55 protein-coding genes (2 of these 55 only partly in view) are annotated in these 57671 nt (G+C 40.5%); 28 read left to right on the plus strand and 27 right to left on the minus strand.

All coding sequences use genetic code 11. The annotated features are described in order from the left end of the window. Positions 1 to 1115, plus strand: the 3' portion of a protein-coding gene (locus I5515_RS10760; RefSeq protein WP_199966546.1) for a hypothetical protein. Its footprint begins 97 nt before the window's first position; the window shows 1115 of its 1212 coding nt (coding positions 98-1212); its start codon lies beyond the left edge, outside the window; its stop codon occupies positions 1113 to 1115. 224 nt (positions 1116 to 1339) lie between these two features. Then, entirely contained in the window at positions 1340 to 1963 is a 624-nt protein-coding gene (locus I5515_RS10765) for a LysE family translocator (RefSeq protein WP_199966548.1), read from the plus strand. Here I5515_RS10765 and murI read toward each other — a convergent pair. From murI to hutC, 9 genes are all read right to left on the minus strand, one after another. Then, on the minus strand, positions 1950 to 2750 hold the full coding sequence (murI, locus tag I5515_RS10770; protein ID WP_199966550.1) for a glutamate racemase: 801 nt from the start codon (positions 2748 to 2750) through the stop codon (positions 1950 to 1952). The genes I5515_RS10765 and murI overlap by 14 nt on opposite strands. 115 nt (positions 2751 to 2865) lie before the next feature. Beyond that, positions 2866 to 4692 (minus strand): DUF885 domain-containing protein, encoded by a 1827-nt coding sequence (locus I5515_RS10775; protein WP_199966552.1) that lies wholly within the window; start codon positions 4690 to 4692, stop codon positions 2866 to 2868. A 252-nt stretch (positions 4693 to 4944) separates the two neighbouring features. Then, the gene (gene hutG, locus I5515_RS10780; protein WP_199966554.1) at positions 4945 to 5865 is read right to left on the minus strand and encodes a formimidoylglutamase; all 921 of its coding nucleotides are present in this window, start codon (positions 5863 to 5865) and stop codon (positions 4945 to 4947) included. Positions 5866 to 5875: 10 nt separating this feature from the next. Continuing rightward, positions 5876 to 7081 carry an imidazolonepropionase gene (hutI, locus tag I5515_RS10785; protein WP_199966556.1) on the minus strand — a complete coding sequence of 402 codons (1206 nt, stop codon included), beginning with the start codon at positions 7079 to 7081 and terminating at the stop codon, positions 5876 to 5878. A gap of 51 nt (positions 7082 to 7132) precedes the next feature. Then, a complete protein-coding gene (locus tag I5515_RS10790) occupies positions 7133 to 8545 on the minus strand; it encodes an amino acid permease (RefSeq protein ID WP_199966558.1) in 1413 nt (470 codons plus the stop codon). A gap of 64 nt (positions 8546 to 8609) precedes the next feature. Further along, positions 8610 to 10148: a histidine ammonia-lyase gene (gene hutH / locus I5515_RS10795; RefSeq protein WP_199966561.1), complete on the minus strand. Its 1539-nt coding sequence runs from the start codon at positions 10146 to 10148 to the stop codon at positions 8610 to 8612. A gap of 88 nt (positions 10149 to 10236) precedes the next feature. Next, positions 10237 to 11913, minus strand: a complete 1677-nt coding sequence (hutU, locus tag I5515_RS10800) for a urocanate hydratase (protein ID WP_199966563.1) — start codon at positions 11911 to 11913, stop codon at positions 10237 to 10239. 250 nt (positions 11914 to 12163) lie between these two features. Continuing rightward, positions 12164 to 12739, minus strand: a complete 576-nt coding sequence (locus I5515_RS10805) for a HutD family protein (protein ID WP_199966565.1) — start codon at positions 12737 to 12739, stop codon at positions 12164 to 12166. Beyond that, the gene (gene hutC / locus I5515_RS10810) at positions 12736 to 13488 is read right to left on the minus strand and encodes a histidine utilization repressor (RefSeq protein ID WP_016139792.1); all 753 of its coding nucleotides are present in this window, start codon (positions 13486 to 13488) and stop codon (positions 12736 to 12738) included. Before hutC ends, I5515_RS10805 begins: the two co-directional genes overlap by 4 nt. 355 nt (positions 13489 to 13843) lie before the next feature. On the opposite strand from hutC, the gene I5515_RS10815 reads away from it, so the two are divergent. Further along, the gene (locus I5515_RS10815; protein WP_199966567.1) at positions 13844 to 14956 is read left to right on the plus strand and encodes an acyltransferase family protein; all 1113 of its coding nucleotides are present in this window, start codon (positions 13844 to 13846) and stop codon (positions 14954 to 14956) included. Positions 14957 to 14988: 32 nt separating this feature from the next. Here I5515_RS10815 and zigA read toward each other — a convergent pair whose 3' ends face one another. From zigA to I5515_RS10830, 3 genes are all read right to left on the minus strand, one after another. After that, positions 14989 to 16254 (minus strand): zinc metallochaperone GTPase ZigA, encoded by a 1266-nt coding sequence (gene zigA / locus I5515_RS10820; protein ID WP_199966569.1) that lies wholly within the window; start codon positions 16252 to 16254, stop codon positions 14989 to 14991. 148 nt (positions 16255 to 16402) lie between these two features. Further along, positions 16403 to 17080, minus strand: coding sequence for a YcbK family protein (locus I5515_RS10825; RefSeq protein ID WP_199966571.1), 678 nt, complete (start codon positions 17078 to 17080; stop codon positions 16403 to 16405). A 157-nt stretch (positions 17081 to 17237) separates the two neighbouring features. After that, positions 17238 to 18626 (minus strand): amino acid permease, encoded by a 1389-nt coding sequence (locus I5515_RS10830; protein ID WP_199966573.1) that lies wholly within the window; start codon positions 18624 to 18626, stop codon positions 17238 to 17240. A gap of 356 nt (positions 18627 to 18982) precedes the next feature. Here I5515_RS10830 and fahA point away from each other — a divergent pair, with 356 nt between their 5' ends. From fahA to I5515_RS10850, 4 genes are all read left to right on the plus strand, one after another. Then, the gene (gene fahA, locus I5515_RS10835) at positions 18983 to 20290 is read left to right on the plus strand and encodes a fumarylacetoacetase (RefSeq protein ID WP_199966575.1); all 1308 of its coding nucleotides are present in this window, start codon (positions 18983 to 18985) and stop codon (positions 20288 to 20290) included. Next, on the plus strand, positions 20277 to 20909 hold the full coding sequence (gene maiA / locus I5515_RS10840) for a maleylacetoacetate isomerase (RefSeq protein ID WP_199966577.1): 633 nt from the start codon (positions 20277 to 20279) through the stop codon (positions 20907 to 20909). Before fahA ends, maiA begins: the two co-directional genes overlap by 14 nt. A 17-nt stretch (positions 20910 to 20926) precedes the next feature. Continuing rightward, on the plus strand, positions 20927 to 21475 hold the full coding sequence (locus I5515_RS10845) for a VOC family protein (protein WP_199966579.1): 549 nt from the start codon (positions 20927 to 20929) through the stop codon (positions 21473 to 21475). 295 nt (positions 21476 to 21770) lie between these two features. Then, entirely contained in the window at positions 21771 to 22550 is a 780-nt protein-coding gene (locus I5515_RS10850) for an IclR family transcriptional regulator (RefSeq protein ID WP_199966581.1), read from the plus strand. A gap of 69 nt (positions 22551 to 22619) precedes the next feature. Here I5515_RS10850 and hppD read toward each other — a convergent pair whose 3' ends face one another. Further along, entirely contained in the window at positions 22620 to 23675 is a 1056-nt protein-coding gene (gene hppD, locus I5515_RS10855; protein WP_199966583.1) for a 4-hydroxyphenylpyruvate dioxygenase, read from the minus strand. Positions 23676 to 24199: 524 nt separating this feature from the next. Between hppD and I5515_RS10860 the strand changes: the two genes are divergently transcribed. After that, positions 24200 to 24670 carry a DUF523 domain-containing protein gene (locus I5515_RS10860; protein ID WP_199966586.1) on the plus strand — a complete coding sequence of 157 codons (471 nt, stop codon included), beginning with the start codon at positions 24200 to 24202 and terminating at the stop codon, positions 24668 to 24670. A 4-nt stretch (positions 24671 to 24674) separates the two neighbouring features. On the opposite strand, the gene I5515_RS10865 is transcribed toward I5515_RS10860, so the two are convergent. Both I5515_RS10865 and pncA read right to left on the minus strand, forming a co-directional pair. Beyond that, a complete protein-coding gene (locus tag I5515_RS10865; protein WP_199966587.1) occupies positions 24675 to 25637 on the minus strand; it encodes a bile acid:sodium symporter family protein in 963 nt (320 codons plus the stop codon). Positions 25638 to 25691: 54 nt separating this feature from the next. Continuing rightward, positions 25692 to 26336: a bifunctional nicotinamidase/pyrazinamidase gene (gene pncA, locus I5515_RS10870; protein ID WP_199966589.1), complete on the minus strand. Its 645-nt coding sequence runs from the start codon at positions 26334 to 26336 to the stop codon at positions 25692 to 25694. Between the two features lie 328 nt (positions 26337 to 26664). Between pncA and dapA the strand changes: the two genes are divergently transcribed. The 4 genes from dapA (at position 26665) to I5515_RS10890 (ending at position 29327) form a co-directional block, all read left to right on the plus strand. Then, positions 26665 to 27558 (plus strand): 4-hydroxy-tetrahydrodipicolinate synthase, encoded by an 894-nt coding sequence (dapA, locus tag I5515_RS10875; protein WP_199966591.1) that lies wholly within the window; start codon positions 26665 to 26667, stop codon positions 27556 to 27558. 13 nt (positions 27559 to 27571) lie between these two features. Next, the gene (locus tag I5515_RS10880) at positions 27572 to 28177 is read left to right on the plus strand and encodes a lipoprotein-34 precursor (NlpB) (RefSeq protein ID WP_199966682.1); all 606 of its coding nucleotides are present in this window, start codon (positions 27572 to 27574) and stop codon (positions 28175 to 28177) included. Positions 28178 to 28212: 35 nt separating this feature from the next. Continuing rightward, entirely contained in the window at positions 28213 to 28932 is a 720-nt protein-coding gene (gene purC / locus I5515_RS10885; protein ID WP_199966594.1) for a phosphoribosylaminoimidazolesuccinocarboxamide synthase, read from the plus strand. Positions 28933 to 29123: 191 nt separating this feature from the next. Further along, the gene (locus tag I5515_RS10890) at positions 29124 to 29327 is read left to right on the plus strand and encodes a hypothetical protein (RefSeq protein ID WP_199966596.1); all 204 of its coding nucleotides are present in this window, start codon (positions 29124 to 29126) and stop codon (positions 29325 to 29327) included. A gap of 2 nt (positions 29328 to 29329) precedes the next feature. Here the strand turns inward: I5515_RS10890 and I5515_RS10895 are convergent, their stop codons facing one another. Both I5515_RS10895 and I5515_RS10900 read right to left on the minus strand, forming a co-directional pair. Beyond that, positions 29330 to 30595 carry a replication-associated recombination protein A gene (locus tag I5515_RS10895; protein WP_199966598.1) on the minus strand — a complete coding sequence of 422 codons (1266 nt, stop codon included), beginning with the start codon at positions 30593 to 30595 and terminating at the stop codon, positions 29330 to 29332. A gap of 223 nt (positions 30596 to 30818) precedes the next feature. After that, on the minus strand, positions 30819 to 31277 hold the full coding sequence (locus I5515_RS10900) for a YcgN family cysteine cluster protein (protein WP_199966601.1): 459 nt from the start codon (positions 31275 to 31277) through the stop codon (positions 30819 to 30821). A gap of 195 nt (positions 31278 to 31472) precedes the next feature. Here I5515_RS10900 and I5515_RS10905 point away from each other — a divergent pair, with 195 nt between their 5' ends. The 8 genes from I5515_RS10905 to ahr all read left to right on the plus strand — a co-directional run bounded on the left by I5515_RS10905 (position 31473) and on the right by ahr (position 36763). Next, on the plus strand, positions 31473 to 31631 hold the full coding sequence (locus I5515_RS10905) for a DUF1328 domain-containing protein (RefSeq protein ID WP_002053759.1): 159 nt from the start codon (positions 31473 to 31475) through the stop codon (positions 31629 to 31631). 176 nt (positions 31632 to 31807) lie between these two features. Further along, positions 31808 to 32545, plus strand: coding sequence for a dienelactone hydrolase family protein (locus tag I5515_RS10910; protein ID WP_199966603.1), 738 nt, complete (start codon positions 31808 to 31810; stop codon positions 32543 to 32545). A 184-nt stretch (positions 32546 to 32729) separates the two neighbouring features. Then, positions 32730 to 33092 carry an HIT family protein gene (locus I5515_RS10915; RefSeq protein ID WP_199966605.1) on the plus strand — a complete coding sequence of 121 codons (363 nt, stop codon included), beginning with the start codon at positions 32730 to 32732 and terminating at the stop codon, positions 33090 to 33092. 140 nt (positions 33093 to 33232) lie between these two features. Continuing rightward, positions 33233 to 34267: an A/G-specific adenine glycosylase gene (gene mutY / locus I5515_RS10920; RefSeq protein WP_199966608.1), complete on the plus strand. Its 1035-nt coding sequence runs from the start codon at positions 33233 to 33235 to the stop codon at positions 34265 to 34267. 47 nt (positions 34268 to 34314) lie between these two features. Beyond that, positions 34315 to 34851, plus strand: a complete 537-nt coding sequence (locus I5515_RS10925; RefSeq protein ID WP_199966610.1) for a M23 family metallopeptidase — start codon at positions 34315 to 34317, stop codon at positions 34849 to 34851. A 9-nt stretch (positions 34852 to 34860) separates the two neighbouring features. Further along, positions 34861 to 35106, plus strand: a complete 246-nt coding sequence (locus I5515_RS10930) for a hypothetical protein (RefSeq protein ID WP_199966612.1) — start codon at positions 34861 to 34863, stop codon at positions 35104 to 35106. A 30-nt stretch (positions 35107 to 35136) separates the two neighbouring features. Further along, complete coding sequence (locus tag I5515_RS10935; protein ID WP_199966614.1) at positions 35137 to 35697, plus strand: DNA-3-methyladenine glycosylase I; 561 nt, start codon at positions 35137 to 35139, stop codon at positions 35695 to 35697. Positions 35698 to 35734: 37 nt separating this feature from the next. Continuing rightward, positions 35735 to 36763 carry an NADPH-dependent aldehyde reductase Ahr gene (ahr, locus tag I5515_RS10940; protein ID WP_199966616.1) on the plus strand — a complete coding sequence of 343 codons (1029 nt, stop codon included), beginning with the start codon at positions 35735 to 35737 and terminating at the stop codon, positions 36761 to 36763. Position 36764: 1 nt separating this feature from the next. Here the strand turns inward: ahr and I5515_RS10945 are convergent, their stop codons facing one another. Then, positions 36765 to 38189, minus strand: a complete 1425-nt coding sequence (locus I5515_RS10945; RefSeq protein ID WP_199966618.1) for a PLP-dependent aminotransferase family protein — start codon at positions 38187 to 38189, stop codon at positions 36765 to 36767. A gap of 90 nt (positions 38190 to 38279) precedes the next feature. On the opposite strand from I5515_RS10945, the gene I5515_RS10955 reads away from it, so the two are divergent. Next, the gene (locus tag I5515_RS10955) at positions 38280 to 38654 is read left to right on the plus strand and encodes a hypothetical protein (RefSeq protein ID WP_199966622.1); all 375 of its coding nucleotides are present in this window, start codon (positions 38280 to 38282) and stop codon (positions 38652 to 38654) included. Here the strand turns inward: I5515_RS10955 and I5515_RS10960 are convergent. Continuing rightward, positions 38638 to 39540, minus strand: coding sequence for a LysR family transcriptional regulator (locus I5515_RS10960; RefSeq protein WP_199966624.1), 903 nt, complete (start codon positions 39538 to 39540; stop codon positions 38638 to 38640). The genes I5515_RS10955 and I5515_RS10960 overlap by 17 nt on opposite strands. Positions 39541 to 39660: 120 nt before the next feature. Here I5515_RS10960 and dkgB point away from each other — a divergent pair, with 120 nt between their 5' ends. After that, on the plus strand, positions 39661 to 40464 hold the full coding sequence (gene dkgB / locus I5515_RS10965) for a 2,5-didehydrogluconate reductase DkgB (protein WP_199966626.1): 804 nt from the start codon (positions 39661 to 39663) through the stop codon (positions 40462 to 40464). 4 nt (positions 40465 to 40468) lie between these two features. Then, complete coding sequence (locus I5515_RS10970) at positions 40469 to 41659, plus strand: MFS transporter (protein WP_199966628.1); 1191 nt, start codon at positions 40469 to 40471, stop codon at positions 41657 to 41659. A 39-nt stretch (positions 41660 to 41698) separates the two neighbouring features. Here I5515_RS10970 and I5515_RS10975 read toward each other — a convergent pair whose 3' ends face one another. After that, entirely contained in the window at positions 41699 to 42352 is a 654-nt protein-coding gene (locus I5515_RS10975; protein WP_199966630.1) for an START domain-containing protein, read from the minus strand. 50 nt (positions 42353 to 42402) lie between these two features. Beyond that, positions 42403 to 43224 carry a 4-hydroxy-tetrahydrodipicolinate reductase gene (dapB, locus tag I5515_RS10980; RefSeq protein ID WP_199966632.1) on the minus strand — a complete coding sequence of 274 codons (822 nt, stop codon included), beginning with the start codon at positions 43222 to 43224 and terminating at the stop codon, positions 42403 to 42405. A gap of 184 nt (positions 43225 to 43408) precedes the next feature. On the opposite strand from dapB, the gene I5515_RS10985 reads away from it, so the two are divergent. Then, complete coding sequence (locus I5515_RS10985; protein WP_199966634.1) at positions 43409 to 43765, plus strand: hypothetical protein; 357 nt, start codon at positions 43409 to 43411, stop codon at positions 43763 to 43765. A 114-nt stretch (positions 43766 to 43879) separates the two neighbouring features. Here the strand turns inward: I5515_RS10985 and dnaJ are convergent, their stop codons facing one another. The 4 genes from dnaJ to I5515_RS11005 form a co-directional block, all read right to left on the minus strand. Continuing rightward, on the minus strand, positions 43880 to 44992 hold the full coding sequence (gene dnaJ / locus I5515_RS10990; protein ID WP_199966636.1) for a molecular chaperone DnaJ: 1113 nt from the start codon (positions 44990 to 44992) through the stop codon (positions 43880 to 43882). A 103-nt stretch (positions 44993 to 45095) separates the two neighbouring features. Beyond that, positions 45096 to 45473, minus strand: a complete 378-nt coding sequence (locus I5515_RS10995) for a hypothetical protein (protein ID WP_199966638.1) — start codon at positions 45471 to 45473, stop codon at positions 45096 to 45098. Positions 45474 to 45612: 139 nt separating this feature from the next. Continuing rightward, positions 45613 to 48738 (minus strand): efflux RND transporter permease subunit, encoded by a 3126-nt coding sequence (locus tag I5515_RS11000; protein ID WP_199966640.1) that lies wholly within the window; start codon positions 48736 to 48738, stop codon positions 45613 to 45615. After that, positions 48735 to 49841, minus strand: coding sequence for an efflux RND transporter periplasmic adaptor subunit (locus I5515_RS11005; RefSeq protein ID WP_199966642.1), 1107 nt, complete (start codon positions 49839 to 49841; stop codon positions 48735 to 48737). The genes I5515_RS11000 and I5515_RS11005 overlap by 4 nt, the downstream gene beginning before the upstream one ends. Positions 49842 to 49988: 147 nt before the next feature. Between I5515_RS11005 and I5515_RS11010 the strand changes: the two genes are divergently transcribed. The 4 genes from I5515_RS11010 to I5515_RS11025 all read left to right on the plus strand — a co-directional run bounded on the left by I5515_RS11010 (position 49989) and on the right by I5515_RS11025 (position 56031). Further along, complete coding sequence (locus I5515_RS11010) at positions 49989 to 50612, plus strand: TetR/AcrR family transcriptional regulator (protein WP_199966644.1); 624 nt, start codon at positions 49989 to 49991, stop codon at positions 50610 to 50612. Between the two features lie 170 nt (positions 50613 to 50782). Further along, entirely contained in the window at positions 50783 to 53467 is a 2685-nt protein-coding gene (ppc, locus tag I5515_RS11015; RefSeq protein WP_199966646.1) for a phosphoenolpyruvate carboxylase, read from the plus strand. A 298-nt stretch (positions 53468 to 53765) separates the two neighbouring features. Then, on the plus strand, positions 53766 to 55061 hold the full coding sequence (locus tag I5515_RS11020; protein ID WP_199966649.1) for a solute carrier family 23 protein: 1296 nt from the start codon (positions 53766 to 53768) through the stop codon (positions 55059 to 55061). Between the two features lie 79 nt (positions 55062 to 55140). After that, positions 55141 to 56031: a LysR family transcriptional regulator gene (locus tag I5515_RS11025; protein WP_199966651.1), complete on the plus strand. Its 891-nt coding sequence runs from the start codon at positions 55141 to 55143 to the stop codon at positions 56029 to 56031. Positions 56032 to 56040: 9 nt separating this feature from the next. Here I5515_RS11025 and I5515_RS11030 read toward each other — a convergent pair whose 3' ends face one another. Together I5515_RS11030 and I5515_RS11035 are read right to left on the minus strand one after the other, a co-directional pair. Further along, positions 56041 to 56772: a sulfite exporter TauE/SafE family protein gene (locus tag I5515_RS11030; RefSeq protein WP_199966653.1), complete on the minus strand. Its 732-nt coding sequence runs from the start codon at positions 56770 to 56772 to the stop codon at positions 56041 to 56043. A 78-nt stretch (positions 56773 to 56850) separates the two neighbouring features. Further along, a protein-coding gene (locus I5515_RS11035) for a hypothetical protein (protein ID WP_199966655.1) crosses the window boundary here: on the minus strand, positions 56851 to 57671 show its 3' portion. 469 nt of this gene lie beyond the right edge of the window; 821 of the gene's 1290 nt are visible here — the last part of the coding sequence; its start codon lies beyond the right edge, outside the window; the stop codon is at positions 56851 to 56853.

The raw sequence follows: 57671 nt of genomic DNA on the forward strand, positions 1-57671 counted from the left end.
AAGATGCTGTAACTGCACGCGGTGAGACAGGTGTTTTACCTTACTCTCATACAAATGATCGACTATTTACGGTACATGATAAGGTTAAAAACATAGAAGAAGAACTTTGGTATTTTGACAGCCAAGACTATCGCAGTGGTCGAGAAAATAAGCTTTATAACAAAGTTAAAGATATCCGTTCTAGTTGGGTGCTCGGTGCTCATGTTGAAACAGATGCGATTGCATATAAATTATTTGATAAAGACTTAGAGCATTTCCTTAGTCTTTTACCAAAGCAAGATGAAGAAACACTCGCCCACTTAAAAACCAGTGATTGTCTTGATATTGTTCATTTATTACAAACATTTATTTATAGTAACGGCGAAGAAACGATTAAATCGGAACTTGTTGGTAAACTTGATGAGACTAAGCTGAACGAATATTTAAATGCCGTACTCGCTCATGAGTCAATTCGTCGCATCGAACAAAAGTTCCATGAATATGCTGCCTCTCCTTTGCTATTTTTAGATATTCCTGAATTTAAAGATTTGCCTGTGAATCCTTTCGCTCAGCAGAATGAACAAATCTATAAGATCATTCTTGCCTCTGTGCAATTAGATGTCTTGGATCAAAAAGATTGGACTACAAGGTCAGAGTTCCGATTGCATTTACGCCATGACAATATCGATGCTCTACTAAAAAATATGAAGAAAGAGAGCATGGCGGAGCTTCATGTAAAAGCATATAAAGAATATGAAAATACCCAAGACCTCAAAAAAGAAGCCGTAAAAGTCCTTTTAGAGCTTAGAAAAACTCTAGATTTACATACGAATGAAAAAAATATGGATACGGTCAAAAAGATTTTAAAAGTCAGCTTAAAATCAAATGAGTCTTTTGAACAATTGCAAACAGCGTTAAACAGTACCAATGGTAAAGAAATAAAACCTGTTAATTGGCATAGTGGTAATGTCTTCTTGCAAGGTGCGGGTCGCCAGTACCAAACTAATTGGGCATTTGAAGATGGCTATATCTTTGTAGAAGGCCAACCAGATGCTGTACTGACACATCTCTGGGGTTCATCTGTAGGTATTAGTCAACGATCTAATGACCCAAAACAGCGCTGGGAATTGAAATAAGCTGAGTCTAGGTTCTTTGAATTTAGGTTTTAGTCATTGAGACAGTGACTCGCAAAGCTAAGTAAGTTTATTTTCAATCATCCAAAGAATTTAAAATCATTCTTTGGATGATTTTTAGTTTTATAGACATAAATCCAATTATAAAATTGAAATATTTATAAATTTCTTATACTTTAAATTGCTTAAAATTCATTCAAAAACAGTAACAATAAGATAGGTAAAACATGATTTCTTTAGAGCTTTTCATTACATTTTTAATGACTACGATTATTTTTGCTTATATTCCTGGACCAGCAATGCTGTATACCGCTGCACAAACGCTTTCTCGCGGTAGAAAATCGGGTTTAATGGCAGCATTTGGGATTTTTTTAGGAGGCTGTTTTCATATTATCGCGGCCTCTTTGGGCTTAACGACCATCTTTCAAATCATTCCAAAACTCTATGATATTATTAAAATTTTAGGTGCTTTGTATTTAGTTTGGTTAGGCATTAAATTAATTAGATCTACCTCTGCCCCGACTCTTCAGCAAAATATTGAAAATAGTCAGTTATCTTTAAAACAGAGCATTTTGGTCGAAGTGTTAAACCCTAAAACCGCTATTTTTTATATCGCATTTTTACCTCAATTTATTAATACCTCATTCGATTTTCCAGTCTGGTCTCAATTCATCATTTTAGGGCTAATTGTGAATCTGATCTTTGTGTCTGCCGATGTGGTTTGTGTGTTTTTAGCCAACTACATTAGCCAAAAATTAACAAAATCAAAGAAGCCCCAAAAATCTATGTCCGTGATGGGGGGACTCATTTTTATGGGGCTAGGCGTTTTTCTTGGCTTTAAAAACCAGTAGTTTCTACGGGTAAACGTTTACCTAACAAAGAAAAAGTAACATCCGCAACTTCCAACGGGTCTGAACTGGTCCAAATAATATGATTCCCCTCATTTGGACTTTCAGAACTTAAATGATATTGATTGAGCTGCCGAATTAATTGCGCTGTTACAGCTTCCGAAGGCTCAATAATTTGAATATCACCACCTACAATTTCTTGAATCGTATCTGTGACAAACGGATAGTGTGTGCATCCCAAAATAATCGTATCGACTTTTTGCTCGACTAACGGCGCCAAAATATTTTTTAAATAATCTTTAACTTCCGCTGTATGTGCTTTGCCCGTTTCAATTTTTTCGGCTAAGCCAATACAAGGCACTAAAGACACTTTAATATCTTGCGCATACGTTTCAATTAAACTTTTTAAGTTTTTACCCCTCACCGTCGTTGCAGTTGCCAAGACAGCAATATGCTTGCTTTGTGTTATTTTCACTGCCGGTTTTACTGCTGGTTCTATGGCAATAAGTGGCACATTAATTTGCGCTCTAATGGTTTCAATCGCTACAGCCGTCATGGTGTTACAAGCAATCACGATCGCTTTGCATTTGCCATGATCCACTAAATTTGAAATTAAATGCGTGGTTCTTGAAACAATCCAGTCACTTTCTTTGTCTCCATACGGGACATATTTCGAGTCAGCGAAATAGATAATATCTTCATTCGGAAGAGCCTGCCGAATATGCTTAAAGAGAGACAGTCCGCCTAAACCAGAATCAATCATTCCAATCGGGTTATTCTTCTGGTTCATTATTTTTCCAATTTAAAATTCAAAAAGAAACTATATTTTTCATTATTATATTCTGTTTTCTATCGGTTTTTAAATCAGGCCCAACGAGGACCTGACCTAAATTTCGAATTTTGTTTTAAGCTGCCGCTTTTTGTTCCTTAATCCAATTTTTAATGCGTGCATCCAGTATATTTAAAGGCAAGGTTCCTGCATTTAAGATCATGTCATGGAAGGCTTTGATATCAAAGCGATCTCCAAGCTCATGTTTCGCAAGCTCTCTTAATTCTAAGATTTTTAGTTGGCCCATCTTATATGCCAATGCTTGGGCAGGAATAGCAATATAGCGGTCTGTCTCTGCCTGAATGTCGGGTTCATCTAAAGCAGAATGTTCTCTCATAAAATCAATCATTTGCTGGCGGGTCCACTTTTTATAATGCACGCCAGTATCGACCACTAACCGACACGCACGGAACAACTCACTCGATAGTCTTCCATAGTCTGAAAGCGGGTCTTTATAGAAACCAACGTCTTTACCCAATTGCTCTGCGTAAAGTGCCCATCCTTCAATATAAGCGGTGTGATTGGGCTGCTTTCGGAACATCGGTAAATTCGGCAGGTTTTGGGCAATATCAATTTGCATATGGTGGCCGGGAATTGCCTCATGGTAAGCGGTCGCTTCCATTGATATTTTGGAACGTTCAGAGAAATCGCCTGTATTCACATACACTTGTCCGGGGCGTGAACCATCAGGTGTTCCTTGATGATATTCGGCACCTGCCGCTTCTTTTTCTCGATATTGCTCTACGGGTAAAACTTCGACTTTATTTTTGGGTAATAGACCAAATAGCTTCGGCAACTCTGGTTGCATTTGTGCAATATACCCGCGATAAATCTCTAAAATTTCTTCACGAGATTTTGGGAAAACGGCGGGATTTGTTTTTAATGATTGTTGGAAACTTTTTAAATCGTTGAAACCTTGTGCTTTGGCAATTTTAAGCATTTCCGCTTCTATACGAGCAACTTCTTTTAATCCGAGTTGATGGATATTTTCGGGGCTTTCTAGCGTGGTCGTATTATTTTCTACATAGAAGCGATAGAGTTCATCACCTTTTGGCAAGCTCCATATACCCTCGTGTTGTCGTCCATAGGGTAAGTAATCTTTCTGAATAAACGTTCCGAGTTTTTCATAAGCAGGCCGAACATTCTGATCTATGGCCTGTAGTATTTCACGGCTTAAACGCTCTTGTTCTGCTTTCGAAATGCTGCTTGGAAACTGCTTTAATGGAGAAGCAAACACACTGTCTTTCCCTGCTGGCGTTGCAATGCTATTAATCTGCTTTACCACCTTTTCAATTAAATACTTGGGTGGCATCAACCCATCTTTTTGTCCTTGTTTTGCTAACTGAGTCCCTTGATCAAGAATAAGAGGGATTTGTTTTAAACGAGCAATATAGTCTTGATATTGCTTAACATTATTAAATGGAATCGAACTAATAAATCCTGGAAATTGTAAATGTAGCCCCCACATTTGATTGAAAGGCATCTCATAGAGTTTCAAATCATAATTTTTAAGTGTTTCTTTCAACTGATAAATCATTAAGTCTTTATTTAATTGATCAGTTGCTGAAAACCCTGTGCTATCAATTGCTTCAAAACGGTTTAAAAAAATTTGAGTAGTTTTTTTATCTTTCTCGATCTGATTTTTTGAAAATTCTGTCCATCGATCGTTGTAGCGTAAATCTCCTAAACCCGTTGCAGTTTCAGGATTATTTTTTAAAGTGTATTCCCACTGTTCTTGTAAAAGCTGGTTTAAAGCTTTCACCCGAACAGAGACATCACTGTTTGGTTTAGATTGTGACTTTTCGATGGTATTTGTATTTATTTCGGGGGTTGCAGCATTAGACGAATGAGACATCCAAAATAAAACACTAACACAAGCAAAATGTAAGGTTCTGTTTTTCATTTAATTATCCAGACATGTGTAATCAAGTTTAAAATATAGACAAAACAAATTACGTGCCAAGCAACCTATAAAATGGTGTAAAAATCGAGTATTTTTTAACTCAATGATTTTATAAATTAATTTTCTTTTTAATCAAATTATTTATAGTTGCTATCTATATTCCATATCTGACTTTAATAGATCAGAAACTTAAAAAAAAGCGCACATGAGCGATCTCAGTGCACTTTTTCATTTCTACATTAAAATTGTTTCTTAAGAAAACAAATATTGATAAACAATATAGGCAGCCAGTTTTGCTGTTCTGTTGTCTAAATCAAATTTTGGATTGCACTCGGCAATATCTAAAAGTTTGATTTTGCCGCTCTCTTGAATATGCTTAAAAATTGCTTCAAAAGTAGCTAAATCAATTCCTTTTACAGCAGGTGCACTGACTCCCGGTGCAACCGCAGCCGCGAAAACATCCAAATCAATCGTAACGTACAAACAGTCTACTTTTTCAATAAAAGCATCAACCGCTGCAAGCACTTTTGGTAGGTTAAAAATATTAACCTCATGATCTCTTAAATATGAGCAATTCAGCGCATCGGCTGTATCAAACAAAACTTTAGTATTGGCGTGGTTGGCTACCCCAATACATAAATAATTAAATTGTTTTTGATGTTGCTCAGAAAGCCTTGCTGCCTGTAAAAAAGGTGTCCCAGAGGTGGCATGCTCTGCTTCACGCAAATCAAAATGGGCATCGAAATTGATAATGCCTATTTTTTTATCTGGCGCATGTGCTTGTAGATATTGGAATAAACCACTAAAGCTTCCAAATGCAACTTCATGCCCGCCGCCAAGTACAATCGGCTTTAAACCATTTTGTAAGCTGTTTGCGACTTGTTCAGCCAACTCAGTTTGGGCTTGCTCTAAATTGTCATATTCACAAGTCACTGTACCCAAATCGACAATACTGACTGGGCGATGAATCGGTAAGTTAGCCAGTTGTGTGCGAATTGCATCTGGCGCATCGGCAGCACCGACACGGCCCTTATTACGCTTTACACCTTCATCAGAGCTAAAGCCAATGAGGGCAAATTCGGCATGTTGGTTTTTATTCACAATATGATGGATACGTTGGTGTGCTTCACCCTCGCCATCATGTCGGCCTTGCCATTTAAATGTGTGATTCATGTGACACCGTTTAAAAAATAATTTCCTGTCCATGCTGAATCACTCGCTTAGGCAAATCTCCGCCAAGCCAGTAAACAATTTCAGATGGATGCTCAATATCCCAAGCCACAAAGTCAGCGACTTTACCCTGTTCTAAACTGCCGTGTGTTTGCTCTAAACCGAGTGCTTGTGCAGCATGAATGGTCACACCAGCTAATGCTTGTTCGGGCGTTAAGCGGAAGAGCGTACTGCCCATATTCAGCATTAAACGTACAGAAAGTGCTGGAGATGTACCGGGGTTTAAATCACTCGACAGCGCAATACGCACGCCATGCTTAATCAGGCTTTCAATTGGCGGATATTGTGTTTCACGCAGTAAGTAAAAAGCGCCCGGTAGTAAAACAGCGACCGTACCCGACTCTGCCATTGCTTTGACATCATCTTCGGTCATGTATTCTAAATGGTCTGCCGACAAAGCATGATAACGTGCTGCCAAGCTTGAACCGCCTAACGATGAGAGCTGTTCAGCATGAAGCTTAATAGGTAGACCCAATGATTGCGCTGTTTTAAAAACGCGTTCAACTTGAGCAGGTGAAAAGGCTAAGTGCTCGCAGAATGCATCTACAGCATCGACTAAACCTTCAGCATGCAGTTTAGGCAGCATTTCTGTACAGATATGCTCAATATAAGCATCGCTTTGATCTTTGTATTCTGGTGGTAAAGCATGAGCAGCTAAACATGTGCTTTTTACCGTCATCGGTAATTTTTCACCAATTTGACGGATCACACGCAACATTTTGCGTTCATTTTCGTAGTTGAGTCCGTAGCCAGACTTAATCTCGATGGTCGTTACACCGTCTTGTTGCATGCAGCGAATGCGCTTAAGTGCCGAATTTAATAATTGTTCTTCGCTTGCTTCACGGGTTGCACGTACTGTACTTGCAATACCGCCACCGCTCGCCGCAATTTCAGCATAGCTCACACCTTGCAAGCGTTTTTCAAACTCAACACTACGGTTGCCACCAAAAACACTATGCGTATGACAGTCGATGAACCCCGGGGTTACCCAAGCTCCATTTAAATCAACTGTTTCGGAATATGTGTCGGCAGGAAGTTGTTGTTGTTTTCCAATCCACTGAATGAGATGCCCTTCTGTGACAATTGCAGCATCTTCAATGTAAGAATATTGCCCATTTTGCATGGTCGCAATGTGGCAATTTTGCCAAAGTTTTTTCATTAGCCTTTCCTCAAAACTGCCCAATAGTGAAACCATTGGGCAGTTCATTTGTTAGCTTTCTATCTCAACATTTTGCTGGATAGAATTACTTTCCTTTCCCAAGTTTTGCTGTGGTTTGACCCAGATACGATAAGCAATAGTGAGAAGAGCAAGCCATGTTATACCTACATAAATCGCAGGACGTGAATCAGGGAAATAACCCATCATGGCTAAAATAAACACCATAAAACCAATCGCGAACGCAGGTGCAACAGGCCAACCCCAGACAGGGAAATCAAGTGCTTTAATTTCAGCAGCAGATAATTTACGGCGCATCGCAACTTGCGAAAGCAAAATCATGAGCCAAACCCAAACAGTAGCAAACGTTGCAATTGACGCGATGATCATGAATACATTTTCAGGAATCAGGTAGTTCAACACCACACCAATCAATAGCACACCCGCCATCACAACCACGGTCATCCATGGCACACCATTACGTGATAACTTTTGGAAAATTCTCGGTGCTTGACCACGGTTTGCCATACCATAAAGCATACGGCCAGCGCCAAACACGTCACTATTAATTGCCGAAATTGCAGCAGTCACCACCACAACATTTAGAATATTTGCAGCAGATTTGATGCCTAAATTTTCAAAAATTTGTACAAATGGGCTTCCTTGGCTACCAATCTGGTTCCATGGGAAAATCGACATAAGTACAAAAATAGTCAGTACATAGAACAGTAAAATACGGACTGGAACAGCATTAATTGCTTTTGGTAAAGTCGTTTTCGGGTCTTGTGACTCGCCAGCAGTTAAACCGATAATTTCGATACCACCGAAAGCAAACACGACTACAGATAAACATGCAACCAAGCCTGCAATACCATGCGGCATAAAGCCATCATAAACCCATAAGTTTTGAATGCCAGGCACTACATTGCTATGGTCAACGTGGAAGCCATAAAACATAAGGCCTAAACCACCAATAATCATGGCAACAATGGCCGTAACTTTGATAATGGATAACCAAAACTCGAGCTCACCAAAGACTTTAACGTGAATTAAGTTAATGGCACCCAAGAACATAATCAGCGATAAAATCCAGATCCACCTTGGCACATCGGGATACCAGAACCCCATATAAATACCAAAAGCAGTCACATCGGCAATGGCGACAATCACCATTTCAAAAACATAAGTCCAACCTGTGGTAAAACCTGCCAGTGGACTTATGTACTGTGATGCGTAGTGACTAAATGAACCAGACACAGGGTTATGGACAGCCATTTCACCCAGTGCGCGCATAACGATATAAATTGCAATCCCTGCAACGATATACGCAAGTAATACTGAAGGCCCCGCCATTTTGATGGCGGTTGCCGAACCATAGAAAAGCCCAGTTCCAATTGCTGAGCCCAATGCCAAGAAACGAATATGGCGGGTGTTCAAACCCCGCTGTAGTGTGGAGTTTTGTGACATTATAATCTCCAATCCTTGAGGATATTTAGTTAGATTCGGCCACTCCATGTGACCGTTTTATCAATCACACTTCAGATAAACTAGGGAGTAGTTTTGGAATGAGCAACTCGTTTAGGCAACCACTCGAAAGCAACTCACTTGCCTGTTCAATATCCGGAGCAAAGAAACGGTCTTCGCTGTAGTAAGGAACTTGATCGCGCAAGATTTTACGGGCTTGTTCAAGTTTAGGCGAGCTTTTTAAGCCTTCACGGAAGTCAAGACCCTGACAAGCGCCTAACCATTCGACAGCTAAAATGCCACGAACGTTATCAGCCATTGGCCAAAGACGCTTACCAGCATTTGGAGCCATTGATACATGGTCTTCCTGATTGGCAGAAGTTGGTAAACTATCAACACTTGCAGGATGTGCTAGTGCTTTATTATCGCTCGCAAGTGCAGCAGCTGTCACTTGTGCAATCATAAAGCCTGAGTTAACGCCACCATTTGCGACCAAGAACGGTGGAAGCTGTGACATGTGGCGGTCCATCATCATCGAAATACGACGTTCTGAAAGTGAACCAATTTCTGCAATTGCCAATGCTAAATTATCTGCCGCCATTGCAACAGGTTCTGCATGGAAGTTACCACCAGAAATCACGTCACCTTGTTCAGCGAAAACAAGTGGGTTATCAGATACAGCGTTTGCTTCAATTGCTAAAACTTCAGCAGCCTGACGGATTTGAGTTAGACATGCACCCATCACCTGTGGTTGGCAACGTAAAGAATACGGATCTTGAACTTTGCTACAGTCTTCGTGTGAATGTGCAATTTCACTTGAATCAGTCAATAAATCGCGATAAGCCGCAGCAACATCAATTTGACCACGTTGGCCACGTACTTCATGAATACGTGCATCGAACGGTGAACGTGAACCCAGCATTGCTTCAACACTTAAGCCACCACATACAGTTGCAGCAGCAAATAAATCTTCGGCTTCAAACAAACCGCGTAACGCGTAGGCAGTCGAAACTTGTGTACCATTTAGAAGTGCCAAGCCTTCTTTAGCAGCTAAAGAAATTGGCTCTAAACCTGCAATTTTTAAAGCTTCAACTGCTGGTAACCACTCACCTTTGTAGCGTGCTTTACTTTCACCTAGTAAAATCAATGACATATGCGCAAGTGGTGCCAAGTCACCTGAAGCACCTACTGAGCCTTTAAGAGGAATATGCGGATAAACTTCAGCATTAATTAAAGCCAACAAAGCATCAATCACTTTACGGCGGATACCAGAGAAACCACGTGCCAAGCTGTTTGCTTTCAATAGAATAATTAAACGAACCATTGCATCATCAAGAGGTTCGCCTACACCTGCGGCGTGCGAAAGTACCAATGAACGCTGTAATTGTTCTAAATCTTCAGGAGCAATCTTGGTCGAAGCGAGCAAACCAAAACCTGTGTTAATTCCGTAAGCTGTACGCCCTTCATTTACAATCTGTTCTACACAAGCCACGCTTGCATTAATGGCAGCTGATGCACTTTCATCTAGTTTAACTTTAATCGGGTTGAGGTAAGCTTGACGTAAATCGGCTAAGGTCAGTTTTCCCGGTTGGATTAATAATTCCATGTTGGCTTCCTAATTTTTGGCACTATATTCTGCTGAGACGGCGCTTTTCACAATTGCAAAAAGCACCGCCCGTTCTTTCCATGTATTTTTATTGCGTGATCATTGGCAAGTTTAAGCCTTGCTCTTTTGCACAGTTAATCGCAATTTCATAACCGGCATCGGCATGACGCATAACACCTGTTGCAGGGTCATTGGTCAATACACGAGCAATACGTGCAGCAGCATCATCAGTACCATCACACACAATCACAACGCCTGAGTGTTGAGAGAAGCCCATACCTACACCACCACCATGATGTAAAGATACCCAAGTTGCGCCGCCTGCTGTATTGAGCAAAGCGTTCAACAATGGCCAGTCAGATACGGCATCTGAACCATCTTGCATTGCTTCAGTTTCACGGTTTGGACTTGCAACCGAACCTGAGTCTAAGTGGTCACGCCCAATCACAACTGGTGCAGACAACTCACCACTACGAACCATTTCGTTAAATGCTAAACCAAGTTTTGCACGTAAGCCTAGACCCACCCAACAAATACGAGCTGGTAAACCTTGGAAGCTAATGCGTTCACGTGCCATGTCTAACCAGTGATGCAAATGTTCGTCATCAGGAATTAATTCTTTAACTTTGGCATCTGTTTTATAAATATCTTCTGGATCACCAGAAAGCGCTGCCCAACGGAATGGACCAATACCACGGCAGAACAATGGACGGATATAAGCAGGAACAAAGCCAGGGAAATCAAATGCGTTTTCTACGCCTTCTTCTTTCGCCATTTGACGAATGTTATTACCATAGTCAAATGTTGGAACGCCCATTTTTTGGAAATCAAGCATCGCTTGTACGTGTTTTGCCATAGACTGTTTTGCAGCTTTTACAACAGCTTCTGGTTCTGTTTTCGCACGTTCACGATATTCATCCCAAGTCCAGCCCACTGGTAAGTAACCATTTAATGGATCGTGTGCACTTGTTTGGTCGGTCACCATGTCTGGACGCACACCACGGCGTACAAGCTCAGGTAAAATCTCTGCAGCGTTGCCATGAAGTGCAATTGAAATTACTTTGCCTTCTTTCGTGTAACGGTCAATACGAGCCAAAGCATCATCTAAATCAGTTGCTTGTTCATCTACATAACGTGTACGTAAACGGAAATCGATACTTGCTTGTTGGCATTCGATGTTTAAAGAACAAGCACCTGCAAGTGTTGCAGCTAAAGGCTGAGCACCACCCATACCGCCTAAACCAGCAGTTAGTACCCAACGACCGTTTAAGTCACCGTTGTAATGTTGACGGCCTGCTTCAACGAAAGTTTCGTAAGTACCTTGCACAATGCCTTGGCTACCAATGTAGATCCATGAACCTGCTGTCATTTGACCGTACATCGCTAAAGCTTTTGCATCTAACTCGTTAAAGTGTTCCCAGTTTGCCCAGTGCGGTACAAGATTTGAGTTTGCAATTAAAACACGTGGGGCATCTTTATGAGTTTTAAATACGCCTACTGGTTTACCTGATTGAACTAACAAAGTTTCATCAGTTTCAAGATTTTTTAACGTATCTACAATCTTGTCAAAACATTCCCAGTTACGCGCTGCACGGCCAATACCACCGTATACCACCAATTCTTTCGGGTTTTCTGCAACGTCCGGATCAAGGTTATTCATCAACATGCGTAATGGAGCTTCAGTTAACCAACTTTTAGCCGTCAATTCAGTGCCACGTGGTGCACGGATTTCTACATCACGAAATTTTGTTGTCGTTGTTGTCACAGGCGGACTCCTTCCTTTGAGCTTACATCAGCAGAACATCACTTGTTTCTGCATTTGTATAGTAATGTATTAACTTGTATATACATCCATATACTACACAAATATTTTACGGCGTGAAGAGGCTTGCTCATATTTTTTTGAAAAAAATTAATAAGCTTATGAATTAAATTAATTTATTTTTATATTAAGCATAAAAAAAGCACATATCTTTTCACTAGACATGTGCTTTAAAAAAATAATTTATTTACTTTTAACGTTGAATTAACTCAATAACATAACAATTTTTTGCCCAATTTTGCGGAAAATGGACTGAGGTAATTGCAGTGGTTTTTTCAATTTTTAAAGTCTCATGAGCTGCAAGTAAAAAGACTTTGTCCTCAACCACGACTTCAATGTCAGAACCACTATTAAAAATAAAAATCAGGTCTGCCGAACTTAAAAAGGTCTGTGCTTCTGTACCGTCTACTCTTTGAAAGCGGGCATGAAATTTTGCAGAATCATAAATTAGATTTAAGTCCCGAATTGCACCGTCAAACAGCTCACTTTGCACCTGACTTTCGCCATGAAAAGCAAAAATATCACCTTGTTTTAACGCTTTAACTGGCAAATTATCGACATGCAATCCAATGCCTTGCCCATCAAGTACCGTAATAATTCGCTGCTTATTGGGAAATAGCGAAAATGGCCCAGAAGTGGTCACATCAGCCATCGAAATACGCCAATCGAAATCAGCTTCACCTTGGCTTCGAGCAATTTCTAAAGTAAAGCCAGCACCATTTTTCCAAAGCATTTTTGTATATTGATCGGCCCTGATCAATTCAATCATGGGTTAAATTTCCCTTCAAGATAATAGCGACTACCCGGATAAATCAAACGTGCACTTGAAATAAGCTGTTTGTTTGACCACGTACGGCGACGAATAAGTAAGCATGGTTCAGCTTTAGTAATCTTCAACCATTTACACTCTTGAGGAGATGCTAAAACTGCCTCAACAATGTGCTCACCTTCTGAGACCGGTGCTTTCGCCATGAGGTAAGCATTCGGGGTAATGGTTTTAAAGTCTTGTTGTAGATAATCTGGAATCAGTGCTGCATCAACTAAACGATCTTCGACCTGAACAGGTACATCATTTTCATAATGCACAATAATCGAGTGAAATAATCTTTGCCCTTCGCGTGTCTGCATTAACACGCTTTGCTCTGCATTTGCATAAATTTGCTCTAAGACTAAAACTTCAGCATGGTGCTTATGGTTTCGTGCAATAATCTCTTCGGCAATATTGTTAATCTGAAAAAGTGCAGTACGGCCCTGTCCTTCGGCAACGAAAGAGCCAACACCTTGAATTCGAACAAGTAGGCCCTCAGTCGTTAACTCACGTAGCGCACGATTTACCGTCATGCGGCTGCAACCGAGTTGATTGACCAATTCGCTTTCTGAAGGAATTTTTTTATTTACAGCCCATGAGCCTTCATAAATCTTTTGTGAAATTAGCTGTTTGACGCGTTGATATAAAGGAACTGGACTATCAGCTTCAATCGAAAGCTCAGCATGTTCTTGTTTTGATGTTCTGGGCATAACTAATTACTCAAAAAGGCAGCAGGCAAAAAAGCATTTTAGTTGACATGCTATGTATATACAACCACATACAACATGTTAATTTATGAAATAAATAGATTTTAAAAAGTTTAAAAAATAAACATAGCTCAATAAGAGCTAATTTAAAGTTTTATGTAGAGAAATTCAAATATATAAGGGCTTTATCAATATTTATTTAATAATTATTTCTGCTATGCCTTTGGCTCTATTCAAAGTTTTAGAAAGTATGGTCCTTTCTGATTTACGAAATGATGCTTAAAATTTTTATTTAAAATAACTGATCGATAGTATTCTTCTGCCACACAGTATATTAATAAAACTGGAAGCACATCGAATGCGTAATTATAAAATAGATATTCTTCGTGGAATTTCTATCCTGTTGGTTCTTTTACATCATTTTAATATTCCCTATAAACTTAAAGATACATGGTTAGGTTTTGATTTCTTAGGTGAAGCATTTAGCACAGTCATCGCAAGAAATGGAAATTATGGCGTGACCATGTTTTTCGTAATTTCAGGTTTTTTAATCACTCATCACACCTTAAAAAGAGACAAACAATTTTCCGCAATTAACCTCAAGCATTTTTATATCCGACGAGCAGCGCGCATTTTACCGTGTCTGGTTTTACTCATTTTAGGTGTAAGCATACTTGGGTCATTTGACTTAAAACCTTTTATAAACCAAGCACCCAATGGCATTGAAGTCTCTTATCCTTTGACCATTTTGGCAGCTTTCACCTTCTGGATGAATATCCTGATTATTAAATTCGGTTGGGTAAACTACGCTTTAGGCGTGTTGTGGTCGCTCTCTGTAGAAGAAGTTTTTTACTTTGTTTTTCCATTATTGTGCCTGCTCACCCGTAGTAATAAAGTCTTTATTGCTGTACTTGTTGGAGTAATTCTATATGGGCCTTATTTTAGATCTCTCCATTTTGGAGAAGAAAGCGGTGCATATTTATATCATTATTTTTCGAGCTTTGATGGTATAGCAATTGGCTGTTTAACTGCTATTTTCTCTCATAAATATCAGCCAGATTGGAGCTATAAAAAACCTCTTTCTTGGTTGATTATTTTGAGTATGGTCGCTCTTTATTTATATGCACCAATTAAAGAAGTTAGTACTTGGGCTATCAGCTTATTTGCTTTTGCTACGGGTTTACTGATTTTGTGTTTTCAGCATCCTGCTGGAACGCAAGCGCATAGTCTATTTACAAAAATCATGGTCTGGCTAGGTCAAAGAAGTTATGAAACTTATTTGTTTCATCTGGTTGTGCTGGGTCTTATGAAAGTTGCTTTTATTCCGGCCCAAACCGACTCTAGCATTAAAATTATGCTTTTAATTGCATATCTGGTTCTGACTTTTATTATCAGCGCAATCATCGAAAAATATTATTCCACACCGCTTAACAGCTACATTCGAAAGGTTTTCATTAAAGACAAATCATAAAAATAAGCCCCTAAAATAGGGGCTTTGTTTTGTTAAGTAATCAACATGGTTTCATCGTCTTGCTTAAAAGGATTAGACCATCTCTGCCAAGCTTGTGGTCCTAAAGCCATTTCTTCATCGTTTAACAAGCAGCTATCCAAGCGTTCTATTAAAGCTTGCTCATCCATTTGCATACCAATTAAAACCAGCTCCTGACGCGCATCACCAGTTTGAGCGTCCCAAACCTTTTTAATTTGTTCGATACTGTCTAAGTCACTTGGCCAGTCTTCTTCTGCAACGGCCGCCCACCAATAGCCTGCCAAGCCATGTCGTGCCATCGCGCCTGCTTGTGACCATGAATAAGCCAATGTAGGTTCGACTGCTAACCAGAAAAAGCCTTTTGAACGAATGACTCCCGGCCATTCAGCCTGAACCAAATCATAAAAACGTTCGGGATGAAAAGGTCGGCGGGCACGATAAACAAAGCTACTGATCCCATACTCTTCAGTTTCTGGCGTATGCTCACCACGTAATTCTTTTAACCAGCCTGGCGCTTGTGCTGCTTCATCAAAATCGAATAACTGTGTATTTAAAATTTTATCTAAAGCAATTTTTCCAAATTGAGCAATTTCAATTCGGGCACGTGGGTTTAAGGTCTTTAACATTGCAATTAATTGTTGTTGTTCAACGGAGTCAATCAAATCAATTTTATTCAACACAATCACATCACAAAATTCGATCTGATCGATGAGAAGATCAACTACATTTCGTTCATCCAGTTCACCTAACGACTCGCCACGTTGTTGGAGTGAATCGATTGAACTGTAATCTTTGAGAAAATTGAAAGCATCGACTACCGTGACCATGGTGTCTAGGCGAGCAAATTCGTTTAATGAATTTCCATCTTCATCTTCAAAGGTAAAGGTTTCAGCCACAGGCAACGGTTCTGAAATGCCAGTCGATTCAATCACCAACTGGTCAAAGCGACCTTCATCGGCCAAACGTCTCACCTCGACCAATAAGTCTTCTCGTAAAGTACAACAGATACAGCCATTGCTCATTTCAACTAGCTTTTCATCTGTTCTAGAGAGTTCTGCCCCGCCTTCACGCACTAACGCTGCATCGATATTGACGTCTGACATATCATTCACAATCACGGCAATACGGCGGCCTTCACGATTATTTAAAATATGGTTGAGTAATGTGGTCTTTCCTGCACCTAAAAAGCCCGATAAAACAGTGACAGGAAGCTTAGCAAATGAGTTGGCGTTTGCAGTGCGCATGGCTTGATCTCTTTGAATATTATTTAAACTGATCATGGCTGACCATCTAAATATGGCCAGATCACAGGCGTAATCTATTTCTAAACCACAATAATGTTATGTTATAACATAACCATTGATCAAGTTTTTATTCTGCTTTTATTTAAGCTAACTCAGTTAATCGTTGAAAAAATTGCTTTTATAGTCACTGACAAATTGAGGTTCTATAGTGATGGTCAGGTCCCCATGATCGAAAGCCTTGGCTATCAATATGAATTTGTCCTGAAGCATAAACACCAAGCCCCATGTTAAATGCTTGTCCCTTGGTTTCCCAGAACTGACAAAGTTTGGTTTTGGTTTGCTGAATATTGAACTGGTCTAAGTCGCTTGGTTGTTCTGGTCCAATCCGAAAATCAAGCGCTGCATTAAAAACATGTCGAGATGCATCGGCACCCCCAGCACAGCGGTTTAAAGATAAAGCGCGATAAGCCGATGTCACTTCAAAATCGTTAATCACACCATCGTCGACTAATGCTTTTAAAATGCTAAGCGTCGGAACAATATTGGACCAAATCTCGCGTGGCGGCACCGCATAAGGCTCGACTCCACATTTTTGCCAATCGCGAGCCGAGCGTAATAACTCATAATCTGGCACTAAATTGGCAAGCCCTTTTTGCTTAAGAAATTGCTTGTAAGCTTGCACAGACTGGCCGTGATCTGCGGTTGCGATCCAAGCAGTATAATCTTCGGGTTGTTGTTTTATTCTCGCTATTGTTTTAGAAGGCTGAGGCAAAGAATGATGATGTTTAGAAGCCGTTGGCTTGGGTGTTTGAGTCGTACATGCCGTAAGAGATAATAAAATTAAACCTAAATAACGTTTCATAAATATGCTCTATCTTCACCAAAAAGGGGAAAACTGCTCATTATTAAATTGAAGAAATGTTATAGTATAACAACAATAAAATCCTTTAATTTGTGTTGTTAAATTTTAAAAATAAAAAAGGACGTATGAGATACGTCCTTTTAGAATTGAAGCAACCTTACAGATCAGCTTCGAGTGCAGGTACTGGCTGCTCAGCTTTGAGCTTACGGCGTTTAAATTGATATGCCACCATCAAACATAAAATCCAACCAGGAATCATCATGACTGCAATACGCATATCTGGCGTTAAAGACATTACAACCAAAATGCTCAACATAAACACGATGCATAAATAGTTGCTAAATGGATACATAAAGCTTGGGAACTTAGTGGTTTGACCTTGGCTGTGCATAAATTTACGGAACTTCAAATGAGTCCATGAAATTACCACCCAGTTAATTACGATGGCTGCAACCACCAACATCATGAGCAAACCAAAAGCTTTTTCAGGGAAAATATAATTTAACAATACACATAAGATAGTCACCGCAGCAGAAAGAATCACTGCATTGGTTGGAATACCGCGTTTATTAATGTGTGCAAATACTTTTGGTGCATTTCCTTGTTGTGCTAAGCCCAATAACATACGGCTACTGCAATAACTTGTACCGTTATAAACTGAAACCGCAGCAGTCAAAATCACAAAGTTCAGCAACGTTGCAATTCCTTGGCTATCTAAAGAAGCAAATACCATCACAAATGGACTACCGCCTTCAGCCATCTGATTCCATGGGAAAAGCGAGAATAGAACTAAAAGTGTCGCAATATAGAAAATCAAAATACGATAAATAATCTGATTTACAGCTTTAGGTAAGGTCTTATCTGGATCACGTGCTTCGGCAGCAGTAATACCAAAAAGCTCAATGCCACCGAAAGCAAAAACAATAACTGCCATTGCCATGATTAAACCTTTAATACCAAATGGGAAAAAACCACCCAGTGCCCAAAGGTTAGTAATACTGGCTTGCGGCCCTGCTGTACCTGTTGCAAGTAAATATGAACCAAAACCGATCATTGCAAGAATTGCTAAGATTTTGACAATAGAAAACCAGAATTCCATTTCGCCAAAAAACTTAACGTGCAATAAATTAATGCCATTAATTAAGACAAAGAAGGTTAAAGCAGATGCCCACGTTGGGATTTGTGGCCACCAATATTGAATATAAAGACCAATTGCGCTCAGTTCTGCCATACATACCAGTACATTGAGTACCCAGTAATTCCATCCAGACATGAACCCTGCAAATGGTCCCCAATATTTGTAGGCAAAATGGCTAAAAGACCCGCTTACTGGCTCTTCAACTACCATTTCACCGAGCTGACGCATCATTAAAAAAGCAATAAATCCGGCAATTGCATAGCCAAGGATGACCGATGGACCTGCTAATTTAATCGATTGTGATATACCAAGAAAAAGCCCTGTGCCAATCGCCCCACCCAATGCAATAAGTTGGATGTGCCGATTACTCAAACCGTGTTTCAGGTTTCCTTGCTCTTGTGCTGACATATGATTATTCTCATCCTTGTCACGTAATTTTTTTCCAATAAATTACGTATATCATAAATTTATCAAACTTTCATAGAGATTCATGAAAAATAATTGCGTGACTTTTCTCATGACCGCGAATGAAAACAGAAAATACAAGAAATGACAATTATTATGATATGTGTAATTAAATTATGTATTGCGTAATTTTATGAATTCAGTATTATAGAAACATGAAGCAATTGGTTGTGCTCGGTCTATACCAAACTCATAAGAGAAAAGATGATCTAAATAAAGGTTAAAAACTTATTGAGTAGCTCAGTCCTAGACCGAACTTTTATTTGTATAAGACCCGAGATAAAGACAAGGACGAGAAAATGGAACAAAAACTAAACTCTTTTATTGAAGTTGCACCTCAATCAGATTTCACTATTCATAATTTGCCTTATGGTATTTTTAGCAGAACTAGCCAAGGCGAGCGTCAAGTTGGTGTAGCAATTGGTGATTGGGTGATTGATCTCGCTGCTCTTGAAAAGCACGGTCTTTTAAAACTTTCAGATCATGACACTTACTTTAACCAGCCTACACTGAATAAATTTATCGATTCTGGTAAAGCCAACTGGTCAAAAGTTCGCAAGACACTACAGTCTCTTCTCTCGGTTGAAAATTTAACGCTTCAAGAAAATGAAGCGTTGCGCCAAGAAGTACTGGTTAAGCAAGACAGCGTTACTTTGCATTTACCACTGCAAGTACCAGGTTATACCGATTTCTATTCTTCTAAAGAACATGCGACCAATGTGGGCTGTATGTTCCGTGATCCAAAAAATGCCTTACTGCCAAACTGGACTGAATTGCCTGTCGGTTATAACGGTCGTGCTAGCTCTGTTGTAGTCAGTGGTACTCAAGTCGTGCGTCCATCTGGACAAATTAAACTTCCAAATGAAGAGCGCCCTGTTTTTTCTGCTACACGCAAACTCGATTTTGAGCTTGAAACAGCATTTGTTATTGGTAAACCAACGGAGCTTGGCCAGCCTATCTCGATTGAAAATGCTTGGGACCATATTTTTGGAATGGTATTACTCAATGACTGGTCAGCACGCGATATCCAGCAATGGGAATATGTTCCTCTAGGTCCATTCAATTCAAAATCTTTTGCCAGTGCCATCTCACCTTGGGTGGTAACACTTGAAGCACTTGAGCCATTTAAAGTGGAAGGCCCAGAACAAGAGCCTAAACCTTTAACTTATTTACAAGAAAATGTCGCAAACAGTTATGACATTAATTTAAGTGTTGAAATTCAAAGCCCGAAATCGGCACAAGCTGATGTGATCTGCAAAACTAATTTTAAATATATGTATTGGTCTATGTCTCAGCAACTCACTCACCACACCATTGGAGGCTGTAACGTTCAGGTTGGTGACTTAATGGGTTCGGGTACCATTTCAGGTTCTACACCAGATTCGTATGGTAGCTTGCTTGAGCTTACATGGAACACCACCAAGCCTTTAACACTTGCTAACGGTGAAACTCGTGGTTTCTTACAAGACGGTGATACGCTCATCATGAAAGGCCATTGTGAGAAAAATGGTATTCGCATTGGCTTTGGTGAAGTTCGAAACACGGTTCTTCCTGCATTAACTTTTGATTTTGCAGAAACTTCGGAGCCAGACTATGAAGCTGTATAGTTACTTTCGTAGCTCTGCAGCATACAGAGTACGGATTGGTCTAAACATTAAAGACTTGGCTTATGAGACTGCTCCAGTGCATCTGGTAAAAAACGAGCAGCAAAGCGAAGACTATTTAAAGTTAAATCACAGTGCTCTAGTCCCGACTTTAATTGACGGCGATTTAATCTTGTCGCAATCCTTAAGTATCTTGGAATATCTGGATGAACAATATCCAGAAACCAAGTTACTTCCAAGTGATATACAAGAACGGGCCAAAATCCGCGCCTTTGCACAGTCTATTGCTTGTGATATTCATCCGTTAAATAACCTGCGCGTACTGAAATATTTGAAAAATGATTTAAATGTTTCAGATGAACAGAAAAATTACTGGTATCAGCACTGGATTATTGAAGGTTTTCAAAGTCTAGAGCAGCAATTACAAAATTCAAATGGGCAATTTTGCTTCGGAGAAGTTGCCACAATTGCCGACTGTTGCCTGATTCCACAGGTATATAACGCCAAGCGCTTTAAGATTGATTTAACTGCGTTTCCAAAAATTGATTCAATTTATCACCATTGTTTGTCTATCCCAGCCTTTTATAAAGCGGCGCCAGAACAACAACCAGATTGGGAATAGTAAAAAGGAGTTTTAACATGACATTTGCCATTAAAAAAATACATCACGTTGCATACCGTTGTAAGGATGCGAAAGAGACCGTTGAGTGGTATAAAAAAATGCTCAACATGGACTTTATTTTAGCTTTTGCAGAAGACCATGTGCCTTCGACCAAAGCATTTGACCCATACATGCATTTATTCTTAGATGCAGGACAAGGTAACGTTTTGGCTTTCTTTGAGTTGCCAACTCAACCAGACATGGGCCGCGACGAAAATACCCCTCAATGGGTACAACATATTGCTTTTGAAGTTGAAGACTTAAATGCTTTGATGGCTGCAAAACAGCATTTAGAAGACAATGGCGTGAAAGTTTTGGGTGTGACCAACCATGGCATTTTCCACTCAATTTACTTCTTTGACCCAAATGGCCACCGTTTAGAGCTGACTTATAACGATGTCCATGCTGAAGAAAAAATTGCAAAAATTACTGAAGAAATGAAAGCTGAAATGTTAGAGGAATGGAGCAAAACCAAACGTGCTCCGCATCACACTCATTTCTTACATGAAGCTGAGTTAGGAACCTAATTTTAAAAGAGCAAATTCAAAAGTCGGCATTGATTAGGATTGTTTTAACGAGCAGCTCTATATCAATGCCGATTTATATTATTTAAAACTGCTAAATTTCTAGAAAATTGCGCTATAAACTAGAGCATGGTGGTTTTAGAAAATTGTTGATTATTAAACATGCCAATTTCGCTAATAGAAAAAGGTGATTTCTATTTCTCACTAGGCTCAGGCATGATGTAAAACGCACCAGTTTCAATTTATGTTTTGAACATCGCTGTTTAACGGCTGAAGTAAATTTATTAAGGGTATTTAAATGATTGAAGAAAAAGTATCTGGGGGAGTTCAATCACTTGAAGTCGGTTTATCTGTACTAAACGCCCTTTTGGAACACAATCAACCTATTATTCTCAAAGACTTGTCTAGCAAGCTAGAAATGCATCCTGCCAAGGTACATCGCTATCTGGTCAGCCTTATTCGCATGGAATATGCAAAACAACTTGATGATGGCCAATATGCATTAGGTGATCAGGCATGGCGCTTAGGTCTAAACTGTGTTCAGCATAGCGACACACTACAGCTGGTCCAGCATTTAATTTACGACCTACAAAATAAAATTGGCTGCGGCATACAAATTAGTAAATGGTCGCCTAAAGGCCCTGTGGTTGTTCAATCGATTGAATCAAACCACCCTATCTCGATTGTGACGAAAGTCGGCTCGATTATGCCTTTAGTTAATTCTGCTGCGGGACGTTTATTCGCGTCTTACCTTCCAGAGCATTTTGTTCGTCCATTAATGGAAGCAGAATGGCAAAAGCATCAAGAACTTGGTCTTCAGATTGCACCACAAAACTGGCAAGCGTTTACAGAGCTTAAAGAAACTATTCGCCAGCAAGAAATGTCAGCAGCAAAAGGTGATTTACTGACAGGAATTAATGCTGTGGGTTTACCTGTATTTAACTCAAATCAAAGCATTGAGTTTTGTATTGTCGCACTAGACAGTGAAATGTTTTTGCCAGTCGACCCACAAAGTAAAACGATTGAAATCTTAAAAAATGAAGTAAAGCTCATCAATCAATATATTAAAAGTCGCTAATTAATAGCCATCAAAAAACCAAGAGATCAAACTCTTGGTTTTTTTATATCAGAAACAAAAAAGCTCAGCTTATTTAGTTTCAAGCACGCCACGGCGAATCTGGTCACGTTCAATCGACTCAAATAACGCTTTGAAGTTACCTTCACCAAAACCGTCATCATCTTTACGTTGAATAAATTCGAAGAAGACTGGACCAATCATGTTTTCAGAGAAGATCTGCAATAACAACTTCTTCTGACCATCTTTGGTATTACCGTCAAGCAAAATACCGCGCTGTTTTAACTCGTCAGTCGGCTCACCATGCTCAGGTAAACGTTCTGGTAGCATTTCATAATACGTATTTGGCGGCGGTGTCATAAATTTCAGACCGAGACCTTTTAACTTGTCCCAAGTAGAAATTAAGTCATCACAGATAAACGCGATATGCTGAATACCTTCGCCATTAAAGTCAGACAGGAACTCTGCAATTTGGCCGTTTCCTTTATCTGAATCTTCGTTTAATGGAATACGGATCATGCCGTCTGGTGCTGTTAATGCTTTAGACGTTAAGCCTGTATATTCGCCTTTAATATCAAAGTAACGAATTTCTTGGAAGTTAAAGATTTTTTCATAGAAGTTTGCCCAATACTCCATACGCCCTTTGTAGACATTATGAGTTAAATGGTCAATCTCGTTTAAGCCTGCGCCTACTGGGTGTCTTTGAGCATCATCAAAGAAAGTAAAGTCGTTTTCATAAATATCGCGGTCAACTAAAAAGATTGGCATGCCACCAATACCTTTAATTGCCGGAATGTTGAGCTCCATTGGCCCAACTTTTGAATACATTGGTTCAGCGCCAAGCTCTACAGCTTTTTGGAAAGCTTTTGCTGCATCACGTGTTTTAAAACCCATTGCACAAGCTGATGGGCCATGTTCATTAAAGAAGAATGAAGCATAAGATTCTGGCTGATAATTCAGGATAATATTGATATTTCCTTGACGCCATAAGTACGCTTCTTTCGATTTATGCTTGGCTACTTTTGAAAAGCCGATTGTTTCAAAAACTGGATCTAATTCATTTTCTTTTGAAACAAACTCAATAAATGCAAAACCGCATAATTCTAATGGGTTCTCTAAAATATCCATCTAGTTTCCCTCTGGTGATTACCTGTTCCGTTTATCTCTATTGCTGAACAACTCAGCTCCTTTCTCTATAGAATACGTAATGATTGGGGAGTATTTGAACCGTCAAAATGCCTTGTCCCAACGCATCCTATGAGAAAAAAACCAATGATTAAAAAGATGATGGAGTGATAACAAAGCCTCTGGTTTTTAATTCCTGTTCCATGTGGTGTTTATTTTCCATACACACTGTCCTTTCTTATCTAAAAGTACGATTGAGATTTTTCAATAAACCCTTAAAAATCGTCTTTTCCTAAAAATCATTTATAGATTTATGGAGACCAACATCCTTGTTGGATCTCCAATGGCCATTTACCTTGAATTAGATGCTACTAAAAAGAATTAAATTATGCAATACATAATTTAATTATGAATTGCATAATTTTAGTAATCTTAAATGAAGCTATTTTAAAATTAATGGTGAGTTTTCAAATTTTGTTTATGATTTCTACAATAAGCCCCGCCATCCATTTGATTTAGGAAAAATCATGATCTTAGTCAGTGCCTGTTTAATTGGTGAACCTGTTCGTTATGATGGCAAATCATGCCTAAATACTTTACTTAAACAACTGGTAGTTAATAAAAAAGCTCATGTACTTTGTCCTGAGCTACTTGGTGGCTTTTCAACCCCTCGTTTACCCGCAGAAATTGTGGGAGGAACAGGCTTAGATGTGCTTGATGGCAAAGCCAAAATTACCGATTCATCAGGTTTAGATGTGACAGAGTTATATTTAAAAGGTGCTTACCACACTCTAGAAATTGCACAGCAAATAAAAGCGAGCTGTGTGGTTTTAAAAGAAAATAGCCCGTCTTGTGGCAGTCAAAAGATTTACAACGGCACTTTTCAAGGTGAGAAAATTACGGGAACTGGTATTACCACAGCACTTTTGCAGCACCATGGTTTTAAAGTGATTTCTGAAAATGAAATTGAAGATTGGTTAGCTACCCACCCTCTTTAGTGCATTAATCAGCATTTGCTTGAATGGATTTGTCTTCATCTGTACGCCTTGCCCAGTATGTCGCAAGTGCAGGACCAGAAATATTATGCCAAAGACTAAAAATAGCACTTGGTAAGGCAGTAATCGGAGAGGCCGCAAAGTGAACCGCTGCAAGCGCCACACCTAAGCCGGAGTTTTGCATACCGACTTCTATCGCAATTGCCTTGCTGTCTGCATACGGTAGTTTAAAGAAACGAGCTGAAGCAAACCCTAATAAATATCCCAATCCATTATGTAATATCACCACAGCCAAAATGAGCAAACCCGACTGGAAAATAGCGGCTTTACTGCCCCCAATAATGGCAGCCACAATCGCTACAATAGCAACGACCGACACCAAAGGCATGACTTGAATATATGATTCGACCTGACGCTTGAACCATATTCTTAAAATCAGGCCAACGACAATAGGTAACACCACCACTTGTAAAATCGAAATAAACATCGAAGCTGCATCAATCTTTAGCCATTGGCTGGCAAGCAAATAGAAGATTGCAGGTGTTAATATTGGCGCTAAAAGTGTTGATACCGATGTACACGCTACCGATAAAGCCACGTTGCCTTTCGCCATATAAGTAATCACGTTTGACGCAGTTCCACCTGGACAGCAGCCCACTAAAATAACGCCGACTGCGATCTCAGGCGGTAAATTAAATAATTTACACAGAACAAATGCCAAACCTGGCATGACCACAAAGTGGGCAACAACGCCAAGTAATATCGCCTTAGGGCTTTGTAATACCCCTTTAAAATCATCGACGGTCATGGTCATTCCCATGCCAAGCATAATAATGCCCAAAATCCATGGAATGTATGCTTTCAACCAGACAAAAAATTCAGGCTGCCATAGCGCCAATGCTGCAAAAAAAATCACCCATAGGGCAAAAGTTTTTTGAATAAATTGAGTAAAACGCAGTAATGCAGACATACTTTCTATCCCTAAAAATTAAAACATGAAAGTCAAAACACTAGACCAATGGACTTAGCACTCACTCAACACATCGGTTGACTGAATACGCACGACCCCTTGTTGTTGCATGTTTTGCCATGCTTGCTCTAAAGAACCATTTAAATCAATTGCTTTACAAGCATCTTCAATTACAAACGTTTTAAAACCTTGCTGAATCGCATCCAATGCAGTCCACGCTACACAAAAATCAGTGGCAATACCAACCACATAGACCGTATCAATCCCGCGTTCTTTTAAATAGCCCGTTAAACCCGTCATTGTTGAATGGTCTGCTTCCATAAAAGCTGAATAGCTATCAATGTGAGCATGAAAGCCTTTTCGAATAATGAGTTGAGCTGTGGGAATATTTAAATCAGGATGAAAATCGGCATCTTTAGTACCCTGTACACAATGCTTAGGCCAAAGCACTTGCAGCCCATAGTCCAGTTCAATGGTTTCAAATGGCTGCTTATTTTCGTGATTTTCTGCAAAAGAAATATGATTATCCGGATGCCAATCCTGTGTCAGAACCACATTTTCAAAACAACCTGCCAGATGATTAATGGTTGGAATAATTGTGTCTGCATGAGCAACTGCTAAATTTCCACCCGGTGTAAAGCCATTTTGCACATCAACTACGATGAGAGCTGTATTTTGTGGTTGTTTATTCATATTCATGTCATCTTCAATCCCAACAAGGGAAATTGCATTCTATCTTGCCATAAAAAAAGGTCATATTCGGTCAGCTTCAGTTGAATTGAGCTGTATTGTTATATTTACTGCCCCTTACTAGGGCGAGATAACAAAAACACCCTATGTTTTCATCAAGTTTACATAGCGATTATCTGTTAGGCGTATTGTTCTTATGCGCCTGATCAGTCATAATTTGCATAATTGTCATTCAACAATCTGTTATTGTTAGAACTGGACAATCAAAATACTGCAACCATCCCACATTTTGTTTTCTTACCTCAGATTCGGATGGATAAATAGGATATTTTTAAAAATGACTCAGCAAGCACAGACCATTCAAGGCTCAATCGTCGCAATCGTCACACCAATGTTGAAAGATGGTGGAGTAGATTGGAAGGGTCTTGAGAAGCTGGTTGAGTGGCACATAGAACAAGGTACAAACAGTATTGTAGCCGTCGGTACTACCGGCGAAGCCTCAACATTGAGCATGGAAGAGCACACACAGGTTATTAAAGAAATTATTCGTGTAGCCAATAAACGTATTCCAATTATTGCCGGTACTGGTGCAAACTCAACCCGCGAAGCAATCGAATTAACAAAAGCTGCCAAAGATCTTGGCGCAGATGCAGCCTTACTTGTTACGCCATACTATAACAAGCCAACTCAAGAAGGCCTATTCCAACACTATAAATCGATTGCTGAAGCCGTAGATTTACCTCTTATTCTTTATAACGTACCAGGCCGTACTGGTGTAGATCTTGCAAACGATACAGCTGTACGTTTAGCAGAGATCCCTAATATTGTTGGCATTAAAGATGCAACTGGTGACGTAGCTCGTGGTAAAGCTTTAATCGAAGCCTTAAACGGCAAGATGGCTGTATACTCAGGCGACGACGAAACAGCATGGGAACTTATGCTTCTTGGCGCTGATGGTAATATCTCGGTAACTGCAAACATTGCACCTAAAGCAATGAGCGAAGTATGTTCTGTTGCAATTGCCAAAGATGAACAACAAGCGAAGACGATTAACAATAAGATTGCAAATTTACACAATATTCTATTTTGCGAATCAAACCCAATTCCTGTGAAATGGGCACTACATGAGATGGGACTGATTGATACTGGTATTCGTTTACCACTCACTCCTCTCGCTGAGCAATATCGCGAACCTCTCCGCAATGCCCTAAAAGATGCGGGAATTATTTAAAGAGCAATTTATGATGCAATTACGTCTTGGTTTAGTCCTTGCAGTTTCAGCTTTAAGTTTAGCTGGTTGTGGTCGCTTCGCAATTAATAATCACTCTTTAGATTATAGAAATGCTAAGCAACTTGCACCGCTTGAGTATCCTGCCGATGCAACTGTACGACCAGTGACACCTTTGTATCCTGCACCAACTGTTGACCAGCTCGCTATTGAGCACGCGCCGAAGTTTGAAAATCAGCGTGGTAACCGTTTTGCATTGCCACGTCCTGAAAAAACACAAGATGGCAATGCAACAGCAGATGCATCTGCTCAAACAACAACTGCACTTGGACGCCCTCAGCTTGTGACTGACGGTAATAAAAACCCATTATTAAAAATTGATGGGAATACGACCGAAATCTGGCAATACACCAAGGCAACTTTAAGTACTTTAAATTACAATATCATCGCTCAAGGCAGTAATCAGGCGACGATTAAAGTAAATGACCGTACTTATGTGCTTAAGCTCACTGGTGTTGGTTCAAGTCATGCTCTTGCTCTATTTAATGTAGACAACACTTTTGCAAGCCCAGATGTGGCTGCTGAAGTGTTAAACCAGATTTACCAAAATTGGCCAGCCTAGTCGTTTACTAGGCATTTTTTTTAAAAGGTTCCCTCATGTTAAAACAAACCTTGCTCTATACTGGTAAAGCAAAATCTGTATATGAAACAGACAATGCCGACCATCTGATTTTAGTCTTTCGTGATGATGCCTCTGCGTTCAACGGCGAAAAAATCGAACAACTAGATCGTAAAGGCAAGGTGAACAACCTTTTTAACGCCTTCATCATGGAAAAACTTGCTGCAGCAGGTATTGAAACGCATTTTGAAAAATTGCTTTCTCCAACTGAAGTGCTTGTTAAAAAACTTCAAATGATTCCTGTTGAATGTGTAATTCGTAACTACGCAGCTGGCTCTTTATGCCGTCGCTTAGGTGTAGAAGAAGGTAAAGAGTTAACTCCTCCTACATTTGAATTGTTCTATAAAGATGACGGTCTAGGCGACCCAATGGTTAACGAATCTCAAGCGATTGCTTTAGGTTGGGCGACTGCAGAACAATTAGAGCAAATGAAAGTGTTAACTTACCAAGTAAATGATGTATTAAAAGCATTATTTGCTGAAGGCAACATGCTTTTGGTGGACTTCAAGCTTGAATTCGGTGTTTTCCATGACCGTATCGTGCTTGGTGACGAGTTCTCTCCAGACGGCTGCCGTCTATGGGATAAAGACTCTAAGAAGAAACTCGACAAAGACCGTTTCCGTCAAGGTTTAGGCGGTGTTGTTGAAGCTTATGAAGAAGTTGCTGCTCGTTTAGGTGTAGATTTATCTGGTATCTAATCAGTTAAACTTCATAAAAAACCGGGTTTTCAGCCCGGTTTTTTTATATTCGGCACTATAGAAACCCAGCAATATAGACAGATTTGTCTATTAAAATAAATTATCACTTGCATAAACTTAATTTAAAACACTAAAATCTAAAAAAACACAAAGTACTTCACAATAATTAAAGTTAAAAATAGGGTGAGCCTATGGAAATATTTAAGCTTGAAAAGAGATTAATGAATCATCCAATTCATTTTGGTGAAAATCCTTTGGTCTTATTAACCAACTTTAGCAGTTCGGCCTTAAAACAAGGCTGGAGTCAGACAGAAGTTGAGTCAGTAATTTCTAAGGCCTCTCAAGGTGACTATATGACACTCATTCGTACCCTGAGAGCTTATACATTCTTTTAAATTTATTGTTCCTGCTGCCATCTTCGTTGCTGCAAACGCTCGCCTTCGACTTCACGTTTATTTCTTGCAGACTCGTAGAGTCTTGTGCCTTTTAATTCAGGTGGCAAGTAATCTTGCAGCACAAAATGCTCTGGGTAATCGTGCGGATAGAGATAATTAATCCCATAACCTTGCTGTTTCATAAGCTTGGTTGGTGCGTTTCTCAAATGCAAAGGCACGGGTAAATTTGCCGTTTTTTCAGCAAGCTCCAAGGCCTTATTAATCGCTAAATAGGTACTATTACTTTTTGCACTGGTTGCTAAATAAACCGCGGTTTGGCCTAGGATAATTCGAGCCTCAGGCATCCCTACTGCTTGTACAGAGCGGAAGCATTCACCTGCAAGCAATAACGCATTGGGATTAGAGTTTCCGATATCTTCTGAGGCTGCAATCAGCATACGTCTGGCAATAAAAACTGGATCTTCACCACCTTTAAGCATACGTGCCATCCAATACAATGTTGCATCTGGATCACTGCCACGAATTGATTTAATAAAGGCAGAAACGAGGTCGTAATGCTGTTCACCCGATTTGTCATAACGCGCAATATTTTGTTGAGCAACTTTCACCACCACCGCATTGGTAATCGTGTTTTCAACTTCTGGCTCAAAGGTACTGGCAATCAGATCTAGTAAATTCAGCGCTTTGCGAGCATCACCTGCTGCGAACTGAATGAGGGCATCATATTCTTCAATATGAATATAACGTTCTTTTAAAAACTTGTCGGCTTGAAGCGCATTATTAATGAGAGTCTGGATCGCCTCGCTGTCTAAACTATTTAAGGTATAGACCTGACAACGTGATAATAGCGCACTATTGACCTCAAAAGATGGATTTTCAGTAGTCGCGCCAATTAAGGTAATTTTGCCTTTTTCAACAGCACCCAATAAAGCATCTTGCTGAGATTTATTAAAACGATGAATTTCATCAATAAAAACCACAGGAGTCAGTAAATCACCACTTTCTGCAATTATTTCACGTAATTCTTTTACACCCGTATTCAGCGCAGATAAGCTTACAAATGGCCGATCAATGGCCTGAGCTAATAGCAAAGCAATTGTTGTTTTTCCTACCCCAGGTGGCCCCCAAAAAATAATAGAAGGTAAATGCCCCTGATCAATCATCTGACGTAACGGTGCATGTGCACCTAACAAATGATCTTGCCCAATAATTTCAGACAAGTCTCTTGGGCGCAGGCGTTCGGGAAGTGGAATATGGGTGTCTGACATTTCAAATAGCTTTATCGTCTTTTCACTATAGTCTATTGTGTCTCACAGAAATCTACAATTTGAATCTATGAGACACGGCCTTTGCATCATAAGGAGCTGCTAATCGTCTCATCAGTTTATCTCCTTTTGTTTTTATTGTTATATAACGGAGACGATTAAAAAACTTACGATAAAAGTGTTACTTTATTATACGCTGTAATTAAAACTGCTCATAAAGACCTGCTCAACGCACCCAACGTACGACATAATCTTCAAGATCATCTTCATGAACATTAACTTCAGAAATACAGCGTCCTGCAACCGACTTTTTCGCATTAACCACGCTTTGTCTAGAACCCGTATTTAAATAATGCCAAGAAGGTAAATTTTTCCCTTCATTCAAACGCTTATAAGCACAGCTTGATGGCAACCAGTGAATTGTTTTTAAAGACTCAACCGTTAACTGTAAGCAATCAGGCACTTGTTGCTGGCGATTAGAATAATCCGAACAACGTCCTGTACTGCAATCGAGTAGCTTGCAAGCCACTTTGGTATACGCGACTTCATGTGTATCTTCATCTTCTAGCTTTACTAGACAGCACAAACCGCATCCATCACACAAAGCTTCCCACTCAGCCTGAGTCAGTTGCTCAAGCGTGTAATTTTTCCAAAATAATGGACGAAGTGAGGTCTCGGTAGACATAAGTTTTCAACGGCTGCATAGATGAAACAATATATAAGTATAACATTGAAGTATGTTGTCTCTAAAAAACAAGATACATTTTTAGAATCACAAAATGAGTGTTTAATATACATTTCAACCACATAAACGACACATTCGGTTCAAAAAACACGCTATATAGTTAAATGACAATGAAAAAATAAGGAGAACAGCATTATGTTCCGTTGGGCAATAATTTTTGCAGTGATTGCGCTCATTGCCAGTCTATTAGGGTTTGGTGGTGTTGCAGGGTTATCTAAAGACTTTGCCGTGATTCTATTAGTTGTGGCTGTAATTCTAGCGGTTATTGGTTTTATTTCGCGAGGCAGGACTTAATTTAATCATCACGACCATATAAAAAAAGAAGGAACTTGTTTCCTTCTTTTTTGTTGTAGGAACCTTTCTCTCTTTTTCTTTTGATGTAGATTCTTACATAGTTATTTATATTACTTTTATCTTTTTATGCTTTAATCAAACGTGTTTAAATCTCTTTAAATTTCAGGATTAAGGTTATGACTATAGCAATTAAAACCCGTGAAATTCAATATACTGCACCAGATGGCAGCCATCTCATTGGTTACTTTGCGGCTCCAGATAGTGAAACACCTGTTGCGGGTGTGATTGTTGGTCCTGAGTGGTGGGGTCGTAATGAATATACTGAGCAACGTGCACGTGAGCTTGCGGAACATGGTTATGCGGCACTTGCAATTGATATGTATGGCGATAAAAAAGTCACCTCTACTGCAGCTCAAGCCTATGAATGGATGATGCAGACATTTGAGAATTTAGACACCGTTACCGATCGTGCGAATGCTGGACTTCAAACTTTAGCTGCCCAGCCAGAAGTGAACAGTGAGAAACTTGCTGCAATTGGCTTTTGCTATGGCGGTAAAGTCGTGTTGGACCTTGCTCGCTCAGGTGCCCCTCTTAAAGCAACTGTAACATTCCATGGCACATTAACACCTAAAGCACCTGCTCAAAAAGGCAACATTCAAGGTGAAGTTTTAGTACTACATGGTGAATTAGACAGTATGGTCACCTTAGAAGATGTTGCTAATTTTGAAAAAGAGATGCAAGCTGCTGATGTGAAATATGAGGTAGTGGTTTTAAAGGATGCTAAACATGGCTTTAGTAACCCGCTTGCAGATGAAAAAGCTAAAGCAAACGGTGTAGACCTTGGCTATAATAGCGAAGCGGAAAAACAAGGTCTTGCAAAAATGTACGCTTTGTTAGAACGTACTTTAAAATAAAAGAAGCAAATTTGGAGCAAATCTTTTTTTAGCATTTGCTCCCTTAAATGTTTATGACTTTGCAATATTTTTACTGTATTTTTTAAACCATACTTCAATAAATATACTCCCGTTGAGCTAGAGCAAAGCCTAGTCTTATTTCCCGCACTCGGGGTTTAATGGAATAACATGAGAGGATACAACAATGACTGACAAGAAATGTCCGTATTGCAATTTTGATGAATATGACATCATTGATAAGAATGAATTTGCTGTAATTTTACCTGATTCTAATCCGCTGTCTAAAGGCCATTGTGTAGTAACACCATTACGTCATATCAGCTCGTTTTTTGATATCACGTCTAAAGAGCACCAAGGCTTGCTCACACTTCTTGAAATTGCACGCCACGAAACACAGCTTCGACATCAACCAGCTGGTTTCCACATCGGCTTTAATGATGGTGAAGTATTCGGACAAACTTCCGACCATTTCCATATTCATGTCATTCCTTACTACAAAAACCAACCCTTGGCGCTAGACCAACGTTGGGGTGTAAAAAAGGATTAATCCTTTTTATGATTGAAACAGAGATTACTATTTTTACGGCAATCTCTGTTTTAAGCTGCTCTTATTCTTTGCCTGCTTTAAACAAAATTCCCCCAAATTTCAGCTATAATTTACTCCTTACTTTTCTTCTTTAGCTGTTCATGCCTGACTTTTCTTTTTCTGATGCCCTTTTGAACTGGTTCGATCAACATGGTCGTCATGATTTGCCTTGGCAAGTCGCAGATGATCCGTACAAAGTCTGGGTTTCCGAAATTATGCTACAACAGACTCAGGTGAAAACGGTTCTGCAATATTTTGACCGCTTTATGGAGCGCTTTCCAACAGTAGAGGCACTAGGTCATGCAACTTGGGATGAAGTAGCGCCTTACTGGGCAGGGCTTGGCTATTACGCCCGTGCACGCAATTTACATAAAGCAGCGGGTCTTGTAACCCAGCAAGGTAAGTTTCCTGAAACGCTAGAAGAATGGATTGCATTACCCGGCATTGGTCCCTCTACAGCAGGCGCGCTGATGTCTTTGGGTTTACGTCAGTATGGCGTCATTATGGATGGCAACGTGAAACGCGTCTTGGCACGTTTTTTTGCCATTGAAGATGATTTAAGCAAGCCTCAGCACGAACGTGAAATGTGGAAACTCGCTGAAGAGCTTTGCCCAACTCAGCGCAATCATGACTATACTCAAGCAATCATGGATCTAGGCGCAACTATCTGTACGCCTAAAAAGCCTCTTTGTTTATATTGCCCAATGCAAGCCCATTGTCAGGCTTATCAGCAAGGCCTCGAACAAGAATTACCATTTAAGAAACCTAAAAAAACACCCCCTGTTAGAACAGCAGATGTTCTTATTATCCAGTGCGAAGATGAATGGTTCTGGCAACAACGACAAGCTCATGGTCTATGGGGTGGCTTATTCTGTTTACCTATTTTAGAAAATGAACATGAACGACTGAGCTTAAGCCAGCAATTTAAACTGCAACCTCAACCACAGGCCTTTCAGATTAGTCATAGTTTCACCCATTTTACATGGCTACTTAATGCTCACACGTTCCACGTGGAACCTGATCAAAAAGAACATCTGGCAATTGAGCTACAAGGCCAATGGCTTAGTCCGGAACAAGCTATTGCCAAAGGGGTTCCAACAGCAATGAAAAAATTGATCTCGGCAAGTCGTTCATGACATAGTGGGCAAAATAATTTTGATATGAATGTGACAGGGAGTACTTTGTGCGACGTTTTGTTTCTCATTTCTCACTTGGTTTTTTAATAATTCTATTGGCTGCCTGTGCCAGTGCACCTAAAAAACCAGCGCCCCTTTCACCTACTCAGGTCAGCAAGCTTAAAAGTATGCAGCTTGCAAATCGGCTGCCTGTACCGGTCAAAGGTGTCGATCGAAATGAATTAAAAGATACATGGGGAGCTGCACGCAGTCAGGGCCGTAGTCATGAAGGAATTGACATATTGGCTCCACGTGGAACCAAAGTGTACAGTACAACTGAAGGACTCGTTGCAGATCTTCGCAATAATAACTTAGGTGGCAAAGTCATCTGGATTTTAGGGCCGGCGGGAACATGGCATTATTATGCTCATCTTGATGGTCACAAACGTGGCCTGAATGTAGGTGACTACATTAAAAAAGGTGATCTCATTGGCTATGTCGGCAATACAGGCAATGCACGTTATACTTCACCTCATCTTCATTATGGTCTTTACCTAGATGGTAAAGGACGTGGTGCTGTTAACCCTTATTCATATTTACGCTAGGAACACTTTATGTCGGAAGCGCTGATCAATCGCTTAGTAGAGTTTGCCGAGTCAGGCAATCAGCAAAAGATCATTTTAAATGGCAATACCTATCAAGGCTGGATCATGGAAATCAGTGATGATGCCCTGCTAATCAGTACCGGTTTTTCAGATAAAGTAGGTAAAGACTTTTGGCTAAAGTTTGAAGACTTAACTCAAGCTGAACTGTATTATTGGGATACGCGACCAAATGACTGGGTCCTGTTTAAACTTTAAAATTCTAAGATAAATATAAGGAGCATCATCATGAAAACTCAACGCTGCGGATGGTGTTCCAACGACCCTCTCTATATTGCCTACCATGATCAAGAATGGGGCAAACCAGAACACGACGAAGCTCGACTATTTGAAATGCTTTGTCTTGAAGGTCAGCAAGCGGGCTTATCTTGGATTACCGTACTGAAAAAAAGAGAAAGCTACCGAGAGCATTTCTTTAATCACCCCATTTCTGATATTGCTTCATTTACAGATGATTTTTTAGAACTAAAATTATCCCATGCTGGCTTAATTCGTCACTTAGGCAAACTTAAAGCCATTCGTGATAATGCAATTGCTTGGCTAGCACTTAAAGCTCAAGTCGGCGATGTACCTACATGGCTTTGGCAGTTTGTAGAAGCAGCGCCACAACAAAATGATGTTGCAGATTATCGTCAAGCACCTGCACAAACTGAAGTGAGCACAAAACTTTCTAAAACCCTTAAAAAGAATGGCTTCAAATTTGTTGGCCCAACCACCTGTTATGCGTTTATGCAAGCAGTGGGCATGGTCAACGACCATGAAAATGATTGTCAATTTAAAGCTTCATAACCCACCAGAACGGTTCAAATCCGCTTAAGGAGTTCCGATGAGCAATAATACGATTCAGGCTTATGCTGCAATGCAGGCAGGTGAAAAACTGGTTCCCTACCAATTTGATGCAGGTGAATTACAGCCGCATCAGGTTGAGGTAAAAGTTGAATACTGTGGTTTATGTCATTCTGATATTTCTGTGTTGAACAACGAATGGCGCTCAACCGTCTACCCTGTAGTAGCAGGCCATGAAATTATTGGACGAATTGTTGCTTTGGGTTCAGAAGCCAAAGGTCTAAAAATCGGGCAACGTGTCGGCATTGGCTGGACTGCTGAAAGTTGCCAAGCCTGTGATGAATGTATTGGTGGTCAGCAAGTACTTTGTACGGGTGAAAATATTGCAACAATCGTGGGGCATGCAGGTGGCTTTGCCGATAAAGTCCGCGCAGGCTGGCAGTGGGCTATTCCCCTTCCCGAAGATTTAGACCCAGAAAGTGCTGGTCCTTTACTTTGTGGCGGAATTACCGTTTTTGACCCACTACTCAAACACAAAATTCAAGCAACACATCATGTCGGTGTGATTGGCATTGGTGGCTTAGGTCATATAGCCATTAAGCTACTCAAAGCTTGGGGCTGCGAGATCACTGCATTTAGTTCCAACCCTGATAAAACAGAGGAACTTAAAGCAATGGGAGCAGATCATGTCGTGAATAGCCGCGATACAGACGCGGTAACAGCACAAAAAGGGAAATTTGATTTATTGCTCAGCACCGTAAACGTGACCCTAAACTGGCGTGCTTTCATTTCTACGTTGGCACCAAATGGTTCTTTGCACTTCTTGGGGCTTACTCTTGAACCTGTTCCTGTTTCTGTGGGCTCACTTATTAGTGGTGCTAAATCAGTGACAGGCTCACCTACGGGTTCACCAGCTGCACTACGTCAACTTTTAAAGTTTGCTGCACGTAAAAAAATTGCGCCTCAAATTGAGCTATTTCCAATGTCAGAGCTTAATGAAGCAATTGAACGTTTACACTCAGGTCAGACACGCTACCGTATTGTGCTTAAAGCAGACTTCGCAGAATAAACTAACTTACTGTTTTCATCTGTTGTCGTGACCAGTCCGCTAAGTTACTAATTGCTTGGCGGACATCTGCTGTTAATTCATGACCCGCGTTTAAACGAATAAATTGCCTATAGCGTTCGTCTTCACCAAAAACATGGCCTGGCACTACGGTAATTCCTTGAGCTTTCGCAGTGTAATATAGCGCTAAGCTATCTACGCTTTTAGGTAGCTGTATCCATAGTGCATAGCCACCCTCAGGCTGGCTCAATGCGATTGAAATGCCTTCAAAGGCTTTTAAAATACAGCTACGATATTGTTCGACCTGTCGCATTAAATTTGGTCGTAGCTGCTCTAAATGCTCTCGATAACCACGGCTATAAATAAAATCAGCTAGGCCTAATTGTAGCGGTGTATTTACGCCAATATTACTTGCCAGTAGCTCAAGCCTTAAATGCTGTAACTTTGAGCTTAAACAAAACCACCCTACCCGATACGCGCTCGATAGCGACTTAGAAACTGATCCACACCAAATGACATAGCCTTCACGGTCCCAATAGCGAATCGGTAGCGGACGTTCATTACTGTAACCACATTCACCAAAAATATCGTCTTCAATAATAAAGCACTGATACTTTGCAGCTAATTCAGCAATTTTTTGTTTTTCTGCATTACTTAAACAATATCCTAAAGGATTTTGATAGTTGGCTGTCATCAGGCAAACCTTTGCCAAACCCTGCTGCATCAATGACTCTAAGCGCTCAAGATCGATGCCACGATGATGCGCTGGAATTTCAATAATCTGCCGTTTTAAGCTCGCTAAAAGCTGTAGCTGCCCATTAAAAGTAGGCGTCGGAATCAAAATACTATCGCCTACTTCTGTTAGGTGCTGAATGACTAAAGACAAAGCAGGGATACAACCATTGGTAATAAAAATATCTTCCGTTGCAATGAAGATTCCGTCTTCGCGCCAATGATCAGAAAGTGCTTTTCTTAATTGCTCATGTCCTTGTTTATTACAATAAAGAAAATCTTGTGGCTGACAATTTTTTAAAGCGCGTTGAATAGAACGACGTAAACCCTCTATCGGAATAAAATGAGGCGTTAATTGAATCGAACCCAAGGGTACCAGATGGCTCTGTAATGCAGCTTCTTGAATTTGGTTATGCAACTCTAGATTTGAGACTTGCCGAGGTAAAGACAAAAAATCTGGGCTATCAGGAATAGGGCTAGATTGGGTGCGAGCAACCACGAAGTAACCTGACTTAGGCTTTACATAAATCAGGCCTCTCGCCTCAAGCAATTCATAGCAACTTTTTGCCGTGCTTAAGCTAATACTGTGCTGAAGAGCGAAATCTCGTAACGAAATGAGCTTTTGATGAGGTTTAAGCTCATCTTGATAAATTCGATGTGCCAATTGATTGGCAAGAACCTGATATTGAAAAGTCATTCTGTGCTGCTTTTTTAAAAATTTCTGTATCTGTACTGGTTTATAGAACACCTTTACGCTATAGAAATCAACTCAAAGAGTAGCAAAGCCATGAAATTAAAAGCTATATTCTTATTAACTATTGTACTAGCAGGCTGCCAACCGCAACCAAAAAATGAACAGCACAGACATATAGTTTGCCAAAGTCTGATTGAAGGTTATTTAAAAATGACCAATCAACAAGACTATAAATTAGAGCAGCGCACTGATGATGAGGCCAATACGATTTCTCATTATCAATATAAGCGTAATAGCTCAAATGAAGTTGTGATGGTGAATTCGGTTTATTCCAAATTGTATTTTAGTTGCCGCGAACAGCAAAAGAGTTATTTTCTAGCTCAACACTCATCAGAAGGACAAATTACTCCAATTTTAGAAGTTCATTTTCCAACTGATGGTTATGCTACTTTTAGAGAGCGCTTTTAAAACCATCTTTTAACTGTTCTGCCAAAAATTCAATGAATAAACGGATTCGTTTTGGTAGGTGCTCTTGTTGATAATACACAGCATGGATGCTTTGATATTGATGTTCAATTTGATCTTCAAATAATGCAATCAAGCGCCCTTCTTGAATATCTTTCCAAATTTCAAATTCAGATAGTCGTGCAATACCATGGCCTCTAATCGTGAGTTGGCGTACAGTCTCGCCACTCGATGCTTTGATTTTGGATTGTGCAAAAAAATATTCATCACCAACTTTAATGGGCCAACTATTAATATATGCAGGTCTGGTAAAACCAATCAGATCATGCTGTTCGAGTTGTTCAGGTTGTGTTGGTGTGCCCTTAATCGCTAAATATTCTGGGCTTGCCACAATATATAAACGACTCTTGCACACCAATTTGGCATGCAGACTCGAATCATTAAGCTCTCCAAACCGAAATGCCACATCGGTTTTATGCTGCAAGAGATCAATCACCTGATCATTACTATTTAATTCAATTTCAATATTTGGATAACCTTCACGGAACTTATGCATTAATGGTGCAATCACGTGTAGAACAAACGGCGTTGCCGAATCAATGCGAATGAGGCCTGCGGTGCCCTGATCCGACTTTTGTAATTCCTCTTCGGCAGCATTAAGCTCATTTAATATTTTACGAGCTTTGGTGAGGAACTGCTGCCCTTCTTGGGTGAGTTTCAGCTTACGTGTCGTTCGCTCTAATAAAGTCACATCAAGTTTTGCTTCTAAACGCGTTAACGAGCGGCTTACCCCAGATGGTGTTTGTTTTAAATGTTCTGCCGCCGCGACAAAGGAGCCTGTATCAACAATTGTGATAAAGGCAACCAGTTCTTCAATTGTTGATTTCATGGCTTATTCTATTATTGACTAATCATCAAAGATATTTTGCTTATTCATCTATTTTTTCGCAACAATAAAAAAAGCAAAATGCACCTCAAGTTAAACAATTATTTAAATTCAGGTGAACCCATGAATATCCCACGTTTTGGTCTAGGAACTTTTCGTCTTAAAGAACAAGCGGTGATTGATTCTGTTAAAAATGCGCTAGATGTAGGTTACCGTGCAATTGATACGGCTCAAATTTATGACAATGAAGCAGCGATTGGCCAAGCGATTGCCGAAAGTGGCGTATCACGTCAGGACTTATTTTTAACCACCAAAATCTGGGTAGATAACTTTGCTCAAGATAAATTTATTCTAAGCTTAAAAGAAAGCTTACAAAAGCTTCGTACTGACCATGTCGATTTAACTTTGATTCACTGGCCAGCACCAGATTTAGGGGTTTCAATTCCTGAAATCATGCAGCTTTTACTAGAAGCAAAACAACAGGGTCTTACCAAACAAATTGGTATTTCAAACTTCAATATTGTGCTTACCCAACAAGCAATTGACACAATTGGCGCAGAGCATATTGCAACCAACCAGATTGAGCTCAGCCCTTATCTTCAAAGTCATAAACTTGTGAATTTCTTACGAGAGAAAAATATTGATGTCACTTCATATATGACGCTTGCGTACGGCAAAGTACTTCAAGACCCTGTTTTAGCTGAAATTGCAGCAGCGCATAAAGCAACGACAGCGCAAATTGCACTTGCGTGGGCATTGCAACGTGGTTTTGCGGTCATTCCATCTTCAACTAAACGTGAAAACCTGATGAGCAATTTAAAAGCACAGGATATCGAGTTAACTTCAGCTGAAATGCAAATGATTGCTGAACTCGACCGTAATGGTCGTGAAGTTAGCCCAGAACCATGGGCACCAGTTTGGGACTAAACTCATGAACACTCAATCAAATACGGCATTCTCGTTATTGGCATTGGCAATTGGTGCTTTTGCCATTGGCACCACTGAGTTTTCCCCAATGGGATTACTTCCAAATATCGCGAATGATTTAGGCATTTCAATTCCAACGGCTGGCATGTTAATTACGGGTTATGCTCTTGGCGTCATGTTAGGTGCCCCGTTCATGACACTGTGGTTTGGTGGTTTTGCACGACGTAATGCGCTTATTTTTCTCATGGCGATCTTTACGGTAGGTAATCTGATCGCAGCATTTGCCCCAAGCTATATGAGCTTATTAGGTGCACGTCTCATTACTAGCCTTAACCACGGTGCTTTCTTCGGGATTGGTTCAGTTGTAGCCGCAAGTATTGTACCGGCCCACAAACAAGCCAGTGCTGTAGCAACCATGTTTATGGGTTTAACCATTGCCAATATTGGTGGGGTGCCACTGGCAACATGGATTGGGCAAAATATTGGCTGGCGTATGTCTTTCCTTGCGATTTCCGTGCTTGGCATTATTACCATGCTCGCTTTATGGAAAGCCCTGCCATCAGGCATGGTTGCCCAAAAACCCAATGTAAAAGCTGAATTGAAAGTATTAACACGTACTCCTGTAATACTTGCTTTACTCACCACGGTACTCAGCGCAGGTGCAATGTTTACCCTCTATACCTACATTGCGCCAAGTTTGACTGAATTTACCCATGCGTCACCTACCTTCATTACTTTCATGTTGGTGTTAATTGGTGTCGGGTTCTCGATTGGTAACCATTTAGGTGGCCGCTTTGCAGATTTATCTATCAATAAAACTCTGATTGGCTTCTTGGTTTTATTAATTGTAATGATGCTAATTTTCCCAATTCTTGCACAAAGCCAAGTTGGAGCAGCCATTGCACTAGTCATCTGGGGCGCTGCAACTTTTGCCTTAGTTCCACCTTTGCAAATGCGTGTCATGTCAGTCGCTCATGAAGCCCCTGGACTTGCCTCTTCAGTAAACATTGGTGCGTTTAACCTAGGCAATGCTGTCGGAGCAGCAGCAGGCGCTTTAGTCATCGATTTAGGCTGGGGTTACACTGCTGTATCGTTTGCTGGTGCATTACTGGCCGGGTTAGGTTTACTCTTGGTTTTATTCCAAATCAAACGTGAAAGCAGCCCAACACAAGCTTTGCAACAGTGTTCAGACTAATAAAAAAGCGCCTGAAATCAGGCGCTTTTTTATTGCTTATTATTTTAAAATATCGGGTAATTTAGGTTGCTCATAAATCGGGTTCATCACTTCCCGCTTCATTTTCAGCAGCATCTGATACGGTTGCTGCTGAACAAACATATTGACGAAGCTTAAAGGGATTGAACCAGCTGGATCTGCATAGCCACTAGTGGTTACTTTAACTTTGTTATTCGCTAATTTCTGGAACGTCCATTCACCTTCATAGCGGGTTAAACGAACCACATCGGGTTGAATCGGATAGTTACTATTAATCGCTGTGTTCTTAATCGTAATGACACCATTAGCAGCTTTACTCATTTTTCCTTTAACCACCACATCACGATCTTTTAGAGGAAAAGGAAAATCTAACACCATATATAAAGTAAATTCGCCTTTCTTCTCATCCTGAGAAAGCATTTCAACTTTCCCCATATAAGGCACCCACTGCGCTGCTCGATTTACATCTAAAATCACCGCAACCGCACGTTCAATGGGGGCATCAAAGGTTGTTTCAGCTTTATATTGAAAGACCGGATTATCAGCTTTTTGATAGGTCCAGACTTTAATATGATTGCGATCTAAGCTGAGTTTAGCTTTTTCTGTAGAAGCAGCCCCTGTCCAGAAGCTGCTCAAGCAAAGAAAAGTGGTCAAGGCAATTTGTTTTTTATTCATGTTCTGCTCTATCTTGTTTTTCTGGCTACACATGGAATACGGACAGGGTTTTAAACCTGTACGTCATTCAATCCTAAAACATCTTTCATGTCATATTTACGTGCTTCACGGCCCACAACCCATGCCGCAGCTCGTACTGCACCAGCAGCAAAGTTCATACGGTTCGTTGCTTTATGAGTCACTTCAACGCGCTCACCTTCACCAATGAACATAACAGTGTGTTCGCCAACAATATCACCACCACGAATGGTTTCAAAACCAATCGTTTGACGGTCACGTGGGCCCGTATGCCCTTCACGTCCATACACAGCAACTTCTTTTAAGTTACGACCTAAAGTATCTGCAATCGCCTCACCCATCATGAGTGCTGTACCTGATGGTGCATCTACTTTATGACGGTGATGAGCTTCGATCACTTCAATATCTACTGTATCGCCAAATACTTTTGCTGCAAGCTCAAGTAACTTGATTGATACATTTACACCAACAGAATAGTTCGCAGCATAGACAACCGGCGTATGAGCTGCTGTTTCGTCTAGCTCAGCTTTTTGCTCATCAGACATACCTGTTGTCCCAATGACTATAGCTACCCCAGCCTCACGACATAGTTTTAAATGCTCAGATGTTGCAACAGGAGTAGAAAAGTCAATTACGACGTCACAGTCTTTCAGAACCTCTGCCAAGCTTCCTGTAAGCTTCACTCCAATTGAACCCACTCCTGCAAGTTCACCAGCATCAGCACCAATTAAAGTACTTTCTGGGCGTACAACAGCGGCTCCCAACTGATAACCTGCTTGTTGAACTGCCTGAATAAGTATACGACCCATACGGCCGCCTGCACCCAAAACACCAATGCGTGGAGCTGCTGACATAATCCTTCCCAATCTTCTGTTTTACGTAATTTGTCTACTATATCAAAACTCTTTGCTCACGATAAAAAGTAAAAATTATTTTTTAAGATCAGTTGAAATTCAATCTGTTTTCACAAAAGTTAAAGAATTGATCGGCACACTACTCAGCCACGAATGAAAAAAAGATGACTATAAGGAGTTCAGCATGCATTCGAGAATTATTGGCTTAACAGCGATGATGGGGATAATGAGTTCAATGGCTTTTGCAGAACCTGCAATCCAGTCAGGCGATACATTAGAAAGTTTAGCTAAAGCGCGTATTACAACGAGTGTAACTACTCAAGTAGCAATACCTACAGCGCAAACGAGCGTGGCAACCGATGCTAACGTTAAAGTTGAAGACATTGACTCGATCATTGGCGAAACAGCAGCAGAAACACCAAAAGTAGCTGTACAAACACAAGCTGTAGCAGTTCCAGTTATCGAAAATATATCGACTCTTGCTTCTAACGAACCGACTGTAAGTGTTGACGACATTGATGTTGCTCATCCTACAGAATAAGCAGATGTAATTTTCTTTTAAGCAGAATAAAAATAATAAGATAAATCAGCGCACTAAAAAGGCGGATATTTTATCAATATCCGCCTTCTTTTTAATTTCTTATCTAATCAAGTATTAATCAAATAAACGATCAAAGAATGATTTTTTCTTTGGTGAAGAAGCACTGTCTTCGCCATCAAAAGAAGCTTGCAACTCTTTAAGTAATTCACGTTGACGAGAATTTAAGTTGACAGGTGTTTCTATCACAATACGGCAGAGTAAATCACCCACCATGCTGCTACGTACGGGACGAACGCCTTTACCACGTAAACGGAATAATTTGCCTGTTTGAGTTCCCTCAGGAATCTTCAAGCTAACGCGGCCTTCCAAAGTTGGAATTTCAATTTCTTTACCAAGTGCAGCATCAGCAATACTGACTGGCACATCCATATAAAGATCCGCACCATCACGTTGGAAAATTTCGTGTTCACGAACAACGACTTCAACGTACAAATCACCTGATTGGCCATCACGAATTGCTTCGCCTTTACCACTCAAACGAACGCGGTCACCATTATCTACACCCGCTGGGATTGTAACTTCCAACGTTTGCTGGCGATCGGCCACACCTGAACCATGACATGCCTGACAAGGGTTTTTAATAATTTTACCTTGACCACGACAGGTACCACATGTTTGTTGTACAGAGAAGAAACCTTGCTGCATACGCACTTGTCCTGAACCATGACAAGTTTTACAGGTTTCAACATCTTTTGGATTTTTTGAACCTTTACCATCACACACATCACATGGTGCCGGAGCAGTAAAGGTAATGGTTTTTTTCACCCCTTTTACAGCTTCTTCAAGGGTAAGTTCCATTACATAGCGTAAATCTGATCCGCGACGTTGACGCTGTTGACGTCCACCACCACCGAATGCACCACCGAAGATATCGCCGAACTGGCTAAAGATATCTTCTGCGCTAAATCCGCCAAAGCCACCACCACCGCCGCCAAAGCCACCTTCGAAGGCATTATGACCCATGCGATCGTACATGCTACGCTTTTCGCTGTCCGATAAAACTTCATAAGCTTCAGCAGCTTCTTTAAATTTCTCTTCAGCTTCGGCATTGTCAGGGTTTCTATCAGGATGATACTTCATCGCCAATTTACGGTAGGCTTTTTTGATCTCATCATCACTTGCGGTTTTTGAAACGCCTAAAACCTCATAATAATCACGTTTAGCCATTTTTGGCGGTGCTCCTCACGGAATTTTATCAATACTCTATTGCCGACTAAATGGGGGACTTTAGCCGAATTTACAAGGGGAAAATGTTTAAAAAATAGATATATTAAAAAACTGCCTTATTTTTTAAATATTTAGACAAGCCTTTTAACCATGCATTTAATAGAAATAACCACGCAATAGCGCTGAAAACTACACCAGCAACCGTAGAGGCGGTTATCCAAAGGTTACTGTCCCATGCAAAAAAGAAGAGCGGAATAAACCAGACCGCAGCAAAAATTGCCATACAAAGAAATAGAATCCCGTTTCGCATAATCCATAGTGCATGCGCATGAATCCAAACTTCTGCATTATCTACAACCGCCACTTTACGAGCGACCAAATAAGCAAAGGCCGCAAAAATAACCGTAAACAATGCAAGAAACATGAACGCATAAGAAATTACTATATAACGGCGATGCTGTTCGATATGGTCTTGCCCCATCTGTATTTCACCTCAATCCACTGCATTTTGCCTATTTTTTATGCAGTGAAATATTCCTGTATTTTTTGTGTAAAGACAGGTGCTACTATATTGGAGTTTTCAATATTTCGCACCTTTATTCACAAAAAATTTATGTATTTTATGCGGTTTTTTTCACCTTAAACCACGCTGCGTAGAGCGCAGGTAAGAAAAATAATGTCAGCAAGGTGGCAACAATCAACCCACCCATGATTGCAACTGCCATTGGACCAAAGAAAATACTTCGTGAAAGTGGAATCATGGCCAAAACTGCGGCTAAAGCAGTCAAAATAATCGGACGGAATCGACGTACGGTAGCCTCAATAATCGCCTCCCATGTTGGATGCCCTGCCTGCCTGTCTTGTTCAATCTGATCAATCAGAATAAGCGAGTTACGCATGATCATGCCAGAAAGCGCAATTGTGCCCAACATGGCCACAAAGCCAAATGGTTTATTAAATAAAAGTAAGAATAAAACCACACCAATTAAACCCAGTGGAGCTGTTAAAAGCACAATGGACGCGCGAGATAGACTCTTGAGTTGAATCATAAGTAATGTCATTACGACAGCTAAGAACAGTGGCATACCAGCATTAACAGAGTTTTGCCCACGTTCAGACTCTTCTACGGTTCCACCGACTTCAATGAGATAGCCGCTTGGAAGTTCAGCGCGTAATTTATCCATTGACTGAGCTAATTCACTCACTACAGTAGCAGGCTGTAATTGAGTTCGGATATCTGCACGAACAGTAATGGTTGGTAATCGGTTACGATGCCAAATTAGACCATCTTCAAACTTATATTCAATTTTAGCGATTTGAGCTAAAGGCACTGTCGTTCCATTGGCGGTAGGTACAGCTAAACTCGCCAATGAAGCCACTTCAACTCGTTCAGATTGGTCTCCACGCAAGCGGATTTCGATGAGTTCACGCTTTTCACGATACTGTTCAATCGCACTACCCGTAATTGAGGCATTAATGAAGTTCGCTAAATCGACACTAGAGACACCCATTTGTCGAGCACGATCTTGGTCGATCTGAATCGAAATGATTTTACTTGGCTCACCCCAATCTAAATGCACATTGGTCGTATTCGGATTTTCGCCAATCAGTTTAGCGACCTTCTGCGCCTCTTGACGGACCAGATTTTGATCTTCGCCCGACACACGATATTGCAATGGATAACCCACTGGTGGGCCATTTTCCAGTAATGACACGCGAGTACGAACTTGCGGAAGTAATTGCTTAATTTGTGTGTCTAACGAGCGTCGAATTTCATCACGATCATCAAGTGATGATGCTAGTACAACAAACTGCGCAAAACTGGCTTGCGGTAATTGCTGGTCTAACGGTAAATAAAAACGTGGTGATCCTGTACCGACATAAGCCACATAGTTATCAATACCTTTTTGTTTAGACAGGAAATTTTCAACCTTTTTCACAGCTTGTTCTGTTGCTGTTAAAGAAGCGCCTTCTTCAAGTTTTAAATCGACTAAAATCTCGGCACGGTTTGAAGGTGGGAAAAACTGCTGAGGTACCAGCTTAAACATCAGCACAGATAGCACAAAAATACCCACCGTCGTTGCAATCACGGTTTTACGGTAAGTCACACAAAACTCGACCATCTTTCTAAAACGTAAATAGAAACTAGATTGGTAGGGATCGTAGTGATGGTCCTGTGAAATGGCCACAGTTTGCGGTTGCGGCTTTTTAGTTAACCTCGCCCATAAACGGACATACCAAGGGGCCTGATGGCCTGTTTTGGTAAAATCAGGTAATAGCTTTTCGCCTAAATAAGGTACGAATAAAACTGCCGCGACCCAAGAGACTAATAAGGCAATCGTCACAACCTGAAAGATAGAGCGAGTGTATTCACCTGTACCAGACTGAGCCGTAGCGATCGGTAAGAAACCAGCCGCAGTAATCAATGTTCCAGTGAGCATCGGAAATGCAGTAGTTTTCCACGCAAATCCGGCGGCTTTAATTCGGCTATAACCCTGCTCCATCTTAATTGCCATCATCTCGACGGCAATAATGGCGTCATCGACTAACAGACCTAGCGCCAGAATCAAGGCACCTAGGGAAATCTTATGCAGCCCGACATCGAATAGATTCATACCTGCAAAGGTCATTGCTAAAACTAAAGGAATAGAAAAAGCGACCACCAATCCTGTACGGAAACCTAAAGAGAAAAAACTCACTAACAAGACAATAATAACTGCTTCAGCGAGTACCTTTATAAACTCATGAATACTGCGTTGTACTGCTACAGGTTGGTCAGAAACTTTTTGGAGCTTCATGCCTAAAGGCAAAGTTTTTTGCAGTTGGGCAAACTCTGTGTCGAGATTTTTACCTAAGGCAATAATGTCACCGCCCTTACGCATCGATAAAGCAATACCAATACCATTTTCACCCATGAAGCGCATACGTGGCTGAGCAGGTTGACTAAAACCACGGTAGACATCAGCGACATCTCCAAGCTGAATGGTTTTATCACCTACCAGTAAAGGCATTTTCTTAATTTCATCAATGTTTTGTAAATGACCACTTACTCGGATCTGAATACGGTCTGTGCCTGTTTCAAAAAAACCTGCACTTGCCATACTATTTTGCTTTTGTAAGGCGTCTTGAATCGCTGTAACTGGAATACCAAGCTGTACCGCTTTAGTGTTAGAAAGCTCAATCCAGATTTTTTGATCTTGCAGACCAATTAATTCAACCTTACTGACATCCTTGACACGTTGAAGCTGTAATTGCAAACGATCTGCATATTCTTTTAAAACCGCATAGTCAAAGTCTTTGCCTGTCAGTACATAAATATTGCCGTAAGTGTCTCCAAATTCGTCATTGAAAAATGGACCTTGTACACCGTTTGGCAGTTCATGGCGTATATCATTTACCTTCTTACGAACGTTGTACCAAACATCGGGAATCTTGTCAGAAGTAAGCGAATCCTTCGCCACAAAAGTAACCAACGACTCACCTGGACGGGAGTAAGCCATAATCTTGTCATACTGCCCTGTGGTCATGAGTTCCTTTTCGATACGGTCCGTAACTAAAGTAGAAACTTCTTTGGCAGTCGCCCCAGGCCAGTAGGTCTGTACCACCATGACCTTAAAGGTAAATGGTGGATCTTCACTTTGTGATAATTTTGAATAAGAGATCGCACCGATAATGCCAAGCAGCAGCATAAAATAAAAGACGATGCCTTTATTATTTAATGCCCATTCCGAGAGATTGAATTTCATGGTGACTTCGCTCCCTGAATTTTCACTGCACGATTTTCACGGTCAATCGGATGAATCTTTTGGTGATCACGTAGTAAGTGTACGCCGCCAATCACAACCCAATCATTTGGCTTTAAACCAGATAACACAGGCACGCTGTCTTTGCCATATGCACCAATGGCTACAGGTACTTTACGCAAAGTCTGATTCGCATTAACAACCCAGACATAAGGCTGATTATCTGTTGCTGAGACACTCGAAAGTGGAACACTCATCACATTGGTTTGAGTTGTACTAAAAAATACGCGTGCGCTTTGTCCAAGCTGAATAACAGACTGCCCTTCTTTAAGTGCTACCTTGACTGTAAAAGTACGGGACTGGTCCGCTGCGGGAGAAACTTCGCGTACATATCCTGCAAATTTTTCATTCGGTTTAGACCACAAGGTTATCCAAGCGGCTTGACCAACTTTAATTTCAGTAACTGCTTGTTCTGGCACCCCAATAACAACTTCACGCTCTCCATCAATTGCCAGTTGATAAGCAGCTTGCCCCACCGCAACCACTTGTCCAATTTCAATATTACGCGTGGTAATTACCCCGTTTTTATTAGAAATGAGTTGGTTATAGCCAGTCTGGTTCGCCGAAACTTCATAGTTAGAACGTGCTTGCTGTAGAGCCGCTTGCGCTGCGTCATATTGATTTTTTACAGTGTCATATTGCGAACGGCTAACCGCATTAATAGGCAATAATTGCTGGAAACGTTTAAGTTCATCTGCTGCTGTTTTTGCTGAAGCCTGTGCATTATCAAGTTGGGCTTTAGCAGCATTTAATTGGAGCTGAGCATCTGCCACGTCAAGCTTTGCTAAAACTTGTCCGACCTTAACTCGATCACCGACATCTACGTAACGTGCCGTAACCTGACCACCCACACGAAATGCTAAAGCCGTTTGTTGTCTGGCTTGCACATCCCCTGCATAACTTTTTTGTTCATTGAGAGTGGTCAAGGGCTGTGCCACCATCACATAGGGTATCTCTTCTGTTTTTGGGGCTTCTTTACTACACCCCATTAATGTGACCGTACAAACAATCACCATACTCATGATGAGAGGTTTTAACAGATTCATATCTTATCGCTCTTATTCAAACTGATTTTTTAAGGCACAATATGTTTGCATCATAAATTGTTTGTTTTTTAATTAATATACCCATGGGTACATTAATTGAAGAAAAACTTATAAATATTTATTTTTTAGCTTTTATTAGAGGATTTCGTGCAAACAGTTAATCAAAGTGGTCGCCCCAAAGATCTAGAAAAACGTGCTCGTATTCTGCAAGCAGCAAAAGCCATTTTTTTGAAATCTGGTTATCACGGTACCAGCATGAACCAGATCGCCCAAGAAGCAGGTGTAACTAAGCTTACTGTCTATAATCATTTTCAAGATAAAGCCAACCTGTTTATCTGTGCGATTACAGAAACCTGTGAAGAAACGCTGTGTACTAAACAATTTGAATTAGAGGCATCGGCAGACTTTTATCAAGCACTCTTTATTGTGTGTTCCCGTGCCTTGCAAATTATTTACTCACCCGAAGCACTTAAACTTGAACACGTTTTATTTGAACTTGCAGCAGAACAAAGTCCACTTGCTCTACAGTTTTTTGATGCATCGCATACGCGACTTCAAAATCAGTTAGCTGTGTTTTTGCAAAAAGCGGCTCAATTAGGTTTTATTCAAACCGATGATCCTACTTATCAAACCGAGCTTCTTATGTCTTTATTGCTTGGCATACGCCATCAGAAGGTTTTACTTGGGATCATTGCTGTACCCACTGCACAAGAGTTAGGGCAAATCATTCAAGATGCAATTGCTTTATTCCTGCTCAAATATCGGACTTAAACCAAAGTACCATTGCCAAAAGTTGTACTGAGTGCATGCCATCGTTAACAGCATCACATGCAAATTAAATGTTATTTTTTAAGCAAAAATTCACATTTTCTTACGCTCAAAGCTTGGAATGTTTGTTAATCACGCTATATTCGATAAGGATAAGAACAGGAGAAAATAGCATGGTTCAGCAAATCGATGCGCCACTGCGCGAGGATGTCCGCTTACTTGGTAATTTATTAGGTGAAACCCTAAAGCAACATGCAGGACAAGAGCTGTTTAATCAGATCGAGCAAATTCGTGCTCTTGCCAAAGGTGCACGTGACGGCCACGCTGAAGCCCAAAAGCAACTAGAACAATTATTTTTAAATCTACCCGACGACGAATTACTTCCCCTTACCCGAGCTTTTTCTCATTTCCTCAATTTTGCCAATATTGCCGAGCAATATCATGTGGTCCGTAGCCGCAGACAAGCAGAGTTTGATTCGGATACCACTTCTCCGAACCCGCTTGTTCACCTATTTGAAAAATTTAAAGATAAAAGTATTTCGACAGAAAAGCTGTTCAAACAAGTTTGTGATCTTAATATTGAGTTAGTCCTTACGGCCCATCCAACCGAAGTTAGTCGCCGTACCCTCATTCAAAAATATGATGATATCAATGCTTGTCTGTCACAACTTGATCAGCAAAAACTTACTCCCCGCGAACGTCAAAATGCGCTTGCCAACTTAAAGCAACAAATCAGTTCGGCATGGCAAACAGACGAAATCAGGCAGCACCGCCCGACACCTGTAGATGAAGCAAAATGGGGATTTGCCACAATTGAGCAAACGCTATGGAATGCAGTACCCAAGTTTATTCGTGAATTAAATGAACTCGTACAGCAAAATTGCGAACATGAGTTACCACTCAATATTGCTCCTGTCCGCTTTGCATCTTGGATGGGTGGAGACCGTGACGGTAACCCGAACGTTACTCATCATATTACGCAAGAAGTACTGTGGTTATCACGTTGGCAGGCTGCTGATCTTTATTTAAGAGACATTGAAAATTTACGTTGGGAACTTTCAATTCAAACCTGCTCTGAAGAAATGACTCAAGCATTGGGTAGTCCACATGCAGAACCTTATCGTGAATATTTACGTGCTACACGAGAGCGCCTAAAAGCAACTCGTCATTGGTTAGCGCAACGCCTACAAGGCCTAGAAGCAGACGATACCAATGTCATCAAAAGCAAAGACGAACTTTTACAACCTTTATTGCTGTGCTATCGCTCTTTAATCGACAGCAATTTACCTGAGATTGCGAATGGTCAATTACTCGATTTCATCTATCGGGTGAACTGTTTTGGAATTGAACTACTTAAACTCGATATCCGTCAAGAATCTGGTCGCCATCGTCAAGCCATTTCAGCCATTACCGAATATTTAGGTTTAGGTAATTTTGAATCTTGGACTGAACAGGCACGCCAAAACTTCCTGATTCAGGAACTACAAAGCAAACGCCCACTTTTACCAAAATATATTAATGAACCTGAAGGCAGTTTGATTGGACATCCAGATGTTCAAGAAGTTTTCGCAACCATGCGTACTTTGGCAGATCAACCACCTGAATCTTTAGGGGCTTATATTATTTCTATGGCTGAATATCCAAGCGATGTTTTAGCCGTTTTATTACTGCAAAAAGAAGCTGGTATTCAGCACCCTTTACGTGTAGTCCCTTTGTTTGAAACTTTAAAAGACTTAGATGGCGCCGCAAGCACCATGAATACGCTGTTCAATATGCATTGGTATAAGCAGCATATTCAGGGTAAACACGAAGTCATGATCGGTTACTCCGACTCTGCAAAAGATGCCGGTTTTATGTCTGCTAACTGGGCGCAATATCGTGCTCAAGAAGAGTTAACTGCTATCGCTCAAACTCACGGCGTACAATTGACGCTGTTCCATGGACGTGGTGGCTCAATTAGTCGTGGTGGTGCCCCAACACAACAAGCGCTATTTTCACAACCACCGGGTTCTATTTCTGGTGCAATCCGTGTAACAGAACAGGGTGAGATGATTCGCTTTAAATTCGGTTTAGAAGGGATTGCCATGCAAAACCTTGAAATCTATACCGCAGCAACACTCGAAGCAACCTTATTGCCACCACCAGAACCTAAATCTGAATGGCGTGAACTGATGAACCGTATGACAGATCATTCTGTTAAAGTTTACCGCCAAACAGTTCGTGAAAACCCACATTTCGTTAAATATTTGCGTACGGTTACGCCTGAACTTGAATTACAAATGTTGCCTTTAGGTTCACGTCCGGCAAAACGTAAAGTCAGTGGTGGTATTGAATCTTTACGTGCTATTCCTTGGGTATTTGCGTGGACACAAATCCGTTTAATGTTACCTGCATGGTTAGGCACTGGAGCGGCTATTAACGAAGTCATTGCCGATCAGCAAAAAGCAACACTTGATGAAATGCTACAACAATGGCCTTACTTCCAGACCCTCATTGATATGCTGGAAATGGTATTGTCTAAAGCCGATGCCAATATTGCACTTTATTACGAGTCCCATCTGACTGAAGATGAAGATTTAAAAGTATTGGGCAATCAATTACGTCAGCGATTAAAAGATGCCGTTGAAACCCTACTTGCATTAAAAGATGAATCAAAGCTTCTTAGCAATAACGAAGTACTCGATCAGTCTATGCAGGTTCGTAAGCCATATTTACTTCCTTTACACCTTTTACAAGCCGAACTGATGAGACGCAGACGTGACTATCTCAAAGAGCGTCAGGCAGAAAATACACCTGTTGACCATGCACTTATGGTGAGTATTGCAGGTATTGCTGCTGGTTTACGTAATACAGGCTAAGCTGATTTTACCAATTGTTTAATAAAGCAGTGCATCATCGATGCACTGCTTTTTACTTACAAAGTTTCCCAGTTTTCTCAAATTTTCCCCGATTTTCTATTTTTTTGAATATTTTTTAAAAATCAAAAAATTAATCTTTATTAGAAAAAAATAACTGATTCCTTATATTTAGAATTCATAAAAATATACCAATCGTTAAAAAACAATTACTTTTCACCGCCATATTTAATACAAGAGATTAAATGCCTTTACAAGAAAGAGTATCATTGCACCAATTAAAGAATAATGAGCTTATTTTATGTCCAACTGGTTTCCAAAATGGCAGCCTTACCAAGGTGATGTTGACCATCGGCCGGTCTCTACCAATGAATATCTCCCACCAGTTCAAAGTGCTATTTTAGGTATTCAGCACGCATTTGCGATGTTTGGAGCAACTGTTTTAGCGCCGTTGCTCATGGGTTTTAATCCGAACCTTGCTATTTTAATGTCTGGAATCTGTACCATCCTGTTCTTTTTAATTACAGGTGGTCGTGTTCCAAGTTATTTAGGTTCAAGTTTTGCCTTTATTGGGGTGGTTGCAGCAGCAACTGGGCATATTACGGGTTCTGGTGCAAATCCTAATCTCTCTATGGCTTTAGGTGGAATCGTAGCATGTGGTGTGTTTTATGCCATCATCGGTTTTATTGTGATGCTCACCGGCACGCGCTGGATTGAAAAACTCATGCCGCCTGTCGTGACTGGCGCGATTGTAATGATCATTGGTCTAAACCTCGCACCCGTTACAATTAAAGGCGTTGCAGGGCAACCATTTGAAATGTGGATGGCATTAATTACTGTACTTTGTATGGGGAGCATTGCCGTATTTACACGTGGTTTATTACAACGTCTGCTTCTATTAGTTGGTCTAATTTTGGCTTATGTGATTTATGCGATCACCACCAATGGCTTAGGTTTAGGAAAACCTATCGATTTTAGCCAGATTTCAGCGGCTGCATGGTTCGGTATTCCAAGCTTTTCTCATCCTACGTTTGATACTAGAGCGATGCTAATTATTGCTCCGGTTGCGCTCATTTTAGTCGCGGAAAACTTAGGGCATATTAAAGCTGTTGGTGCGATGACTGGCGAAAATCTGACTCCCCACTTAGGTAAAGCATTTGTCGCAGATGGTTTGGCAACCACGCTTTCAGGTAGTGTAGGTGCTCCAGGCATGACGACTTATGGTGAAAACATTGGTGTTATGGCAGTCACTCGTGTGTACTCAACTATTGTCTTTGTTATTGCGGGTGTCTTCGCGATTTTCTTAGGACTATCTCCAAAATTTGGTGCTGTAATTAGTACAATTCCAAGTGCAGTTCTCACTGGTGCGTCTATTGTCGTGTTTGGTTTAATTACCATTGCTGGTGCAAAAATCTGGATTGAAAACAAAGTTGATTTTTCTAACAATAAAAACCTGATTGTTGCTTCTGTAACGATTATTTTAGGTGCTGGAAATTTTGAATTATTGTTCGGTAATTTCAATTTAGGTGGTATCGGTACCGCAACTTTTGCAGCCATTATTTTAAATTGGCTGTTTAGTTTAAAAGATAAAACTTAAATTCAAAAAGGCAGCATAAGCTGCCTTTTTTCATTACGATTTAGTATGATGACTTTTACCCTTCAATACGTTCCCCATTATGCGTTTTGATTTTTTTGATTTACAACTGGTTCTCCATATTGTCTCTACAGGTAGCCTAACCAAAGGCGCGGACCGCTCCGCTATTTCACTTCAAGCTGCTAGTGAACGTATCAAAAAACTCGAACAATATTTTGAAACACCCTTATTTATTCGTCAGACCACTGGCGTGGAGCTCACCACGGCAGGACACGCTTTTGTAGAACATGCTCGTCAGCTTTTGGCACAAAAAGATCAACTAGAACAAGAAATGCTACGTTTTAGGCCCCCTACCACAGAATCATTAACGCTTTGGTGTAACTCTTCTGCCCAAAGCGAATATCTGCCCCCGTTACTACCGCAATATCTGGTGCTTCATCCCGAAATGAATATTGATTTACATGAAGCGGAAAGCTCTGAAATTGTAGAAGCACTGACCAAAGGTATTGCTAGATTGGGATTGGTTTCAAGTTTCTTCGATACTCGACATTTACACACTCAAGAATTTGCTAGTGATCCTTTGGTCTTGATTTGCCCTGCTACTCATCAGCTAGCCCAATATCAAGCATTAAATCTGGTGGATGCACTAAGCTATGGCTTTATTGGCCTTATGCCGCATCACTCACTGCAACAATCCATTGAAACCCAAGCTAAGTTATTAGGCTTTAACATACAGTACCGTTTGCGTTTACCTAACTTTGGTGCAATTGCTGAGGTTGTGGCGAAAGGTGTTGGAATTGCAATTATGCCCGCTCGGGCTGCACAGCGTTTGCAATCGGACTACCATTTCCACTCCATTCAGCTCCTCGGCGCATGGGCAAACCGTAAACTGCTTTTGGCTACCCAAAATTTTAGTCAGCTTCCTAGCAGTTACCAACAATTTGCAGATTTTTTACTGCAACATCGCCCTTAAACACTTGGCTTAGTGCAAGACCATATAAATTCCTAATGACACCAAACCAATAAAAAATATACGACGAAATTTTTGTTCATTGAGTCGATAACGGATTTTTTTACCTAACCACATTCCAACTAATGCAGCCAATAAAGCCGCAAAAGATAAACGGTAGTCCAGTGTTATTCCTGACATAGGGTTGTGGTGTAAAAAGACTGCAAGACAAATGGTAGAGACAGTAAAAGTCAGCCCCAAAGCCTGTACCAACTCATCACGTTTTAAATGCAACGACTGCAAGTAAGGCACTACTGGAATAATAATCACACCTGTTGCTACCGTCACTGCCCCACCAATATAACCAATGATGGGCGATAACCAACGCTCGTACTTCCCTAAGTGCGGAAGCTTTTTCACGCATAGACCGTAGAGCCCATATAAGGCCAACATACAGCCTAATAAAATTTCACTACTATGCCCATGACTTTGGCTCAAGGTGGGCAGAAAGCTCCATATTGAGCCCACCACAATGCCTACAAGCAAAGTCCAGAAACGGCGAATAAAAGACCAGACATGCCCCTCAGCGAAAAGCTGCCAGACATTAGTGACCATTGAAGGAACAATCAGAAGAGATGCTGCTTGAAAAGGACTCATTGCGATGGTGAGTAGGCCCATCGATACCGCGGGCAACCCTAAGCCGATCATGCCTTTAATCATGCCAGCAAAGGCAAACACCACCATAATAATTGCTAGAAATGTCACTGTTTATCTCCGATTCCCTACAAGGCTATGCTACGGAAAAAACAGGCTTTGCCCTATTCTTGTTTTTAGGAGAAGGCCTCAATTAAAAGTTGAGGCCGTTTTATATTTTTCTTCTAATACATTGCTAAAAATGCTTTCAATCATCCAAACTCGGTACAAGCTATTAAATACATAGCTCTGACCATCAATACGCAACTCTAAAACAGGTAAATCAGGCTGATGCTTTTCTTTGCAAAATGCATCATTTTGCGCTAGAGCAGATAGCACATCCTGCTCGGTTAACTGCTCAATTCCCAACTGCTGCTGCAATTCCTGGAAATGCTTTTGGAAAGATAAATCTTTACCTTTCGTCCAAACAGCCTGCAAAATCGTGAAAATTGTATCGATTTGCTGATTTTCCTGCACACTATAGAAAAGCTTTGCCATTTCAAGCGTACTTTCTTCTGTAGGACGGCAAAAAGGAGTGAATGTTACATCTGTTCGTTTAGAAACACGTGTTGCCAAACTCCAGTCAAACCAGTCTCGACCTTGATAGCTTAAGGGATAAACTTTTAATTGAATGTCGTAATAATCAGCCAGTTCTTCCTTAATATAGGCAAGTAGCAGCCAACTCATTGGATCTTCTAAAGCTACATAGATATCGAGTTCCGGACGAAGTGTCTGAATTTCAGTAAGTGCCTCAGCATCATTAATCAAATGTTCACGCCATTCGATATGATTAATTAAAAAGATCGGATTACCAGTAAGTAGTTTTTGTTGTTTTAGACGACGAGTTAAACGCAATAAATCATCTACTGCATGATATTTACGTCCACCAAATTCAAAGTATGCAGCTGGTACAGACTCATCCGTAAAAATACGTTCTGACAAATGTTGCGGAAGCTGATGTTTAACTGCCA

Origin of the sequence: Acinetobacter calcoaceticus, from assembly GCF_016508255.1 — a bacterium.
Lineage (GTDB): Bacteria > Pseudomonadota > Gammaproteobacteria > Pseudomonadales > Moraxellaceae > Acinetobacter > Acinetobacter calcoaceticus_E.

What these genes read in the sequence shown, in the direction of transcription:
- I5515_RS10895 (WP_199966598.1), bottom strand. Translation starts at nt 30,595, where the DNA reads ATGTCAGACACCCATATTCCACTTCCCGAACGCCTGCGCCCAAGAGAC.
- I5515_RS10845 (WP_199966579.1), top strand. Translation starts at nt 20,927, where the DNA reads ATGACATTTGCCATTAAAAAAATACATCACGTTGCATACCGTTGTAAG.
- I5515_RS10830 (WP_199966573.1), bottom strand. Translation starts at nt 18,626, where the DNA reads ATGTCAGCACAAGAGCAAGGAAACCTGAAACACGGTTTGAGTAATCGG.
- fahA (WP_199966575.1), top strand. Translation starts at nt 18,983, where the DNA reads ATGGAACAAAAACTAAACTCTTTTATTGAAGTTGCACCTCAATCAGAT.
- I5515_RS11005 (WP_199966642.1), bottom strand. Translation starts at nt 49,841, where the DNA reads ATGAATCTGTTAAAACCTCTCATCATGAGTATGGTGATTGTTTGTACG.
- hutG (WP_199966554.1), bottom strand. Translation starts at nt 5,865, where the DNA reads ATGAATCACACATTTAAATGGCAAGGCCGACATGATGGCGAGGGTGAA.
- I5515_RS10910 (WP_199966603.1), top strand. Translation starts at nt 31,808, where the DNA reads ATGACTATAGCAATTAAAACCCGTGAAATTCAATATACTGCACCAGAT.
- I5515_RS10815 (WP_199966567.1), top strand. Translation starts at nt 13,844, where the DNA reads ATGCGTAATTATAAAATAGATATTCTTCGTGGAATTTCTATCCTGTTG.
- I5515_RS10825 (WP_199966571.1), bottom strand. Translation starts at nt 17,080, where the DNA reads ATGAAACGTTATTTAGGTTTAATTTTATTATCTCTTACGGCATGTACG.
- I5515_RS10775 (WP_199966552.1), bottom strand. Translation starts at nt 4,692, where the DNA reads ATGAAAAACAGAACCTTACATTTTGCTTGTGTTAGTGTTTTATTTTGG.
- I5515_RS10970 (WP_199966628.1), top strand. Translation starts at nt 40,469, where the DNA reads ATGAACACTCAATCAAATACGGCATTCTCGTTATTGGCATTGGCAATT.
- I5515_RS11025 (WP_199966651.1), top strand. Translation starts at nt 55,141, where the DNA reads ATGCGTTTTGATTTTTTTGATTTACAACTGGTTCTCCATATTGTCTCT.
- hutI (WP_199966556.1), bottom strand. Translation starts at nt 7,081, where the DNA reads ATGAAAAAACTTTGGCAAAATTGCCACATTGCGACCATGCAAAATGGG.
- hutH (WP_199966561.1), bottom strand. Translation starts at nt 10,148, where the DNA reads ATGGAATTATTAATCCAACCGGGAAAACTGACCTTAGCCGATTTACGT.
- I5515_RS10955 (WP_199966622.1), top strand. Translation starts at nt 38,280, where the DNA reads ATGAAATTAAAAGCTATATTCTTATTAACTATTGTACTAGCAGGCTGC.
- I5515_RS10930 (WP_199966612.1), top strand. Translation starts at nt 34,861, where the DNA reads ATGTCGGAAGCGCTGATCAATCGCTTAGTAGAGTTTGCCGAGTCAGGC.
- maiA (WP_199966577.1), top strand. Translation starts at nt 20,277, where the DNA reads ATGAAGCTGTATAGTTACTTTCGTAGCTCTGCAGCATACAGAGTACGG.
- dapB (WP_199966632.1), bottom strand. Translation starts at nt 43,224, where the DNA reads ATGTCAGCAGCTCCACGCATTGGTGTTTTGGGTGCAGGCGGCCGTATG.
- I5515_RS10975 (WP_199966630.1), bottom strand. Translation starts at nt 42,352, where the DNA reads ATGAATAAAAAACAAATTGCCTTGACCACTTTTCTTTGCTTGAGCAGC.
- I5515_RS11020 (WP_199966649.1), top strand. Translation starts at nt 53,766, where the DNA reads ATGTCCAACTGGTTTCCAAAATGGCAGCCTTACCAAGGTGATGTTGAC.
- I5515_RS10960 (WP_199966624.1), bottom strand. Translation starts at nt 39,540, where the DNA reads ATGAAATCAACAATTGAAGAACTGGTTGCCTTTATCACAATTGTTGAT.
- dnaJ (WP_199966636.1), bottom strand. Translation starts at nt 44,992, where the DNA reads ATGGCTAAACGTGATTATTATGAGGTTTTAGGCGTTTCAAAAACCGCA.
- I5515_RS10985 (WP_199966634.1), top strand. Translation starts at nt 43,409, where the DNA reads ATGCATTCGAGAATTATTGGCTTAACAGCGATGATGGGGATAATGAGT.
- hppD (WP_199966583.1), bottom strand. Translation starts at nt 23,675, where the DNA reads ATGGATATTTTAGAGAACCCATTAGAATTATGCGGTTTTGCATTTATT.
- mutY (WP_199966608.1), top strand. Translation starts at nt 33,233, where the DNA reads ATGCCTGACTTTTCTTTTTCTGATGCCCTTTTGAACTGGTTCGATCAA.
- I5515_RS10945 (WP_199966618.1), bottom strand. Translation starts at nt 38,189, where the DNA reads ATGACTTTTCAATATCAGGTTCTTGCCAATCAATTGGCACATCGAATT.
- I5515_RS10865 (WP_199966587.1), bottom strand. Translation starts at nt 25,637, where the DNA reads ATGTCTGCATTACTGCGTTTTACTCAATTTATTCAAAAAACTTTTGCC.
- purC (WP_199966594.1), top strand. Translation starts at nt 28,213, where the DNA reads ATGTTAAAACAAACCTTGCTCTATACTGGTAAAGCAAAATCTGTATAT.
- I5515_RS10880 (WP_199966682.1), top strand. Translation starts at nt 27,572, where the DNA reads ATGCAATTACGTCTTGGTTTAGTCCTTGCAGTTTCAGCTTTAAGTTTA.
- pncA (WP_199966589.1), bottom strand. Translation starts at nt 26,336, where the DNA reads ATGAATATGAATAAACAACCACAAAATACAGCTCTCATCGTAGTTGAT.
- I5515_RS10765 (WP_199966548.1), top strand. Translation starts at nt 1,340, where the DNA reads ATGATTTCTTTAGAGCTTTTCATTACATTTTTAATGACTACGATTATT.
- hutC (WP_016139792.1), bottom strand. Translation starts at nt 13,488, where the DNA reads ATGCCCAGAACATCAAAACAAGAACATGCTGAGCTTTCGATTGAAGCT.
- murI (WP_199966550.1), bottom strand. Translation starts at nt 2,750, where the DNA reads ATGAACCAGAAGAATAACCCGATTGGAATGATTGATTCTGGTTTAGGC.
- zigA (WP_199966569.1), bottom strand. Translation starts at nt 16,254, where the DNA reads ATGATCAGTTTAAATAATATTCAAAGAGATCAAGCCATGCGCACTGCA.
- dkgB (WP_199966626.1), top strand. Translation starts at nt 39,661, where the DNA reads ATGAATATCCCACGTTTTGGTCTAGGAACTTTTCGTCTTAAAGAACAA.
- I5515_RS11000 (WP_199966640.1), bottom strand. Translation starts at nt 48,738, where the DNA reads ATGAAATTCAATCTCTCGGAATGGGCATTAAATAATAAAGGCATCGTC.
- dapA (WP_199966591.1), top strand. Translation starts at nt 26,665, where the DNA reads ATGACTCAGCAAGCACAGACCATTCAAGGCTCAATCGTCGCAATCGTC.
- ppc (WP_199966646.1), top strand. Translation starts at nt 50,783, where the DNA reads ATGGTTCAGCAAATCGATGCGCCACTGCGCGAGGATGTCCGCTTACTT.
- I5515_RS10995 (WP_199966638.1), bottom strand. Translation starts at nt 45,473, where the DNA reads ATGGGGCAAGACCATATCGAACAGCATCGCCGTTATATAGTAATTTCT.
- ahr (WP_199966616.1), top strand. Translation starts at nt 35,735, where the DNA reads ATGAGCAATAATACGATTCAGGCTTATGCTGCAATGCAGGCAGGTGAA.
- I5515_RS10805 (WP_199966565.1), bottom strand. Translation starts at nt 12,739, where the DNA reads ATGATTGAATTGATCAGGGCCGATCAATATACAAAAATGCTTTGGAAA.
- I5515_RS10905 (WP_002053759.1), top strand. Translation starts at nt 31,473, where the DNA reads ATGTTCCGTTGGGCAATAATTTTTGCAGTGATTGCGCTCATTGCCAGT.
- I5515_RS10935 (WP_199966614.1), top strand. Translation starts at nt 35,137, where the DNA reads ATGAAAACTCAACGCTGCGGATGGTGTTCCAACGACCCTCTCTATATT.
- I5515_RS10915 (WP_199966605.1), top strand. Translation starts at nt 32,730, where the DNA reads ATGACTGACAAGAAATGTCCGTATTGCAATTTTGATGAATATGACATC.
- I5515_RS10790 (WP_199966558.1), bottom strand. Translation starts at nt 8,545, where the DNA reads ATGTCACAAAACTCCACACTACAGCGGGGTTTGAACACCCGCCATATT.
- I5515_RS10890 (WP_199966596.1), top strand. Translation starts at nt 29,124, where the DNA reads ATGGAAATATTTAAGCTTGAAAAGAGATTAATGAATCATCCAATTCAT.
- I5515_RS10850 (WP_199966581.1), top strand. Translation starts at nt 21,771, where the DNA reads ATGATTGAAGAAAAAGTATCTGGGGGAGTTCAATCACTTGAAGTCGGT.
- I5515_RS10860 (WP_199966586.1), top strand. Translation starts at nt 24,200, where the DNA reads ATGATCTTAGTCAGTGCCTGTTTAATTGGTGAACCTGTTCGTTATGAT.
- I5515_RS10900 (WP_199966601.1), bottom strand. Translation starts at nt 31,277, where the DNA reads ATGTCTACCGAGACCTCACTTCGTCCATTATTTTGGAAAAATTACACG.